The organism is Limnobacter sp., from assembly GCF_046297615.1.
Taxonomy (GTDB): Bacteria; Pseudomonadota; Gammaproteobacteria; order Burkholderiales; family Burkholderiaceae_B; genus Limnobacter.
Window position 1 is genome coordinate 1 of record NZ_JBKBHM010000009.1, and the last position, 51,925, is coordinate 51,925.

Sequence of the window (51,925 nt, forward strand, 5' to 3'; positions counted from 1 at the left end):
GGACCGTGAAACGCCTTAGCGCCGATGATAGTGTGCAGCTCGCATGTGAAAGTAGGACATCGTCAGGCTCTCCAATTCAAAAACCAAAGCCCCGCCATCCGCGGGGCTTTGTGCTTTACAAACACACCACAACAATTTAACCCACACCACACACCATCAACTCAACCGCGCTCAGCGGCATCCCCATTCCAATTATTGATCGTCAATATTGATCGTCAAGCTTGTGAGCGTTAGCTGTCTTGGCCAGTATGCCCCAATGAAAAACCCCACCGAGCTTTGGCGCGGTGGGGGTTTTTTTGTGGGTATCCCGTTGGGCTTTGGCCCGAAGAGTACTTTTTTATGGGTGCAGGATGCTGCAGTTTTGGCTGACAGACGCCAACACTTTACCAAGGGCCGGCACAGAGCGCGCATCCAGCGACTTTCCCGTGTTCAGGAAAGCAACGGACAATTCACGCGCTGGGTCCGCCCAGCTCACGATGTTGATGAGTCCCAAATGGCCGTAGGCTTTCTTGGCTTTGATTCCAAACAAAGAAAATAGATTTTCACCCAACATGAAGCCGTTGGAGAACCGGATTGGAATCATCAGCGTACGGTCCACTGTGAGTGGGCCGGCAGGCCTTATCGCGTTGCGGATTGTTTCAGCCTCGAAGAGTTGCTTTCCGTTGTAGGAGCCACCGTCGAGCATCATCTGGTAGAACCGGCTGACTTCATCTGCCGTGCCGTAGATGTTGCCCGCCGGAATGGCGACGTTCATGAAGTCGTCGGTGTTGGAAATGCTGGCAATTTTTTCGAAATCAATGTTCAGCGCACGTTTTGCAAGTGCATTGATCGGGAAGGGAGGTGTTGCGCCTGTGCTGTAGTTGAATGCGGCGCTGTCCCGATGTTTGGCCGGCAGTCCGTAGGTCAAGTACTTCGCGCCCAGGGGCTTGGCGATGAAGTCGGCCAAGGCTTGCGCGACGCTTTTTCCGGTGACCCTCTGGATGATTTCCCCCAACACATAGCCGCCAACAATTGCGTGGTAGGCCTGTGTTCGCCCATCCCCTTGGCTGGTGTATCCGGAGTTGATGAGGTCGATCACGCTGTCCCACTTGAACATGAGTGAGGGATGCGGGTTTTTCATCGGGATGATGGGTATGCCGGCGCGGTGCGACAGCACCTGGCTCACCGTGATGTTTTCCTTGCCGTTGCAGCCGAACTCGGGAATGTATGTGGCTACACGTTCATTCAAGTCCACTTGACCCAACTCAACCAACTTGTGCACCAACATCGCCGTGATGGCTTTTGATGCGGAGAACAGGCAGATCGGGGTATCCGGCTGCATGGGGATGATGGCCGTTTCCTGCTCTGAATGATTGGCGGGTGCATTGCCACGGGCGTGTCCAATAGCGCGTTTGAGCACAATTTCGCCCTGACGGCGAATGACCATGGTCATTCCGGGCTGAAGGCCTGTTTTATAGAATGATTCGACGCTGTTCCAGATGGCTTCGACGTTGTCTCGAGTCATGCTGACATCGTAGGGACTGATTTCTGCCTGTGTGTCGATCTGGGTGACTGAGCCCAGTTGTTTGGGCACAGTAATGTGGTTGGTGCGTTTGAACATGATTGTGATGCTTGTCTCTGTGATGTGTTGTTATGTAGCCAACAAGTATCGTGACAGCAGGGGACAAGGTCAAACGTGAATTTAGGGTGTTCTGTCTAATTTCTGTCCTTGGTGGTTTGTGAGTGTGACTGGTTCATCAGGAGTATGGTCAAGGTTGTGAACCGGCATGGTGTGCTTGGTTTGTGGTGTGGGTGCCTTTGACCTGTTGGGGGATGCTGCCGGTGACGGCATCAACGAAATGTTGGATTGGCGCGGTAGAGCTGCCTTTGAAGAAAAGTACAGGCGACAGTGTGCCGATGATCGTGATGTGATCGGTGCCTTTGACAGTCACGAGTTCGGATGGGCTGCCCGCTTTTTGCAGTGCTTTGTTCAATGCCACGCTGTTGATCTCGATACTGACGAGGTTGTCGGATTCCGGTGCGAGGATCAATGAAGGCAGGCTGTTGGCTTGTACGTGGTCGATAGGCTGGGATTTAGGGGGGTAGTTCGGATGGTGGAACACAGGCCGAACTTCCATGTCGTTGATGGGGTAGATGTTGTAAGCCCCTGCTACGCCTATGAATCCTCGCAGTTGTTGGCTTGGTGTTAAGCCTTGCTCACCCAGCCATCGGTCGTCGAGGCTGATCATGGCGGCGTTGTAGGCGCCAGCGCTGTGGCCCATCACGATAAACCGGTCGTCAGGTTTCAGCCTGCTGTATCGGGTTTGGCGCAGTGTGTCCTTCAGGTGGGCAATGCTTTGGGCGCCGTCGCGAAGGAAATCCGGGTAGCTGACTTCGGGGTAGAGACGGTAGTTGGGTATCGCTGTGATGTAGCCCATGGCGGCCAGACGACGCCCAACAAATTCGTATTCGTCTTTGTTGCCCCGGTTCCAGCTGCCTCCATAGAAAAATACGATGACTGGCGTGGGTGCTTTGGATGACGGCGCGGCTGGAGGCAAGTACAGGTCGTAAGCCAGGTTCGGGTTGCCTGGCGAAAACTGAATGTCTTTTTCAATGTCTGCGGCATAGAAGCGCGACACGGAGTTGACCAATTGCAGGGTGGAGCATCCGCTTAAAACAAACAGCGGCAGGATGCGCAATGCGGTGTAGAGGGTTTGGATTGGTTTCATGGTGTGAAGCGGTACGTCTTTAACCTCACGTTTTATCACACTTTGATGAAGAACCCGAGTTTGGCCGGTTGTGTGTTCAACGCAGGTCCGTTTTGAATGGCTTGAGTTCTGGTGAGTGACTTTGTTCCCAGACATGCAAGGCTTGCTTGCGGTAAGGCTGCCAACGGTACTGGCCCCATTGCCCTGTCGATTGGATGACGCGGTGACAGGGGATGAGCACTGCAATTGGATTGTTTGCGACAGCAGTGCCTACAGCACGGCTGGCTTTGGGAAGGCCCAATGCCCTTGCCAAGCCAGCGTAGCTGGTGAGTTGGCCCGAGGGAAGGTGGATTAACGCTTCCCAGACTTTGAGTTGAAAAGCGCTGGCTTTCAAATGAAGTGACAAGGGCGTTGCTGGGTTGGCTTGGGCTGAGTCGTTGAACAGGTGTATCGCCAGTTGTTGGGCCAAGTCATCTGAATAAGCCCAGTTGGCCGCGGGCCATTCAGCCTTGAGCCGTGTTTCGAACAAGTCCCAATTCAGGCTGTTGGTTTCAAACTCGAGACGGTGCAAGCCTATGGAGGTGCTGGCGCACAGCAACATGCCGAGGGGGGTGGGGGCTTGGCCTAGGGTGATGGTCTGCCCCCGGCCTTGATTGCGAATTTCCCCGGGCGACATGGCTTCGAGCTTGATCATCAGGTTGTGCAGGTTGGCGGTACTCGAATAACCGAGTTCTAGCGAGGTGGATAGCAGGGATTGGCCTTGGCGCATGGCCTGGATTGCGTGGTTCCGGTCGAGCCAGTGCGAAAACTGCAAAGGGCTGATGCCGGCAAACCATTTGAAGGTGCGTTGCAGGTGGCCCGGGCTCAGGCCAAATTCCTGGGCGAGTTCGTCAAGGCTTGGTATCGCAGACTCAGAAGTGGCTGAACGACCAGGCCCTAGTCGATGTATGAGTTGTTCTACAAGTGTGAACTGGCTGGTGTCGCTATTGCGGGGTGGTGTCGATTGCATGGGGGGCGAGGGCGTTCTAGGTTTCGAGGGTTTTGCTGTTTGCGATTTTGGGCCAGTCCCAGGGCTGCAGCAATCGGATTCTTGCGGTGATTGAGCTGAATTTGTTTCACGGTATCGGGGTATTCATTAATAAAAATGACGGTGAAACTTAGGCAAACTATGAAGAGTGAATCTGAAAATGAACCAGGCTGGTAACACCCGATAGGCCAAACAACAAGGTTTGGCGCGCATTTCCAAGTTTGGGTAGTTCAAGAGGCCAAAAAGGCCCGGAGGAGACATGCATGGTTCACGCGGTAAATGAGAGGCCCGTCAGCAGGTTGGCCCGTTTGAAACTGCTTCCTGTGGCAGTGAGCTTGGCGGTTGGACTTGTTCCGGCCACTTCGTGGGCCGCAGGTACTTTCACTGGCCCCGGTGGCGTTGAAGGCCGATGGGCTATGGAAGTCACCGTGGGCGCAGCTATGCGCATGAAAGACCCTGACCCTTCTCTGATTTTCAGCGGGAACGGAGGCACGGCATCCAGCGGTACGGTAGATGACGGTAACTTGAACTTCAAGAAAGGGGATATTGTCAGTTCCCAGTTGCGTGCCGTTGGTGAATTGGAGCTGACCAAAGACAACGTGGGTATGTTTGTTCGGGCTAGGGCGTACTCTGATTTCGAGCAAAAGCGCAACAAAGTTCCCCATGGTTCTGCGGCCAATGGTTTTCGGCCCAACGAAACGTTGCCCGGCAATGACTATGAAAAAGGATCGAAGTTTGAAGACGTTCAACTTCTGGATTCCTATGTCTTCGGTAACTTCCAGCCATTCAACAAGAATCTGACGGTCAAGTTTGGTAACCAAGTGGTGACTTGGGGTGAAGCGCTGTTCCTGTTGGGGGGCGTTAACCAGTTCTCCAACTTTGACTCAGCGGCTTTGCGGCGCCCGGGCGCCCAGTTGAAAGAAGTGTTTTTGCCGATTCCTCAGGTGTATGCAAACCTTCAGGCGACCGATGCGCTGTCGTTGGAGGGTTTCGTACAGGTGAACCATGAAAAGGTAGTGGTGGATGGTTGTGGCACGTATTTCAACGCCGCTGACCTGATCAACTGTCGATTCAGTGGCTCACCTGTGAACCCAGGGGTGCTGGGTGCTGGCCCACTTGAAATTGACTTTTCGGGATACAACGATCGACAGAGTTTTTCCGGTGGTGGCACCATCTCTGTGAATGGGGTGCCATTTGACACATCCACAACTGCCGGCCTTGCTGGCTTGACGGGGGTGCTGGGTGGCATTACTGGTCTTCCCGCAGACCTGAGTACATTAAATTTCCGGATGTCCCAGTTGCGTGACAAGCGTGCGAAAGACAAAGGCCAGATTGGCCTTGCCAGCCGCTATTACGCCAGCGAAATTGGTACGGAATTCGGGATGTATCTGGTGAACTACCATCAGCGTATTCCCAATCTCGGCCTGGTAAAGACGCCTTCGAATGTGCCGGGGTCGGTGTTCAACGGCTTGAGTGTGGCTGGACAAGATTTGGTGAACCCGTTGTCATACTTCTTTGACTACGGCAAGGAAAACATTCAGGTAGCCGGCTTGTCTGCGGCCACAGAGATTGGCGGTTATTCGGTATTTGGAGAAGTCAGTTACACCAAGGGCTACCCCGTGGCTTACAACACGGCCGACTTCATCAAGGGGGCTGGCACTGGCACGGGTCCTCTGGCCCGCTTCGGTGACAATGCCCAATTCCCGCTGGGCTCGATTTTGCAGGGCTACAAAGAGCTCGACAAGATTCAGATGCAGATGTCGACCGTGGCGCTGTTCCCGCGCCGCTTGGGGGCGAGTTCTCTGGCCGTGGTGGCTGAGGTCGGGGCGCAGATTTGGAAAGGCATTGGTGACCCGTTCACCAGTGAGCGTTTTGGACGGTCCCCGGCATTTGGTGCCGGTGCCCACGCCGCATATGGCGAATGCAACCGCGCGGTCAACCCGAACCCGCGAAACTGTGTGGTTGACGGGTATGCCACGAAGACTTCCTTCGGATACCGGGTTTTGGCGGTGTTGAACTACCCTGATGTGGCCTTTGGCCTTAACCTGGCTCCGCGTCTGTTCTTTGCGCATGACGTGAAGGGCTATTCAGCCGATGGCCTGTTTTTGCAGGACCGTCAAAACCTTGGGGTTGGCTTGAGGGCTGATCTGCAGTCCGCGAAATACTTTGCCGAAGTGAACTACAGTATGTTCAACGACAAGGCATATTTTGACCCATTCAAGGACAGGGACTTCCTGTCGCTGGTGCTGGGTGCTAATCTCTAAGAGCACAAGAATTCTAAATAATTATAAATAGTGGTTGTAATCCGTTCGTAAAGGAGACGATGTGATGATGAAAACAAGTCTGAAGCAGCTAGCCGTTTCGCTGCTGGTCATGGGCGCCAGTACAGGTGCCCTTGCCCAATCCGCCGACTATTCAAAGTTAGGGACCACCCTGACGCCCATGGGGGCAGAAAAGGCCGGCAATGCCGCCGGCACAATTCCCGCCTGGGATGGTGGTTTGAGTAAACCCATTGCCGGTTTCGATGCCAAAAAAGGGTACGCGGACCCCTATGCGGCCGATAAGCCGATTGTGACCATTACTGCCGCCAATATGGAGCAGTACAAGGACAAGCTGGCGCCAGGGCAGATGGAAATGCTCAAGCGTTACCCCAATTACAAGATTACGGTTTACCCCACCCGACGCTCGGCCGCTTACCGTGCGGACATCTACAAGTTTGCCAAAGAGGAAGCGCCCAACATCAAGTTGGCGGCCGGTGGCAACGGGATTGTGAACCTGAAAAAATCCAATGTGCCATTCCCGATCCCGACCGAAGGTGTGCAGGTGATCTGGAATCACATCATGCGTGACTTGGGTGGTTCCATCACCCGGGTATCTGCTGATTTCCCGGTTCAGACCAATGGCACGTACACCCTGGGTAAGCGTGAGGAGTCCATCTCTTTTGCGTCCTACATGACAGACGCCGAACCGAACCGTATTTTTTATTACATGAACAAGACGCTGGCCCCTGCGAATGCTGCGGGCGAAGTGGCCTTGGTGCATGAGCCACTGGACCAAGTGGCTGAGCCGCGCTTGGCTTGGCAGTACAACCCAGGGCAGCGCCGCGTGATTCGTGCACCTGAGTTGGCTTATGACAGCCCAGGTATTGGTGCGGATGGTCTGCGTACCAACGATGACTTCAACGGTTACAACGGGTCACCTGACCGCTACACCTGGAAACTGGTGGGCAAGAAGGAAATGTACGTGGGTTACAACAACTACAAACTCACCAGCAAGGACTTGAAGTACTCGCAGATTTTGGGGACCAATCACATCAACCAAGACTTGGTGCGCTACGAGTTGCACCGTGTGTGGGTGGTTGAGGGCACTTTGAAACCCGGCGCACGCCACATTTATTCCAAGCGTGTGTTTTACATCGACGAGGACTCCTGGACCATTCTGCATGGCGACCAATACGATGCACGTGGCGGTTTGTGGCGTGTTCGTGAGGTGTTTGGGGTTCAACTGTATGACGCACCGACCTTCGCCCAAGCTGGTGAAGTGATCTATGACTTGCAGGCCCGTCGTTACTTGGTCAATGCGCTGACCAACGAGGAAAAGCCCGTGGAGTTCGGCAAGAAGTACAGCGTGGCTGACTTCTCGACCGCAGCCCTGCGCCGCATGGGCCGCTGATTTAAGCGAACCCAATCGGGCACCCGAGGCTTTGGCCGGGTGCCCGTTTTTTCGTGTTTGAACAGTTTTTTTGTAGCAGCCCGGAACCAGTGACCGGGCCAATTTTGGAGACGGCATGACTAAGCCAATGAAGCCCGCACTGAATCGACGGGTAGCCTGGATGCACGCAATGGGCATTGCGCTGTGTTTGGGCATTGCGCCCACTGCGCAAGCATTCAAAGACCCCATGGAAATTCCCGCCATCATCGCACCCAAGGCCGCCAAAGCCTTGATGCTCAATGCCACCGCGCAAGGCAGCAAGGTTGTGCTGGTCGGTGAGCGTGGCATTGTGTTGTATCGCGATTTTGCAGCGGGCGCAGAGGCTGGTTCCGGGGCTAAAGATGCGGATGGCCGGGTTTGGACACAAGCCAAAGTGCCAGTCTCTATCAATCTGACCAGTATTCGATTTTCAAGCCCGAATGTGGCTTGGGCTGTGGGCCATGATGGTGTGGTGTTGAAATCCACGGATGGCGCCCAAAGCTGGGTTCGCGTGTTTGATGGCAACAAAGCCAATGAGCAGGTGGTGGCCGCGGCCAAGAAAAAAATGGATGACATGCAGGCAAGGTTTGATGCTGCCAAGCCTGCTGAGCAAGCCAAGTTGGAAGCCGAACTTGAGGCGGTTCAGTTTGCATTTGAGGATGCCGAGGCCGGTGCGCGATTTGGCCCTGCACGCCCGATGCTGGATGTCTGGTTCAAAGACGACAACCAGGGCTGGGTTGTGGGCAGTTATGGCCAGATTTTCGAAACCAAAGATTCCGGGGCAAGCTGGACCTTGATTGCGGACCGTTTGAATAACCCCGACTTCCGGCATTACAACGGTTTGTATGGTGACAGCACAGGTTTGTTGTTGATTGCCGGTGAGGCAGGGCGCGTGTACCGCTCGACCAATTTCGGGCAGAGCTGGGAGCGTTTGGACACAGGCTACAACGGCCATTTCTACGGCACAGCCGTGACCCGCAATGACAAAGGCGAGGCCACTGTGTACGCCTATGGCTTCAGTGGCAATGTGTACCGCTTGGGCCCGGGTGCGGCGGCGTGGTGGAAGCTGCAAAGCCCAACGAAAGAAAGTTTTGTTCAGTCATTCACCCAAGGGACTACTGTGATGCTGGTAGACCAAAAGGGCCGTTTGGCGCGTACCGACACGGCTGGGACCGGGTTGAGCCTGGTGTCTCAGGCCGAAGGCAAGCCCGTGACCGGTATGGCTGTGGTGGGGCAATCGGTGGTGTTGAGTGGCCAGGGTGGACCCCGGGTGCTCGATTTGCCCCGATGAACCTGACCTCGCACAACGCACATTGAATTGGATTACAACATGAGCAAACAACAAGAATCGGGCAAGGTCGAGCAGTTCTTCGAACGTATCCTGTTCAACAATCGCAAAGTGGTGATTGTTTTCTTCGCATTGATGTCGGTCTTTTTTGCTTTTCAGGCCGCCCAACTTCGCCCCGATGCATCATTTCAGAAGATGGTGCCCGTGACGCACCCGTACATTGCGAACTACCTGAAATACGAGAACGAGCTGCGCCCTCTGGGTAACGTGCTTCGAATTGCGGTTCACAACAAGAACGGGACGATTTACGAGGCCGAGTTTCTAGAAACCCTGCGTCAGATCACCGACGAGGTGTTCTACATTCCGGGTGTGGACCGGGGCAACCTCAGTTCCATCTGGACACCGAACGTGATGTGGCGGCAGGTGACCGAAGAGGGCCTGCGTATGGGGCCGGTGATTGGGCAGGGCTTTCAGGGCTTGCCCGAACAGATTGAGGCAGTGAAGGCCAACGTTGAACGCTCAGGCCGCATTGGTTCGCTGGTGGCCAATGATCAGCGTTCTGCGGTTATTTTGGCCCCCCTGCTGGAAGTGGACCCGGAAACCGGGCAGAAACTGAATTATGGGAAGCTGTCGGCCAAGATTGAAGAGGTGGTGCGCGACAAGTACCAGAACGACAAGGTCTCGATTCATATCACCGGCTTTGCCAAGGTGGTGGGTGACTTGATTGAAGGGGCCAAGGACATTGCCGGTTTCTTCGCGATCACGTTTGTGCTGACGGTAGCGTTGTTGTTCTGGTATTCACGTTGCTGGAAAAGCACTGCTGCCACGATTCTGTGCTGTTCATTGGCGGTGATCTGGCACTTGGGCGTGGTCAGCATGCTGGGCTTTGGTTTGGACCCGTACTCAATTTTGGTGCCATTCCTGACCTTTGCGATTGGGGTTAGCCATGCCATTCAGAACGTACGAACCATGGCGGCCGAGCGCTACCATGGCGCGAGCAAAATGGACGCGGCCAAGGCCACCTTCAACCTGCTGTTCATTCCGGGAACAGTGGCCTTGTTGGCCGATGCGGTGGGCTTTTCCACCTTGCTGGTGATTGAGATTGGTGTGATTCGCGAGTTGGCCATCAGCGCATCGATTGGTGTTGCAGTGATCATCTTCACCAAAATGTTCCTGTTGCCCGTGTTGATGAGTTACGCCGATGTGACCCAATCGGGCTTGAACCAAGTGGCCAAACAAGAGGCCGGCAAGCACACAGTGGCCAGGGCCATTTCCCGTCTGACCGAAAAGAAGATGGCTTTGGGTGCCACCGCGGTTGCGGGTGTGATTCTGGCCTTGGGCTTTGTGATGTCAGCTAACCTCAAGATTGGTGACCTGGACCCCGGTGCGCCGGAACTTCGTCCAAATTCCCGCTATAACCAAGACGTGAAGTTTTTGGTGTCCAACTACTCCACCAGCTCGGACGTGTTTGTGGTGATGGTGGAAACCAAGCCCGGTGAGTGCGGTTCTTACCCAGTCGCCTCTGCTGTTGACCGCTTCCAGTGGGAAATGGAAAACGTGGAAGGTGTTGAGGGAAGTGCGTCGCTCTTTACCATCATGAAAAACATCATTGCTGCGTTGAACGGCGGTAACCCCAAGTGGTTGTCGATTACCCGTGACCGCTTTATTGCCAACGGCGCGCACAAGAATATTCCGACGTCGCTCTATAACGCGGATTGTTCGATGACACCCGTCATCCTGTTCCTGGCGGATCACAAAGCTGAAACGCTTGAACGGGTGGTGGCCAAGGTAGAAGCGTTTGCTGCGGACAACAACTCTGAGGATGCCAAGTTTATTCTGGCGGCAGGTAACAGCGGGATTGAAGCAGCCACCAACATTGTGGTTGAACAGGCCCAGAAGCTGATGCTGGTGTTGGTCTATTCCATCATTGGTGTGTTGGTGTGGTGGGAGTTCAAGAGCTTCAAGGTGATGCTGGCGATCATGATTCCGCTGTTCATCACCGAGATTCTGTGTAAGGTGATCATGGTTCAACTGAACCTGGGCATCAAGGTGGCCACTTTGCCGGTGATCGCCTTGGGCGTGGGGATCGGGGTGGACTACGGCATCTACATCTACAACCGCTTGGAAAGTTTCCTGGCCAAAGGCTTGAACTTCAAGGATGCGTATTTTGAAACCTTGCGAACCACAGGTGTGGCGGTGGCGTTGACTGCGGTCACACTGGCCTTGGGTGTATTCACCTGGGCGTTCTCAGCCATCAAGTTCCAGGCCGATATGGGGCTGTTGTTGGCGTTCATGTTCCTGTGGAACATGGTGGGCGCAATCATCCTGATTCCAGCACTGATCCGGGTGCTGGCGATGGATTCGATCCGCAAGCGCTTCGGAGAAAGCTCAGTGGCCGGTATGTAAAACGCCACAAGGGGTAAAAATGCAAAGGGGGCCTTCGGGCCCCCTTTGTTGTCTGCAATAATCGAAACCTCGCCAATGTGTCTGTCCAGGATTGACCATGCAGTTTCCAGCCTTGCCCGAAATACCCCATCCCCTACAGTTCAAGTCGGTGACTTTCACCGCACTTAAACCCGGGCCAAAATTGATTGTGCTGGGGGCGGTACATGGCAACGAGGTGTCAGGGTCCAAGGCTATTCTTAAGGTGATTGGGGAGTTTGAGCGTGGTGAGCTATTGCTGAGTACTGGCCAGGTCACCTTGGTCCCCATCACCAACCCTTTGGCCTACAACCGCCGTCAACGCAACGGGGACAGAAACCTCAACCGAAACCTGACGCCAACCAACACACCCGTTGATTTCGAGGACCACGTTGCCAATTGGCTGTGTCCGTTGTTGGCGCAGCACGATGTGCTTTTGGATATCCACAGCTTTCAAAAAGGGGAAGTGCCTTTCGCCCTGTTCGGCCCTGAAAACAACCGTGGCACTTTGCAACCCTTTGTGCATGCCCGCGCTGAGCGTGAGCTGGCCCGTTGCCTCGGGGTGACGCGGTTTGTGGATGGCTGGCTGGAAACTTACGCCAAAGGTGTTGAAAACCGGGTTGCTTACCTGAAGGCCAATCAGTTGCCCGATGCAGGTTTGAACACGGACCCCCGCTATGGCATGGGCACTACGGAGTGCATGCGCAGCAGTGGTGGGTATGCGGTGACCCTGGAATGCGGGCAGCATGAGGCCCCCACAGGCCCTGCAGTGGCCTACGACGCGATTGACCGCACCTTGCGCCATTTGGGCTTGGTGGAAGGCGCCCCTGTTGAGTTGGTGCAGCAATGGCAGCGCCTGACTTTGGTGGAAGTCATCGACAAACAGGATGACCGGGATGAGTTTTGCCGTGCCTGGTCCAGTTTTGATGAGATTCGCAAGGGGGAGTTGATTGGCATACGCCATGGGGGCCAAGAAGTGCGCGCCCCAAGGGATGGTTTCATCGTCTTTCCCAACTCAACCTCCAAGGCCGGCCAGGAATGGTTTTATGTGGCCATTGACCAATCTGCTTTGGGGTGTGCGTAATTTACTGGTTTTACTTGTAAATTCCGTGCGGACATTCCCCTTCAAAATTATAATTTTCCGGATTGTGGCGGCTCAGTGTCTATCTGTACACTGCAGTTAAAGTTTAGACCTGTGTGTCGCCATGCCTCATTCCACTGTCCATCAATTGCTTCAAAACGATCAGAATGCCTTGGGCATTTTGGCCGGTGCTTCCCATGCGGCCTTCGCCGAGTTGGGCTTGGGTGGCGTGGTTTCGCAGGCAAGCCGCCGGGTTGAGCCGGTACTGAATGCCGCCCCCGCCCCTGAAAAGCCGGTTGCGCCAGCCGAGGCTGGGCAATTGGTGGATTTTCCGCCCAAGGTGGTTGGCTTGGGTGAGGTACCGCTTCGCAAAGCCGCCGCCACTTTTGCCGACACAACGCAATTGCCAGTGGAACCTGGGTACCGAAGCCTCATCACCGAGCCTCAGCGTTTGAACGAACAGGTGTTTTCCAGCGACAACAATCAGCCCGACTCTGACCCTGCTGTGTTGGGTTTTGATTCGGCGGCTTCAGGGTTGTTGACTTCCGCCACCGAGGCCGTGGCTTCGGGCAGTGATGGCGTGTTGATGAACCTGTTGGAGTTGATTCAGAAAACCGTCGAAAATGCTGACCAGCCTTTTGACGGATCCCGCCAGGAAAGCATTCGTGAGTTCATCATTGACTCCATCGGTGAGTTTCGAAGCGTCGACTTCACTGTCCGTGATTTCCTGCAAGAACACGTTCGTGGCGAGATAAAAGGTGCGATTCAAGGCAGCGTAGAGTTGTTGACTGGCGATAGCCTTAACCCCATCACCGACCCTTTGTTCTCGGTGGATTACTACGGCACCTCAGCCGACGTGATCAACGAAACTTTGAGCGTTGTTCAGAACATTTCCCCCATGGGTACGACTGTTCTGCCCAAAATCGGCCCTTTGAGCACTCAACTGCTGTCTTCATTGACTGCCCAGTAACACCTCCGGAATAGGGGGCTGTCAGGCCCCAATTAGGTGTATTGGACTGCGGCCATGCGGGTCACAATGGCAGGTGTGTTTCATCTGCCTGTGCCGACCATGAACAGCCGAACTTCCCCCGACCTGGCCCACAATCAAGCCAACGATCGCATTGAAATCCTGTTGTTTGGCCTGGGCGGTCAAGAGCTGTTTGGCATCAATGTGTTCAAAATTCGGGAGGTGACCGATGCCTTCAAAGTGACACGCCTGCCCGGCAATTCATCCGCGTTCAAGGGCATCATTTCCTTGCGTGGGCAAATCATGCCTGTGGTGAATTTGGCGGAGACCATCGGGCTCAGCGGTGAAGAAGCCCAGGACAAACTCATCATTTCTGAGTTCTCATCCAGGTCTGTGGCGTTTCAAGTCAAGATGGTGGACAAAATCATTCGCATGCCATGGTCCGAAGTCAGGGCGCCCGACCAATTGGACCGCGAGGGCAGTGCGGTGTTTGGGGTGGTGTTGCTTGAGGATGGCCGGCTTGTTTCGCTGCTGGACATTGAAAGCCTGTGCCAGTCCGTGTTGCCGCATCAGGACAGCCCGGCTGCGATTCAGCCGAAAGGCGATCTGTCCGAGCGTCCTCCCGTCTTCTTTGTGGACGACTCTGCCGTAGCCCGGCGGAAAATCGAAGAAACCCTGAACGCCTTGGGTTTGAGGCACTGCCATGCAGTCAATGGTGTTGAGGCTGAGCGGCAGTTGTTGGCCATGGCTGACCGTGCTGAGGGCAGCGTGAAAAGCCAGGTGTCGCTGGTGTTGGTGGATGAAGAAATGCCCGTGATGGACGGTTGTGCATTGACGCGTTCGCTGCGCAGCAAGCCCCAATTCAAAGATGTGCCCTTTGTGATGTATTCCTCGCTGACTTCCGAGGAGTACGCGCGCCGGGGTATGGAAGCGGGCGTGAATGTTTACGTCAAAAAATTTGACGCCGAAACCTTGAGCAAGGCCATTGTGCAACTGCTGCACGAAAACGCCTGATTCGCCTTTTTCGAGGGGTTTTCAACCACGGAGCATCCATTGGCTTAAGCACAGCTTGTACACTGCCAACACGGTTTGAGTGGGCAGTGATGGAGCAGGCATGGCGTGGAGTGCATCGGAAAGTGTGGTTGACGCCGCTTGCACCGGTTTGAGAGAACACGGTTATGTCGTGTTAACCGATGCAATTGACCCTGTCTGGGTAGCCCAACTTCGGGCTGACCTCCAACAGTCGGCCTTGCGTGAAGCAGGTATAGGCCGCGCCAATTCCCACCAGCACAACACTGCTGTGCGGGGCGACCAGATCGCCTGGTTTGAACGCGACAACCCCGTACAAGCCCTGTGGCTCGACTTCTGCCATGAACTGCAGACCGAGTTGAATCGGCGCCTCTTCCTGGGCCTCTTTTCGTTTGAGTGCCACTATGCCCAATACCGCCCGGGTGCGGCTTACGCCCGCCATCGCGACTCGTTTTTGGGCCAAGCCAACCGCGTGCTGTCCTTGGTGACTTATTTGAACGCCGATTGGTCTGATGACTGGGGTGGAGAGTTGGTGATTTATGATCCCCAAAACGACGCCCAAGAGCTGGTGCGTGTACTGCCACAGCAAGGCACACTCGTTCTGTTTTTAAGTGAAGAATTCCCCCATGAAGTGCGCCCAGCCAGCCGGGACAGACAGAGCATTGCAGGCTGGTTTCGCGTGAATACGACGGATTCCAACCGGGTAGACCCACCCCGTTGAGCCGACCGAAACAATTGATTTGACTGATTGCAGCAGGAGACAATGATGAGCACGATGAAAACCCGCGCAGCCGTGGCCTGGGGCCCAGGACAACCCCTGAGCATTGAAGAAGTGGACCTTGAATTGCCCAAAAAGGGCGAGGTGCTGGTTCGAATTGTGGCCACTGGCGTATGCCACACCGATGCCTACACCCTGTCCGGTGATGACCCCGAGGGTATTTTCCCGGCCATTTTGGGGCATGAGGGTGCGGGTATTGTGCAAGCTGTCGGTGAAGGGGTGACCTCAGTGGCGGTGGGCGACCACGTGATTCCTCTGTACACCCCGGAATGTCGGCAGTGCAAGTTTTGCACCTCCGGCAAAACCAACCTGTGCCAAGCCATCCGTGCCACCCAGGGCAAGGGCTTGATGCCCGACGGCACCACCCGTTTCTCAAAAAATGGCCAACCGATTTACCACTACATGGGCTGTTCGACATTTGCAGAACACACCGTGCTGCCCGAGATTGCCTTGGCCAAAATCGACCCGAATGCGCCGCTGGAGAAAGTCTGTCTGCTGGGTTGCGGCGTCACCACCGGAATGGGCGCAGTGCACAACACCGCCAAAGTGAAGGAAGGTGACACGGTGGCCGTGTTTGGCCTAGGCGGCATTGGTTTGGCGGTGATTATCGGTGCGGTGCAGGCCAAGGCGGGGAGAATCATTGCCATCGACATCAATGAAGACAAATTCGAGATTGCCCGCAAATTGGGGGCCACCGACTGCGTCAACCCGACCAAACATGAGCAACCCATCCAAGAGGTCATTGTTCAGATGACCGATGGCGGCGTGGATTTCTCCTTCGAATGCATCGGCAACGTGAAAGTGATGCGCGCAGCCCTGGAGTGTTGCCACAAAGGGTGGGGCGAGTCGGTCATTATTGGCGTGGCGGGTGCCGGGCAGGAAATTGCCACACGCCCCTTCCAACTGGTGACCGGGCGTGTGTGGCGAGGCAGTGCATTCGGCGGTGTGCGCGGTCGCACAGAGTTGCCGCGCTACGTGAACCGTTTCATGAACGATGAGTTCGAACTGGACACCTTCATTACCCACACCATGCCGCTGGACGACATCAACCATGCCTTTGAACTGATGCATGACGGCAAGTCCATCCGCTCAGTGGTTCACTATTAACGCCGAGGGCCCGTCATGAAGTTGTTGAGCAGTGTGCGTTGTTTTGACGGCTTGCAGAACCAGTATCAGCATGACAGTGAGGCGCTGTCATGCACCATGCAGTTCAGCGTGTTTTTGCCGCCCCAGGCCCTTGCAGGGCAGCCTGTGCCTTTCGTGTATTGGTTGTCGGGTTTAACGTGTACTGACCAGAACTTCACGACCAAGGCGGGCGCACAGCGTGTTGCGGCGCAGTTGGGCTTGGCCTTGGTGATGCCAGACACCAGCCCGCGTGGTGAGGGCGTTCCGGGTGACCCGGACAACGCTTGGGATTTTGGCTTGGGGGCCGGTTTTTATGTGGACGCCACACAGGCCCCATGGAACCAGCATTACCGCATGTACAGCTACGTCAGCAGGGAGTTGCCCGAGCTGGTGGAAGCGCAGTTGCCCTTCAATGGGCACCGTTCGGTGTGTGGCCATTCCATGGGTGGGCACGGTGCCTTGGTGGTGGCTTTGCGCAACCCGGGGCGCTACCAGTCGGTCAGTGCGTTCTCGCCCATCGTCAACCCCAGCAACTGTCCGTGGGGCCACAAGGCCTTTGGCCGTTATCTGGGTGATGACCGGTCTGCATGGTCACAATACGACGCGGTGGAGCTGATCCGCTCAGGCGCAACCCATGTTCCCATGCGTGTTGACCAAGGCGCTCAGGACAATTTCCTGGCCACTCAACTTCATACCGATTCGCTGGTCAAAGCCTGTGAGGCAGCGGGCTACCCTGCCGACATCCGCATGCAGCAGGGCTATGACCACAGCTACTACTTCATCGCCTCATTCATTCAGCAGCATCTGGAGTTTCACGCTCAGCACTTTCAGGCTTGAGCGCATCGGAAGCTGCTTGCGAAGGCCATGGTGCAGGGTACTTCAGCGCATTCTTGACCAGTTTGCGCTGAGCGGCCTCAATGGGGTCGATGTTCAGTTGATTGCACACCTGCAACAGGTACAGCAGTACGTCAGCCACCTCATCCGCCACAGCCTGCTGTTTCGGGGCAGGTAAGGTGCGTGACTCCTCTTCCGTCAACCACTGAAAGTGCTCCAGCAGTTCGGCCGCCTCAACGCTGAGTGCCATACACAGGTTTTTGGGGGAGTGAAACTTCTCCCATGCCCTTTCCTGCGAGAAAACCCGCAAGGCCTGTTGAAGGTGGTGCAGTGTGTCTGGGTGGTTGCTCATGCCGCATTCAACCCCGCCGGGCGTTGAAGCCCTTTGATTAGTCCTTCAATCACCAACACACCAACCGCCATCCAGATTGGGATGTAGCTGGGCCATTGGTCCGCTGCAATCTGTTCCCCCAAGGCCAGCGCCACCAGCACCAGCAACACGGGTTCCACATAGCCCAGCAGGCCGAAAAGCCCCAGTGGTACCCGTTTGCTCGCTGCCATGTAACACATCAGTGCTGACACGCTGATCAAGCCCAGCCCGACGATTCGCAAGGGCAGCTCCGGGTGGTATTGAAGTTCATGCCACATGGCCCAGCCCGGTGCTGCCAGAAACCAAATCGCCACCGGCAGAGACAAACTCATGTCCACCCACAAGCCCGCCAAATGGTCGGTTTTGTAGCGCCGCCGCAAATAAAAATACAGGGGAAAGCCCAGGCAAACCAGCAGCGCTGGCCACGACACATGGCCCACACGCCAGAGCTCATGCACAACACCCACACAGGCCAGTGCGGCGGCGAAAGCCTGGAACATGCTAAGCCGTTCGCCAAAGGCAAGCCGCCCCATCGCAATCAGCGTCAGCGGCAACATGAAGTAACCCATGGACACGTCCAGCGCATGACCATGGGCAGGCGCCCACATGAACAGCCACAACTGCAGGTTCAGAAGTGCAGAACTCAAAGGCAACAGCACCCACAGTGTGCGTTCAGTGGCGATTCGCTTAAAAAATGCCCGCACTTGATGCCATTCACCGCCAACCCCCAGCAGCAGCGTCATGAACGGCACAGTCAGCAGCATGCGCCAGCCGAAAATGGCTTCGCTGCTCAGTGGGTGCAGCAGCGAGGTGTAGTAATACATGGCCCCAAACAGGGTGGAGGCCATGATGGACAATGTGATGCCTTGAAGCATGGGTGCCTGGTGTGCAAAGGTGGGCTGGCGCTTGTGGATTATCGCAGCTTTCCAGCCTGGCTCAGCAAGTGCGCCTTGAACACCGACGCGATGGGCGAGAGTTGCTTGCCCTTGGGGTGCACCACATGCCATTGCGCATCGATCGGAAAGCCCCGCACCGGCAGCGGGGTGACATCGCGGTGCCCTGCCAGCGCATGCATTGAAAGCACCGCAACACCCAGCCCCCCGGCGACTGCCTCTCGAATGGCTTCGTTACTGCCCAACACCAGTTGCATGCCGGGCTGAAACTGATGCGCCTGAAAATGAACATCGCTGGCCAGCCGGGTACCGGAGCCTGATTCGCGCAGGATGAAACGTTGGTCCTGCAAGTCATTCAAGTCCATCACCGCACCGTGTTGTTTGATCAGTTTGCGGGCCGCTGCATTGGCGGCCACCAGCACCAGCGGGTTGGGAAGGAACACCTCGTCGCTCAGGTCCACATCCTCGGGGGGACGCGACATGATGTACAGGTCGTCCATATTGTCCCGCAGCCGCTGAACCACCGCATCCCGGTTCAAGACCTCCAGGGCAATATCAATTTGTGGGTGTTTGCTGCAAAACGAACCCAACAGCCGGGGCACGAAATACTTGGCGGTACTCACCACGGCCACCCTCAGGCGGCCCTTGGTCAAGCCCTGCATGGCGTGAATGGCCTGTCTGAAACTGTCCCATTCATTTTCTATGGCCCGGCCTGTGCGCGCCAACGCCTTGCCGGCCTCTGTCAGGTGTACCTTTTTGCCAATCACCTCATAGACTGGCAACCCCACCGCTTCTGAAATCTCCTTGAGCTGCATCGAGGCCGTGGGTTGTGTCACGCACATTTGCTGGGCTGCCGCACTGACGCTGCCCGTGTCCACCAAGGCCAGGAACAGGCGCAACTGCCTGTGGGTGATATTCATAGATTAAAACCAATGGTTATTGCTAATAAAATCGATTTTACTCGAATCATTGAAAAGGAGACAATTCGCCCCGTCTTCAAGGAGTTTTTCTCATGCCCAGCAATTTTCTGGATCCAGCCATCCTGTTCTTCGTGTTCGGCGTGTTCGCCGGTCTTGTCAAATCCAATCTGGAGGTCCCCCAGCCGATCGCCAAGTTTTTGTCGTTGTACCTCCTCATGGCCTTGGGCCTGAAAGGGGGGTTCGCCCTGTCGGAATCCACCGTGGGGGTTCATGTGGTCTTGAGCATCACACTGGCGTTGGTGCTGGCCTTCCTCATCCCTGTGGTCGGTTACTGGTTGCTCAAGCGTTTCACCAATTCATTTGATGCGGCTGCCATGGCGGCCTCTTATGGCTCGGTCAGTGCCGTTACTTTCGTCACCGCCAGTCAGTTTGTTGAAAGTGCCGGGCACACCGTGGGCGGGCACATGGCCGTGGCCATGGTGCTCATGGAGACCCCTGCGGTGCTGGTGGCAGTGTTCTTGGCCAATGCCCTTCGGCATTCAGTGCGCCAACCTGCCGCAGTGGCTTCGGTCAGTGCGGGAGGGGCGGCCACATTGGGCGGTGGCCCCGTCACGCCGGGGTTTGGCAAAGTGTTGAAGGACAGTTTCACCGACGGCGCACACCTGTTGCTGCTCGGTGCTCTCGCCGTGGGCTTGATCAGTGGGTCAGCTGGCAAAGCGATGATGCACACCTTCAGCGCAGACCTGTTCAAAGGCATGTTGGCTTTCTTCCTGTTGGACATGGGCTTGAACGTGGCGCGCCACCTGGGAACGGCGGTGAAAGCAAGCCCTGTGCTGCTCGCCTACGCTGTTCTGGCCCCACTGGTCCATGCCCTGCTGGCGCTGTTGCTGTCGGTGCTGTGTAGCCTGCCGGTTGGTGACGCTGCGCTGTTGATGATTCTGTCGGCCAGTGCGTCGTACATCGTGGTGCCAGCGGTGGTTCGGCAAGCCATTCCAGAGGCCAACCCCGGCCTCTACCTGGGCTTGTCCTTGGGCGTCACCTTCCCGTTCAACATTCTGATTGGGATTCCCTTGTACACCGAACTGGCCAATCTTGCGTTGTCTTAAGAAAGCGTTAAAGAAGTTGTCCACCATTTCTGTTGATAAACCGCCTGTGGGCTGTGGATAACGTGCAGAAGTGACTGACTTCAAATGGACTTCTTTAGCTTGATTAAAAAATGGACGCCGCTTGGCCTCAGGCTGAAACGCCCAACCGCACTGTGCTCCTGCGCCAGTGCGGTGCGTTGCAGGGCTTCTCCCCCCGATGGGTGGAAGCCCCCCTCAAAGGTTCCATGAGGCAAATCAAGTACTTGTGCTGATTCAAGGGCTGTGGTTCCATTGACATTTGTTGACAATCCAATTGTCCGGCCAGGACCGGGCTCCGATGGAGGCAAGTCATGCAAGTATCGACCCAATCGTTGCCTGAATCTCGACGCGTCGAGGTGTTGAAGAACCTGCGTATTCTCGACACCGAGCCCGAGTTGTGCTTCAACGTCATCGTGAACCTGGCAGCACAGAGCCTTGACACCCCCATGTCCGCCATCGGGCTGATCGACGACACGCGTCAGTGGTTCAAAGCCTCCAAGGGCATCAGTGTGTCCCAAACCTCACGAAGCGCTGCCTTTTGCATTTACACCATTGAAGGCACCGGCGTGCTGGCGGTGCCCGACGCTCTGGAAGACCCCAGGTTTCGCGACAACCCCTACGTGCAGGGTGAGCCCCGCATTCGCAGCTACCTGGGCCACCCCTTGTGTGTGCAAGGGCAGGCCATCGGCGCCCTGTGTGTGATGGATACCCGCCCCCGACAATTCACCCCTGAGCAGGTTGCCTTGTTCCAGAAGCTGGCCCGCGCGGCTGAGGATTTCCTGAACGTCAACGGCCCTTGGTAAGTGTGGTCCGGCAGTTCACAGCAGTTTGGCCAAGGTTAACAAGGCACGTTCAACCCGGGCATCCCAGGCACAGGCGCAGGACAACCGGATGCAGTTCTCGAACTTCCCGCTGGCTGAGAACAGCACGCCAGGCGCCACATTGATTCCCTCGTGCAACGCCTGCTGCGCCAATGCGGTGCCGCTGGTTCCCGGGGGTAGTTCCACCCAAATCACAAAACCCCCCACAGGTTGAGACAGGCGGGTACCTTCTGGAAACAAGGTTAAAACGCGTTCGGTCATGCGGGCCACAGCACTGGCGTACCGGCCACGTACCTCGCGCAGATAGCGCTCGTATCGGCCACTGGCCAGCAGTTCTGCAACCGCCATTTGCGGCACGGTCGAACTGGCGATGCTGCTCACATACTTCAGGTACTCAATCTGCTCCCGGCGTGGCCCGTGGGTGACGACCCAACCCACACGCAGCCCCGGGGCCAGTGATTTTGAAAACGAACTGCAGTAAATGATGTCCGCCGTGGGCATCAACCCTTTGCAAATGGAGGGTCGGCGGTGGTTGTGCCCCAAATCGCCGTACACATCGTCTTCAATCAACGTGACTTTGTGTTGCCCCAGCAGTGTCACCAAGGCGCGTTTCTGTTCGTCACTCATGCAATAACCCATGGGATTGCTGAAATTGGGCGAGAACACACAAGCCTTCACCGGCCAGCGCTCAAGGGCAAAGGCCAGTGCGTCCAGTGACACCCCATCCACGGGGTGGGCGGGAATTTCCAGGGCCTCCAGCCCCAATGACTCCAACACATGCAGCAAACCATAAAACGCGGGTGACTCAACCGCCACCACATCGCCGCGTTGGGTCACCGCCTGTAAGGCCAGGCTCAAGGCCTCCTGGCAGCCGGTGGTAATCACAATGTCGTCCACGGGCACCGAGCAACCCAGTTCACCCATGCGTTTGGCAATTTGCCGACGCAATTCAGCCGACCCCGGGGGCATTTGGTACTGCGCGGTTTGCCCACGCCGTGTCCGCATCACCGTGGTGAATGCCCGTGAAATGGCCTGCGTGGGCAGAAAACTGGCATCAGGCACTGCGGCGCCCAATTGAATGATGTTTGGGTCGTTGGCTGCTTTGATGAGCGCCATGGCCAAAGACTGCCCGTTCACTGGCCTGGGGGCTGAGGTTTCCAGGTTCATCGTGGGCATGGCCGGTGGCGCAGTGTGGCGTGCCTTCACGTAGTAGCCCGACCTTGGGCGTGGCTCGGCATAACCCAAATCAGATAGCCGTTCGTAAGCCGACACGGCGGTGGCCACACTGATGTGCCACTGCTGGGCCAGCTTGCGCACACCGGGCAGGCGCTCCCCGGTTTGGTAAACCCCACCCGTGATTTGGTGCACCAATTCGTCCGCAATGCGGTGATACAAAATGTCCATGGGGGCGGTACAGTTTCCGGTTTTTTGGAGAGGTACAGTATTACTTGTTTCTATACTGTACTGGTTCAATAGAATTTAACTGAAACTGTATTGATTGTCGATGCCTGTCTACACTGAAGATTCATCAGGGCCACACAGGACGACAACCATGACGCCACTTCACCTGCAATCATTCACTCAATTCTTGAACAACACATTTCGCCGTTTGGTGCAGGCGTGGGTCGCACGTCTGAATCGGGCCCGTCACATTGCAGAACTGCGTGCTATGAATGACCGGGAACTGTCTGACTTGGGTATTTGCCGGGCCGACATTGAGACCGTGGTCGGCACGGAACCCGCGAAGGATGAAACCCGACGGTTCCGGGGCGCTGTGACAGGCCCCGGTTTGTGCGATCATCAGGGCTGGTCCAACTGCCCGAATATCAGAGCATGAATCCATCCATCAAAAATGTATTGATCGGGGTTGCCATTGTGGCGGCTGCTGTGGTGCTGAATCCTTCGGCCGAACGTCACCGAGATCACATCAAGGAAGCCACGGCAGAACGCAGCCCCTTGGCTGGAATGATCGGCCTGGGCTCCCTGGCTGCCATGGCATCCAACTACCATTCCATCGGGGTGGCCTCGTACACCAGCGTCCGTGACAAAACCGTCACTGTCGGTGCCTTTGGCATGGTTTTTTTGCTGGACAACTACAAGGACCAATAATCCGTGTGCTGGAAACAAAAAGGCCATCTCATGGATGGCCTTTTTGACATCAAATGGTGGAGCCGGGGGGAATTGAACCCCCGTCCGCAAATCCTCCACTACCAGTTCTACGTGTGTAGTCCTCTTATTTGGTTTTAACGGGCCCGGTCGGGAAGGGACACCCTACCGAATCCGCGAGTCGCTTGATTTAGCCCTGATCGTCGCAACCCCGTCCAGAGCGATCCGATGTGCGATGACCCCACCGCAGGTTTGACCCTGCCCAGCCCGTCGGCAAGCTGGTGTGAGGACTAGCGGCCCTTAGGCTGCTAGTGCAAACTGTTCGTCGTTTGCGTTTAAGTGTTTTCAGATGGATTTACGAGGTAACTGATCCTCGACACGCCCCAATAGCTTCGCAATCCACGTCGAAACCGGATCGGCCCCAAGGGATGGTAAGTATATGGGGCTTCGCTGCTGAAAAACAAGACAACGCTCCGTTTGCTCAATCGGCTTCAATCTCGACGGCTTCCACAAACACCAGCTCGCAAGCGCCATCGCCGGTGTCGCTACGGCTGAGCGAGCTGCGCCATTCCCACCCATCGGGTGAGTTCACCGCCACCAGAAACCCTTTCAGCCGCACCATGTCGTGCCGGCTTACACGTTTCAAGGTGCGCTCCACAGCCTCGTTGGCGGGAATCATGTGCATATTGGCGGCCGACAGCTCTATTTCTTGCAGGGGTAGTGGGGGCGCCCCAGCCCAGCGGGTGTAAAACCATCGGCCGGATTGGGACACCTCGATGCGGGTGTAATTGCCTTTTTCGGCCAGCCGCCCCCAGGCCAAGGCCAAATCGATCGGCGACACTTGGGCCCCCCTGTCTAACCGGTATGCCTCGGCAGACATGACCCTGGCCCGAATGTTGAAGCGCGCCAAGGGGGTGACGGTGTGGTTTTTGTAGGCAAAGGCAGGTGTTCGGGTGGCCAGTTGCTCCGGGGTGGGGCCGAAACGGATGGAGGCCAATTGCGCGCGGTTCAATTTGGCATCCCGCAGCCTCACCTCTTGTTGAAAAATGAGGTAGGCCAGCACAGCGCAGACAATCAGACCGACGGTTTTTAGCGTCACGTCACCCTCTCATCCTGTTTAACCAGCCAACAGAATCAGTTTGATGGGCTTGAAAGAACCCGCAAACACCCATTCGGGCCCACGGGTGCCAACACCAAGTGGGGGGTCAGCGCCCCAGGCTGTCGACCCAGGCTTGAAGTTCGCGGGTGTTGTGCACCAACACATCGGCCTGCCAGGCCTCAATCGGGCTGGCAATGTAGCCGTAGCCGGCGGCCACGGTTTGCATGCCCGCGTCGCGCCCCGCGACGATGTCGCGCTCGTCATCGCCAATCATGGCGCAGGCTTGGGCGGGGGTGTTCAACCGGCTGGCGGCCAGCAAACACGGGGCGGGTGAGGGTTTGGGTGCTGCGGCGGTGTCGCCGCCGATCAGCACCTCACAATCGTCCAGCAGGCCCAGTTCCGCCAACAGTTTTTCAGCCAGATAATAGGGCTTGTTGGTGACCACGCCCCAGCGTAAGCCTTTGGCACTCAGGCCATCCAGCAGGGGGCGTATGCCGGAATAAATGCTGCTGGCATGGGCAATACGCGCCTCGTAACGGGCTAAAAACTCGGCCCTGAAGGCCGGGAAATCGGCAAATTGCGGCTCAAGCCCGAAGCCTATTTTCAGCAGGGCACGCGCACCGCCCGAGGCCAGGTGTTCCATGGCGGTCATGGGGGTGAGGTCCAGCCCCCGGTCGCTTTGCATGTCCTGAATGGTGCCGCACAGGTCGGGTGCGGTGTCCACCAGTGTGCCGTCTAGGTCAAACAGCAGGGCTTTGATCATCAGGCGGGTTTCCGGCAAGCAACCATGTAGTTCACATCGGTGTCGCGTTCAAGCTTGTAGATTTTCGTGATGGGGTTGTAGGTCAGCCCTGTGATTTCGCTGAAATCAAGCCCTGCATTGCGGGTGTACTGCGCCAATTCCGACGGTTTGATGAATTTCTCGTAGGCGTGCGTGCCTTTGGGCAGCAATTGCAACACGTACTCGGCCCCGACGATGGCAAAAAGGAAGCTTTTCGGGTTGCGGTTGATGGTGGAGAAAAACAGCCAACCACCCGGTTTGCACAATTCAGCACACGCAGCCACGGTTTGGGCGGGTGAGGGCACATGCTCCAACATTTCAAGGCAAGTCACCACATCGAACTGTGCGGGTGTTTCTGCAGCCAGTTGTTCGGCCGACACGGCCCGGTAGTTCACATTGGCAACTCCGGTTTCCAGCTTGTGCAGCTCAGCCACTTTCAGTGATTTGTCGGCCAGGTCGATGCCCAGCACGTCGGCACCCCGTTTGGCCATGCTTTCGGACAGGATGCCGCCGCCACAGCCTACATCCAGCACTTTTTTGCCGCTCAAGCCCACGCGCTCGTCAATCCAGTTCAGGCGCAAAGGGTTGATCTGGTGGAGGGGGCGGAACTCGCTGTTGGGGTCCCACCATTTGGCGGCCAGGGCTGAAAACTTGGCCAGTTCGGCGGGGTCAACGTTGGGGTTGCTGGTGGTGTTCATGGGTGTACTGCCGGTTTGTCTGTATACAAGTTTCAAGTTTAACTGAAGCAGACAATAAAAAAGCCCGGCCAGGCCGGGCTTTTCAGAACTGCAACGAACTCGGATTACTGCTTCTGAGTCACGTTGAATTCGATTTCTACACGGCGGTTCTTGGCGCGACCGTCGCGGGACTTGTTGTCAGCCACTGGCTGGCTTTCGCCCATGCCTTTGATGCTGATCTTGTCGGCAGCGATGCCCTTGGACACCAGGTACTCTTTAACAGCCTGAGCACGACGCTCGGACAGCTTCTGGTTGTACGCATCAGTACCGATGGAGTCAGTGTGGCCGATGGCGATGATGCTGTTCAGGGTTACGTTGCCCAGCTTGTCGATTTCGCCGTCGATGCGTGACTTACCGGCAGGCTTCAGAGTGGCCTTGTCGAAGTCGAAGTAAGCATCAGCTTCCAGAGTCACTTTCTTCACTTGGGGAACAGGTGCGGGAGCGGGTGCTGGTGCTGGGGCAGGAGCTGGAGCAACTACAGGTGCAGGTGCTGGAGCAGCTTTCTTGGGCAGCAGGTCAGGGTCGCACTCTTGAACAGCCAGTGCTGGTGTGAAAATGCTGGTGCGAATGCAGTTGCCAGAGCCGTCTTTCACAATTTTGCCTTGGGCGTCTACCACGTAGCCGGCCAGGTTTTCACCCTTGGAGGTGGTGTGGGCCACAGCAGCGGTGGAGGCGGTGCCAACGGCAACAGCCAAAAGCACTTGGGTGAGAGTCGACATTTTTTTCATTGTTGCTCCTTGGTAAGAATAGGGATGTAAGCCGGAATGTATTTTACAGCACCTGCTGTGACAGTAGCCATCTCATGCTCCGACTTTCTCGACACGAGTCTGCCACAGCCTCTCTGTTTTCCGTATGTTTTCAAGCACCAATTGTGGGAGGTTTCCAGTGAATTGTTGCGCATGCACAACTTGTTTTCCAGCCACCCACACGTGTTCCACGTCCCGAGCGGACCCGCTGTAAGCCAGCTTGGACGGCCAATTGTGTAAAGGCAGCTGATGTGGTGCCCGCCCAACAGCAATGCTGATCATGTCGGCAGCAAGCCCTGCAACCAGTCGGCCAGTCACTTGTTCAAGGCCCAAAGCCCGGGCGGCGTTGCAGGTGAGCGACTTTAAAAGTTCTTCCGCTGGCCAGGCTGTGGCATCGCCACTGTGCCCCTTGGCCAACAGGCTGGCCAGCCGGCCTTCCTCCCACAGGTCCAATTTGTTGTTGCTGGCCGCCCCGTCTGTGCCTACCGTGACATTCACACCCAGGGCCAGTGCGTGCGCGGTGGGCGCAAAGCCGCTGGCCAATTTCAGGTTGGAGCTGGGGCAATGCACCAGCGTGCTGCCTTGCTGGGCCATCACCTGAAGTTCATGGTCGTTCAGATGCACGCCGTGCACAGCCAACAACCGTTCGTTCACCAAACCGAGGCGGTTCAGGCGCTCAAAGGGGCGTTCACCGGTTCGGGCAACGGCATCACTCACTTCGCTGGCGGTTTCGTGCAGGTGGCAGTGGATGGGCAGGTCCAGTTCTTCAGCCAGTGCGGCCAGTTGTACAAAAGTGTTGTCACTGACGGTGTAGGGCGCGTGGGGTGCCACAGCCCAATGCAAAGTGGTTTCGCCTTTGTACAGGTCGCGCGCCTTCAGCCCGCGGTCGATGTATTCCTGGGCGGTGCTGGCGTATCGGGTCGGGAATTCAATCACCACAATGCCGGCAACCAGCCGTATTCCGGTGGACAGGGCCGCTTGGGCTGCCTGCTCCGGAAAGAAATACATGTCGTTGACCGTGGTGATGCCGTTGGCCAGCATTTCAGCTTGGGCCATGAGGCTGCCGTCATGAACAAATTCGGCGTCCGCCAGCGCGCCTTCCAGTGGCCAAATCCGGTTTTGCAGCCATTCATGCAGGGGCAGGTCGTCCGCGGCGCCCCGAAGCAGGTTCATGGCTGCGTGGCAATGCATGTTGATCAAGCCGGGCATCAACAGTTGATCGGGCAGGTCAAGCCGGGTGGCCTGTGGGTACTGTTGCTTCAGGTCTTGAAGGGTTCCAACGGCCAGAATACGGTCCTGGTCCATCACAAGTCCATGGTTTTCAAGCACTTGGCATGAGTTGTCCATGGGCATTAGCCAACGCGGGGCAAGAAGCTGCATACAGGGTCACTGGATTGATAGGGAACGCACCATTGCGTGCCGAAGCCCCGATTTTGGCTGATACAATCAAAGGCTTGCAAGCTGTGCGCTGCCTCGTTGAATGCGGTGTTGCCGGGCCTTGGTGCCTATGCCTCACCGCTTGCCCATCCAACAGATCGACAACCCTAATAAGCACACATGGATTCATTCGCCAAAGAAACGCTCCCCATCAGTCTTGAGGAGGAGATGCGCCGTTCCTATCTCGATTACGCCATGAGCGTGATTGTAGGCCGGGCGCTGCCGGATGTTCGGGATGGTTTGAAGCCGGTGCACCGCCGCGTGTTGTACGCGATGCACGAGTTGAACAACGATTGGAACCGTGCTTACAAAAAGTCAGCCCGTATTGTGGGTGACGTGATCGGTAAGTACCACCCCCACGGTGACTCCGCCGTGTACGACACCATTGTTCGTATGGCTCAGGATTTCTCACTGCGCTACACCTTGGTGGACGGGCAGGGTAACTTCGGCTCGATTGACGGTGACAACGCCGCGGCGATGCGTTACACCGAAATCCGTCTGGACAAGATTGCGCACGAGATGCTGCTGGACATCGACAAGGAAACCGTCGATTTCGGCCCCAACTACGACGGCAGCGAGAAAGAACCCAAGGTGTTGCCCGCCCGGTTGCCCAACCTGCTGGTTAACGGGTCTTCAGGCATTGCGGTGGGTATGGCCACCAATATGCCACCCCACAACCTGAAAGAAGTGGTGGCCGCCTGCCTGCATGCTGTGGACAACCCCGACTGCACGGTGGATGAGCTGATTGAATTCATTCCCGCCCCTGACTTCCCGACCGCCGGCATTATTTACGGCATTGCCGGGGTGCGCGAGGGCTACCGCACAGGCCGTGGCCGTGTGGTCATGCGCGCCAAAACCCATTTTGAAGAATTCGACCGTGGCAATCGCACCGCCATCATCGTGGATGAGCTGCCCTACCAGGTCAACAAGAAAAGCCTGCTGGAACGCATTGCCGAGCTGGTGCAGGAAAAGAAAATCGAGGGTATTTCCGACATCCGCGACGAGTCTGACAAGGATGGCGTGCGCGTGGTCATCGAGCTCAAACGTGGCGAAGTGCCCGAGGTCGTGCTCAACAACCTCTATAAAAACACCCAACTGCAGGACACTTTCGGCATCAACATGGTGGCCTTGGTGGACGGGCAGCCCAAGCTGCTGAACCTGCGCGAACTGATTATTTACTTCCTGCAGCACCGTCGTGAGGTGGTGACCCGCCGCACCGTGTTTGAACTGCGCAAGGCCCGTGAACGTGGGCACGTGCTGGAAGGTTTGGCGGTGGCTTTGGCCAATATCGATGAATTCATCGCCATCATCAAAGCTGCGCCCACGCCGCCCGTGGCCAAAGCCGAATTGCTGGCCCGTGCCTGGGATTCTTCCTTGGTTCGTGAAATGCTCAGCCGCACCGATATGGCCGATGCGGGCGGTGCCAAGGCTTTCCGTCCTGAAGGCTTACCCGCACGCTTGGGCTTGCAGGAAGATGGTTTGTACCGCCTCAGCGAAGACCAGGCCGGTGAAATTCTTCAAATGCGCCTGCAACGCTTGACTGGTCTTGAGCAGGACAAAATCATCAACGAATACCGCGAAGTGATCGATCAGATCGCTGACCTCTTGGACATTCTGAGCAAACCCGCCCGTATCAACCAAATCATCAAAGATGAATTGACCGGGATTGGCAATGAATTCTCCGACGCGCGGCGTTCAACCATCGAGTTCAATGCCACGGAACTGGGCACCGAAGACTTGATCACCCCGCAGGACATGGTGGTGACCCTGTCGCACTCCGGTTATGTGAAGAGCCAGCCGCTGACCGAGTACCGCGCCCAAAAGCGGGGTGGCCGAGGCAAACAGGCGGCCGCCACAAAGGATGATGACTGGATCGACTACTTGGTCGTGGCCAACACCCACGACACTATCTTGTGTTTCAGCAATGCGGGCCGGGTGTACTGGTTGAAGGTGTATGAGGTGCCTCAGGGCTCCCGCACTTCGCGTGGCCGCCCCATCATCAACATGCTGCCGCTGGAAGAGGGTGAGAAAATCACCACCATTCTGCCGGTCAAAGAATTTGAAGACGAGAAATACGTCTTCATGGCCACCAGCCTGGGTACGGTGAAAAAGTCACGTCTGTCTGATTTCTCCCGTCCGATGAAACGCGGCATCATCGCCGTTAGCCTGGATGATGGCGACTTCCTGATTGGGGCCGCCATGACCGATGGTCAGCACGATGTGATGCTGTTCTCCGATTCTGGCAAGGCTGTTCGGTTCGACGAAAATGATGTGCGCGCCATGGGCCGAAATGCCCGCGGTGTGCGCGGCATGAACCTGGAAGAAGGCCAGCGTGTCATTGCCCTGTTGGTGGCCGAGAACGAAAACCAGTCCGTACTCACTGCCACACAAAACGGGTTCGGCAAGCGCACGCCCATCACCGAATACACCCGCCACGGCCGTGGCACCAAGGGCATGATTGCGATCCAGACTTCCGAGCGCAATGGCAAGGTGGTTTCAGCCGTGTTGGTTGAGCCCACCGATGAAATCATGCTGATCACCACGGGTGGTGTTCTGGTGCGCACCCGTGTGTCTGAAATTCGAGAAATGGGCCGGGCCACTCAGGGTGTCACCCTGATCAGCGTGGACGAGGGCACTTGGCTGAGCGGTTTGCAGCGCATTGTCGAAGGCGATGTCGAAGAAACTGACGGTGTGGATTCTGAATCAGGCTCAACCGATGAGCCTGCGGAAGGTGTTTGATGTCCAGGGTTTGGAACTTTTCAGCGGGGCCTGCCGCATTGCCTGAAGCGGTGCTGCGCAAGGCTGCCGAGGACATGCTGGACTGGCAGGGCAAGGGCCTGTCGGTGATGGAGATGAGCCACCGCAGCCCTGAGTACATGGGTATTTTTGAGAAAACCCGGGCTGATTTCCGCGCCTTGCTGAACGTGCCGGACACTCATGACGTGCTGTTCATGCAGGGTGGGGCGGTTGGTATGAATGCCATCCTGCCGATGAACCTTTTGCGGGGTTTTGAGCAGGCTGCGTTCGTCAACACCGGCGCCTGGTCAAAGAAGACCAGCAAGGAATTTTCCAAATACGGCACATCGCGCGTGGTGTTGGACAATGCTGCGGCTGCGCCTGATGCGCCCGCAGGCAATTATGTGCCCGACTGCTCGCACCTCGTTGACCGGGTGAACGGCCAGTCCATGGCCTACCTGCATTATTGCGACAATGAAACCATTGGCGGGGTGGAGTTCAACGGGCAAGTGGAGGCGCTGTCGGGTTTGCTGGACTGCCCGGTGGTAGCGGACGTGTCCTCCAACATTTTGTCTCGCACGCTGGATGTCTCCAAGTACGGCGTGCTGTATGGTGGTGCCCAAAAGAACATCGGCCCTGCCGGGGTCACCTTGGTTGTCATCCGAAAAGACTTGCTGGACCGTGCATTGTCGACTTGCCCGTCTGCCTTTGAGTTCAAAACCGTGGCTGAAAACGGGTCCATGTACAACACGCCGCCCACGTATGCGATCTACATTGCAGGCCTCGTGTTTGAGTGGTTGGCGCAACAGGGCGGTGTGGCTTGGGCTCAAGCCCAGGCCAAAGCCAAGGCAGATTTGCTGTATTCACTCATCGATGCGAGTAGTTTCTACCGCTGCCCGGTTCGGCCTGCCGACCGTTCACGCATGAATGTGCCCTTCACGCTGGCTGATGAATCCCTGAATGCCCCATTTTTGGCCAAAGCTGCGGAACGCGGTCTGGTTCAGCTCAAAGGCCACAAATCGGTGGGCGGCATGCGCGCATCCATCTACAACGCCATGCCTTTGGAAGGCGTTCAGGCGCTGGTGGAATTCATGCGCGAATTTGAGAAAGAGGTGGCTTGACCATGGCCGAGGGAACGCCGTTGGACATCAACGCTGAGCTGCTCAAGTTTCGGGATCAGATCGATGCGATCGATCAGGACATTCTGCGCTTGCTCAATCAGCGTGCGGCATTGGCCCAAAGCATTGGGCATGTGAAAGCCAAAACAGACGCCCCGGTCATGCGCCCCGAGCGCGAAGCCCAGGTCATCGACAAACTGGTGAAGGCCAATCAGGGTCCGCTCAATGCAGCGCACTTGCAAGTGTTGTTCAAGGAAATCATGTCAGCCTGCCGCTCTTTGGAGCGAGAGGTGAACGTGGCCTTTTTGGGGCCTTTGGGTACCTACAGCGAGCAGGCGGTGTGGTCCTTCTTTGGCCACTGTGTGAAGGCCGAGCCTGTGGACACCATTGAAGAGGCTTTTCGTCAGTTGCAGGCCGGTCATGTAGACTTCGCCGTGGTGCCGGTCGAGAACTCCACGGAAGGCTCCGTGGCCCGCACCCTGGATGCCTTGGTGGATAGCCAAGCCAGCATTTGTGGCGAGGTGCAGTTGCCGATTCATCATCAACTGCTGACCCGCAGTGGCACGCTTGAAGGCATTACCTCCATTTGTGCCCATCCTCAGGCCCTGGCCCAGTGCCGTCAGTGGTTGGCGCAGCACGCGCCCAACATCACTCAGACCACCATGTCCAGCAACGGGGCTGCAGCCAAGTTGGCCAGTGAAGACCCAACTGTTGCCGCGATTGCCGGTCAGGCCGCCCGTGAACGCTATCAGCTTCAGGCGGTTCAGGAACACATTCAGGACGACGCCAGCAACACCACCCGCTTTCTGGTGTTGGGGCAGCAGCACACCGGCCCGTCCGGTTTCGACAAAACCAGCATTGTGGCCTCAGTACCCAACCGCCCGGGTGCGGTTTACGCCATGCTCGAGCCGTTCAATGCCCAGAATGTGTCGATGACCCGTTTGGAAAGCCGGCCTGCCCGCACCGGCCAATGGGAATACCTGTTCTTCATTGACCTTCAAGGCCATCAGAACGACCCTCCCATGGCCCAGGCCCTCAGCCAATTGCGCAACACCGCGTCGTTTCTTAAAGTGTTGGGTTCCTATCCGGCGGCTCAGCGGCCCGGCAACTGAAGGTTACCCGGAAGTCTGGTTTTGAATTTTTTAGCAGGTTGATTCCATGTCAGAGCTCACACAATTGGCCCCCGATTTTATCCGCGCCATTGCCCCATACAAAGCGGGCAAGCCGGTCTCCGATGTGGTGCGTGAATTGGGTTTGGACCCGGCCAAAGTGGTCAAACTCGCCTCCAATGAAAACCCCTTGGGCTTGGGCGGTAAGGCCCAAGCAGCCATTGCGCGTGCGGTGGCCGACTTGGGGCGTTACCCCGATGCCAACGGGTTTGCCCTGAAAGCCAAAATTGCAGCCAAACATGGCATTCAGCCGGAGCAGGTCACCTTGGGCAATGGGTCCAATGACATTCTGGAATTGGCGGCCAAGGCCTTTTTGACTCACGGTACCAACTCAGTGTTCTCGCAGTACGCGTTCGCTGTCTACCCGTTGGCCACTCAAGGTTGCGGTGCGCAGTCCAAGGTGGTGCCTGCGGTGGCCTATACGCACGATCTGGACGGTTTTTTGGCGGCCATTGATGAGCAGACCCGAGTGGTGTTCATCGCCAATCCGAACAATCCGACGGGTACTTTTCTCAAGCAGGATGTGTTGCTGAGTTTCCTGGCCAAGGTACCCAGCCGAGTGCTGGTGGTCCTTGACGAAGCCTACAACGAATTCCTCAAACCCGAAGACCAGTACGACAGCACGCAGTGGGTGGCCCAATTCCCCAATTTGCTGGTGTCCCGCAGTTTCTCCAAGGCCTATGGTTTGGCTGGTTTGCGGGTGGGCTATGCGGTGTCTGGCACACAGGTGGCGGACTTGCTTAACCGGGTTCGTCAACCCTTCAATGTGAACTCCATCGCTCTGGCAGCGGCGGAAGCGGCGCTGGATGACCACGACTTCCTGCAACAAACCTACGAGGTGAATCAGGCGGGTCTGGCGCTGTTGCAATCCAGTTTCCAGGCCATGGGGCTTGAGTATGTGCCGTCCTACGGCAATTTCGTGTTGTTGAAGGTGGGTTCAACCGACGATGCAGGCTTGAAGGTGTTCGATGCCCTGCAGCGCTTGGGCGTGATTGTGCGCCCAGTCAACAACTACGGCTTGCCGCAGTGGCTGCGCGTGTCAATTGGCCTTCCCGAAGAAAACAAGGCTTTCCTGCAGGCGTTGCCCCAGGCACTGAAGGTGCTGGCTTGAGTGCGCCTGGCAAGCCGCCGCGCTTGTTTAACCGGGTTTTGGCCATCGGTGTAGGCCTGATCGGCGGCTCCATTTGCTTGGGCGCCAAACAACGTGGATTGGTGGGCCATGTGCTGGGGTATTCGCGTCGGCTGGAAACCACCCATGAGGCCCTGCGCTTGGGCCTGATTGACGAGTGCGTGGTCAGCCCCGGCGATTCCACAGTGCGACAGGTGGATGCTGTTGTGCTTTCAATTCCGGTGCGCCAATACAAGCAGGTGCTGACCCAGTTCCTGCCGGTGTTGCCTGCCAATTGTGTGATTTTCGATGCAGGCAGCACCAAGGCCGATGTGGTGGACATGATTGCGGAGTTAGAGCCTCAGTTCCCCGGCCTGATCGCCCGCTTCGTGCCCGCACACCCGATTGCGGGCGGAGAAACACACGGCCCAGCAGCGGCTTTGCCTGACTTGTTCGTCGGCAAAAACTGCGTACTGACCCCTTTGGCTGGTACGTCCGCAGTCAACCTTGACCGGGTGGCTGCATTCTGGAAAGCCTTGGGTGCCACGGTCAACCAGATGCAGGCCTTGGACCATGACGAGATGTTTGGCACCGTCAGCCATTTGCCACACCTGCTGGCATTTGCCTACGTGGCCAGTGTTTTGGACCATCCCAAGGGGGGGCGCTTCATGCAAGAGGGTGGCGCTGGTTATCGGGACTTCAGCCGCATTGCGGCCAGCAGCCCCGAGATGTGGGCCGATATTTTTCAGAACAACAGCAAGGCCCTTTTGGCAGCACTGGGGCAGTTTGAACACACCATTTCGCGGCTGCGTCAGGCCATCGAGCAAGACGATCGCAAAACGCTTGAGCAGGTGTTGGCAACCGCTGCCGATTACCGCTCAGCCTGGAAACCTCGTTGAAAAAGCACCATGGCTTCAGACCTGAATCTCATTGAATTTCACGCCCGCAGCACCTCGGCCATGTCTGGTCAGGGGCGCGTGCCCGGCGACAAATCCATTTCTCACCGCTCCATCATGATGGGCTCCATCGCCGATGGCGTCACCGAAGTGGAAGGCTTTCTCGAGGGCGAGGACGCTATCTCAACCATGAACGCCTTTCGTGCCATGGGTGTGCGTATTGACGGGCCCGACCAAGGGCGGGTGACGGTGCACGGCGTGGGCTTGCATGGCCTGAAGCAGCCTGCTGCTCCTTTGGATTGTGGCAACAGCGGCACCTCGATGCGCCTGATTTCCGGACTGATGGCCGGCCAGGGCTTTGATGTTACTTTGGTGGGGGATGCCAGCCTGTCCAAGCGCCCCATGAAGCGGGTGATGGACCCTTTGGCCCTGATGGGTGCCCGCATCGAAGCCGGGGAGGGTGGCCGTCCACCCCTGCGCATTCAGGCCACACCGGGCTTGAAACCCATTGCGTACGCCCTGCCTATGGCTTCTGCCCAAGTGAAAAGCTGTGTGCTGCTGGCTGGCTTGTACGCTGACGGAGTGACGCAGACCACTGAACCCGCTGTGACGCGCGACCACACCGAGCGCATGCTGCGTGGGTTCGGAGTGGAGGTGGAGACGGACGGCCCAACCGCCCGTGTTCGTGGCGGCCAGCGTTTGAAAGCCACCCGAATCGATGTGCCTTCTGACATATCCTCAGCCGCTTTTTTCATGGTGGCCGCCTCAATTTGTGAAGAGGCCGACATCACACTCAAGCACGTGGGCATGAACCCCACCCGCACAGGTGTCATCGACATTCTCAAGCTGATGGGAGCCAACCTTGAGTTGTCCAACCACAGCGTGGTGGGTGGCGAACCCGTGGCCGATGTTCGTGTGCGCAGTGCCCAACTCAAGGGCATTCAGATTCCCGAGCATCTGGTGCCTTTGGCCATTGACGAGTTCCCTGTCATTTTTGTGGCGGCCGCTAATGCGCTGGGCACCACCGTGTTGACCGGCGCTGAAGAGTTGCGGGTGAAAGAGTCGGACCGAATTGCGGTAATGGCCGATGGCCTGAAAGCCTGTGGGGTGGATGCACAGCCCACGGAAGATGGCATGGTGATTCAGGGCTTGGGTGGTCAGGCTGGTTTGCGTTACACCGCCACCGAGATTGAATCCCAGGGCGACCACCGAATCGCCATGTCATTCACTGTGGCGGCCATCCGCGCGCGCGGCACCATGCGAATTCGCGGTGCCCAGACTGTGGACACCTCCTTCCCTGGTTTTGTGGCCTTGTGCCAGTCCCTGGGTATGCAAGTTGACTCCGTGAAGGTTGAATCATGAGCACCGCGACTTCTCCCCTGCCCAAGGTCATCGCGATTGACGGGCCCACCGCATCCGGCAAAGGCACTGTGGCCTCACTGGTGGCAGCCCAACTGGGTTATCACTACCTGGACAGCGGTGCCATTTACCGAGTATTGGCCGTGGCCAGTGAGCATGCTGCGCTGGATGTGGCCAAGCCTGAACATCAGGACGCGCTGGTCAAGCTGGCGTGGTCCTTGCCCGTTGAGTTTGTGGGCGACCGCGTGGTGTTGCAGGGCTTGGATGTGTCGGCCGCCATTCGAACTGAAGAAGCGGGCCTGCATGCGTCCAAACTGGCCGTGGTGCCTGACATTCGTGCAGGCTTGTTGCAGCGCCAGCGCGATTTCCGCAAGGCCCCCGGTTTGGTGGCCGATGGCCGTGACATGGGGTCGGTGGTGTTTCCCGACGCCAGCCTGAAGGTGTTTCTCACGGCAAGCGCCCAAGTGCGGGCCGAGCGCCGTGTCAGGCAGATTGAGGGGCGGGGCCAGAAGGCCGACTTTCAGGCCATCCACGCTGACCTTGTGGCCCGTGACGAGCGGGACATGCAGCGCGCGGTAGCCCCCTTGAAACCCTATCCGGATTCCCGTGTGCTGGACTGCTCCGACATGGGCATCGAGCAGGTGGTCCAGACCATCATCGGTTGGGCGCAGTCTGTCTGACCCCGGTTTTGCATAAAGTCCTTGAAGGATCAGGCTTTTTTCTGGTATATTTCCGACCCTTGCGGAGTGGTTCCGCAAGGATGCCGCCCGAAGCAATCGCGCAACGGGCGTTTTTTAACTCCACCGTGCCTCACGCATTGGTGTGTTTGACATCACATTTATGACCGCAACTCAAGTTACCCAAGCCCCCGAAAGTTTCGCAGCCCTCTTTGAGGAAAGCCTTGCCCGCAAGGAAATGCGCACTGGTGAAGTGATCACCGCCGAAGTAGTCCGCGTTGACTACAACTACGTGGTGGTGAATGCCGGGCTGAAATCCGAAAGTTACATTCCTCTGGAAGAATTCAAAGACGACCAGGGCAACCTGGACGTGAATGAAGGCGACTTCATCTCCGTGGCCATCGAGTCCCTCGAAGACGGTTTCGGTGAAACCCGCCTGTCTCGCGACAAGGCCAAGCGCCTGTCCGCATGGCTGAGCCTGGAGCAAGCCCTGGAATCCGGCGAGCTGGTCACTGGTACCATCACCGGCAAGGTGAAAGGCGGTCTGACCGTCATGGTGAACTCCATCCGCGCTTTCCTGCCAGGTTCTCTGGTTGACGTGCGCCCCGTGAAGGACACCACCCCATTCGAAGGCAAAACCCTCGAGTTCAAAGTCATCAAGCTGGACCGCAAGCGCAATAACGTGGTGCTGAGCCGCCGTGCCGTGGTTGAAGCCACCATGGGTGAAGAGCGCGAAAAGCTCCTGTCCAACCTGCAGGAAGGTTCTGTGGTCAAGGGTATCGTCAAGAACATCACCGACTACGGCGCGTTCGTGGACCTCGGTGGTATCGACGGTCTGCTGCACATCACCGACCTGGCATGGCGCCGTGTACGTCACCCTTCCGAGGTGCTGACTGTGGGCGAGGAAATCGAAGCCAAGGTTCTGAAGTTCGACCAAGACAAGAACCGTGTGTCCCTGGGCGTGAAGCAACTGGGCGAAGACCCATGGGTCGGTCTGTCCCGTCGTTACCCCGCACAGACTCGTCTGTTCGGTAAAGTCACCAACATCACCGACTACGGTTCATTCGTTGAAGTGGAACAAGGCATTGAAGGCCTGGTGCACGTGTCTGAAATGGACTGGACCAACAAGAACGTTGATCCCAAGAAAGTGGTTACCTTGGGTGACGAAGTCGAAGTCATGGTTCTGGAAATCGACGAAGAGCGTCGCCGTATCAGCCTGGGCATGAAGCAGTGCAAGGCCAATCCTTGGGAAGAGTTCTCCACCTCCTTCAAGAAAGGTGACAAGGTTTCCGGCGCCATCAAGTCCATCACCGACTTCGGCGTGTTCATCGGCTTGCCCGGCGGCATCGACGGTCTGGTTCACCTGTCCGACCTGTCCTGGAACGAAACTGGCGAAGAGGCAGTACGCCGCTTCAAGAAAGGCGACGAAGTGGAAGCCCTCGTGTTGGCCATCGACACCGAGCGCGAACGCATCAGCCTGGGTATCAAGCAACTGTCTGGCGACCCCTTCACCGTGTTTGCCTCCACCCACGACCGTGGTTCCATGGTGACCGGCAAGGTCAAGTCCGTGGATGCCAAGGGTGTGGTTGTTGACTTGGGCGACGACGTAGAAGGTTACCTGCGCGCTTCCGAAATCTCCAACGACCGTGTTGAAGATGCTCGCAATGCGTTCAACGAAGGTGACGCTGTCACAGCCATGGTGCTGAACGTGGACCGCAAGGGCCGTTCTGTTGCCCTGTCCATCAAGGCCAAGGACCAGGCTGACACCGACGAAGCCATGAAGAAGATCGCTGACGAAGGCGCCGGTTCCGCCGGTACCACCAGCCTGGGTGCATTGCTGAAAGCCAAACTGGGCAATCAGTAATCGGACCTGGCCCGGCTGTTGAGCCGGTTCGGCCTCGGTGCCGACCGGTTCAACTGCTGGGGTCAACCCTTGCAGTACAGAAGCCAATCAGCAGCATTGCCGTAACGATTTCGCGGTTTGTGCGGGGTGTCCCGTCAGGCCGTGCGGTACCAACCTATTCAGGATAGCCCTTGAAGAGGCAACCCTCTGATGCCAAAAACAATGACAAAATCAGAATTGATCAACCAATTGGTCAAGCGTTTCCCGAAACTGCCCGTGCGGGACACCGACTTTGCGGTCAAAAGCATTCTTGACACCATGACGCAGGCGCTTGTTGACGGCCAGCGCATTGAGATTCGTGGTTTTGGCAGTTTCTCCCTCACCAAGCGACCACAGCGTGTGGGTCGCAATCCCAAGTCCGGCGAACAGGTTGTGGTGCCTGAAAAGCGGGTGCCCCACTTCAAGCCCGGCAAAGAGTTGCGCGAGCGAGTTGATTTATACTCCAAGAAACAGGACTGATGCCCCAGGCATGTCCGCCTGAGTGCGGAGTGCATTAGGGCGTCCACTCAAAGTCACTTGGGGGAAACAACTTGAAAGCCATCGCCTGGGTTGTGCGTATCGCACTTTTCCTCGTTGTACTCACCTTCTCAATTCGAAACACCGAGTTGGTCACTGTCAAATGGTTGCCGGGCCTGGAAATTCAGGTGCAACTGGTGGTGGCCTTGCTGTGTGCTTTTTTGTTGGGCGCGGTGTTCGCCTGGGTGTCACTGTTGCCTTCTTGGCTGCGTGCCAAGCGCACCGCGTCGGTGGCCAGTCGTAATTTGGTTCGCTTGGAAAAAGACCAGCCCAAACCTGCCAATGCCGAGCAGCCCGCAACAGGGGCCAGCGACTTGCCAGTACTTCCCTTAGGGCCTACCCATGGAATTTGAAACCTGGTGGCTGGTACTCATCCCGCTGCTGTTCAGCTTGGGGTGGTTGGCCGCCCGCCTGGACCGAAGGGCTCACGGTGGGCAGCAACAGCCCATGCCTGCATCCTACTTCAAGGGTGTGAATTTCCTGCTGAGCGAGCAACCCGACAAGGCGATTGATGCCTTTTTGGAGGTGGCCTCAATAGACACACACACCGTTGAGTTGCATTTCGCCCTGGCCAACCTGTTTCGCAAAAAGGGAGAAATTGACCGTGCCATTCGGGTACATCAGTTTCTGAGCACGCGAGAACAGATTACTCAAGCCGAACGCCAGAGGGCCACTTACGAGTTGGGCGTTGATTTCCTGCGCGCGGGAATTCTCGACCGTGCTGAACAGGCCTTCAACAGCCTGAGTGAATCGGACCTGAAAGCCGACGCCGCTCGCCAGTTGCTGGAGCTGTATGAGTTGGAAAAGGCCTGGGACAAAGCGATTGACCAGGCCCAGCGCCTGCGGGAATTTGGAGCGCCGATTCCCTCGGGGGACATTGCTCACTTTTATTGTGAACTGGCCGAGCAGGCCATGGAACAGTCGCAGCACGATCAGGCCAAGACACATCTGCAAAGCGCGTTGTTGATCGAGCCCAAGAATGTACGTGCCTCCTTGTTGTTGGGGCACATGTACTTTTCCCAAGACCGCTTTGACGACGCCATTGCCCAGTGGCGCGCGGCTGAGCAGCAAAACCCATGGTATTTGCCGCTGGTGGGTCCAAAAATGTGGGAGGCTTTCAAGCGCCTGGGCCGCATGGATGAAGGCATCGAAGCCCTCAAGAATTACGGCCTGATGTACCCCTCGATTGACCTGTTGCTGGTGTTGGCCAAGGCGGTGGAAGAGGCACGTGGGCCAGACGAGGCTTTCAGCCTGTTGCGTGAACAGGTGCGCGCACGGCCAAGCCTGCTGGGCCTCGACAAGCTGCTGGAGCACCAGCTACGGGGTGTGTTGGATGATGAGCGCAGTCGGGATTTGAAACTGACCCGCGAGCTGATTTCCAAACACACGCAGCGCTTGGAGCGTTACCGCTGCCAGCATTGCGGTTTTCAGGCCAAAAAGTTTTATTGGCAGTGCCCGGGTTGCGCGCATTGGGATTCGATTGTGCCGCGCCGTGCCGAGGAGCTGGATTTTTATCCTGTGCCTGCCAAGAAGGTGGCTTGACACCCCGCCGTCCAACCTGACAAGAGAACGATAACCATGGTTGATTTGAACACACTGAGCAAAGCCCGCGTGCTGGTGGTCGGCGACGTGATGCTGGACCGGTATTGGTTTGGCGATGTTGAACGAATTTCCCCCGAGGCGCCCGTGCCTGTGTTGCTGGTTGGCAAGCAGGACGAGCGATTGGGTGGCGCCGCCAACGTGGCCATTAACGCAGCGTCGCTGGGTGCTTCAGTCACCTTGATGGGCGTGGTGGGTAACGATGAGCCTGGCCGCACAGTGCAGGCCTTGTTGGAGAAGTCGGGTGTGCGTGCCCGTTTGCTTGAAGACCCCAATGTGCCGACCATCGTGAAGCTGCGGGTGGTGGCCCGTCAGCAACAACTGGTGCGAATCGATTTTGAAGAGAAGCCGACGGCCGAGCATTTGGGCACCAAGCTGGAATGGTTTGAGCAGGAAGTTGCCAACCATGCGGTGGTGGTGTTTTCCGATTATGGCAAAGGCGCGCTCGAACATGTGGCGGACATGATTGCCATGGCCCGCAAAGCCGGAGTCACCGTGCTGGTCGACCCCAAGGGCGATGACTACGCCAAGTATGCAGGCGCCAGCATTTTGACCCCCAACCGGTCCGAGTTCCGTCAGGTGATGGGCACCTGGAAAACCGAGGATGAATTGGTGGGCAAAGCCATGGCCCTTCGTGAGCGTTTGGGCCTGGGCGCTTTGCTGTTGACCCGTTCGGAAGAGGGCATGACGCTGTTCAATGCCGAGGGGACTTTCCACGTGCCCGCCCAAGCGCGGGAAGTGTTTGATGTGTCCGGCGCTGGGGACACCGTGATTGCCACACTGGCCTGCTCACTGGCGTCAGGTGCTGGGGTGCAAGACAGCGTTGCGCTGGCCAACAAAGCGGGTGGCGTGGTGGTTGGCAAACTGGGCACGGCCGTGATCCTGCCTGAAGAATTGAATTGAGGACAACAACATGACTGTGATCGTGACCGGAGCCGCCGGTTTTATTGGCAGCAACCTGGTGAAGGCACTGAACGACCGGGGTATCAGTGAGATCATCGCTGTCGATAACCTCACCAAGGGCGACAAGTTTCTCAACCTGGTGGACTGCGAAATTGCCCATTACATGGACAAATCCGAGTTTCTGGCCCGTGTGCGTGCTGGGGACTTCGGCGCCTGCCAAGCGGTGTTTCACGAGGGGGCCTGCTCGGACACCATGGAGCACAATGGCCAGTACATGATGAACAACAACTTCCAGTACACGCGGGAGTTGTTTGATTGGGCACAGTCCACCGGCACCCCCTTCCTGTATGCCTCTTCAGCGGCGGTGTATGGCGGCAGCAGCCAATTCATTGAAGACCGTGAGGTGGAAAAACCGCTGAACGTGTATGGCTATTCCAAGTTTCTGTTTGACCAGGTGTTGAGGCGTGCCATGCAAACCGGCCTGAAAGCGCCGGTGTATGGGTTCCGTTACTTCAACGTGTACGGTGACCGCGAACAGCACAAAGGCCGTATGGCCTCTGTGGCCTTTCACAATTTCAACCAGTTTCGCGAGGGCGGTGCAGTCAAGTTGTTTGGGCCCTATGGCGGCTACGATGCAGGCTGCCAGCAGCGCGATTTCGTGTCCGTCGAAGATGTGGTCAAGGTCAACATGCATTTCTTCGAGCAGGCAGGCAAGGCGCCATCCGGTGTTTACAACCTGGGTTCAGGCCGTGCGCAGACTTTCAATGATGTGGCGCTGACGGCGCTGAATACCCTTCGGGTGCATCAAGGCCAATCGGCGTTGAGCCTGTCTGAAGCGGTTGCTCAAGGCCGCATTGAGTACATCGAGTTTCCTGAAGCGTTGAAGGGCAAGTACCAATGTTTCACCGAAGCCAATTTGCAGAACCTGCGCAAGGCGGGTTATAGCGGCACGTTTTTCTCGGTCGAAGAGGGTGTTGGGCGTTATGTGCAGCGGCTCATCAAAAAATATGGAGTTTGAAGCGAACTAATTTCTGAGGCTGGACACTTACTATTTGTTGGTGGATTCGGAGTCTTGAACCGAATCGCCAAGGCCCCTCTCGGGGCCTTGGTTGCCGACTGCTTGTTGGCCTGGCACTCCGTGTGCCGGACAAGCAAGTGTCTCTGTCTCCTCAAGCCCTGTTTAAGCCCGCCGTTTGGCGGGCTTTTTTTTGCGTATTGCTTGGGGGGGTCAGGCCACAGTGCCGGACAGCATCCATTGAAAGAGCAGGGCCAAGAGGCTCATCAGGGCAGTCACGCTCACCCCCAATGACAAAGCCACCGCAGTGACCACCAGTCCGTTGGTCTGCGGGGTGTCTGGCGGGTAGTCGGGGTTGAGGCGCTGGTTGAATTGGGTGTCGTTCATCAAGCCGTAGCGAATGGCATCAGCCCAGCCCATGAAGGCCCCAAGCGGCGGAAACACCAGATAGGCCAGGAAGCGTTTTTGGCCTGCGTAGATCCAATGGCCCCCGATGACGCCGGTCAGCAAGGCCAGCCAGCAAAACACCAGTTTGGATTTCATGGGCTCTTTGGGGGTGTCAGGCATGATGTGATTGGCTGGGTGAACGGTGAAGATAAAGATTTTGTCTTGTGGTCTTGGTTTTCCCCGGATATAATAGCGGGTTATCGGATTTCGCGTGCGCTTCACAACCCGGAAGTGCGCGGCAGAAACCCTCCAACAACGTTTTTACCCGCGTGTTGCAGCCGTTAGACCCCTAGTCCGGAACCTGTGTCTCTTCCCTGGGTCGGTGAACAATACCGTTTTTGATCGAGGATATTATGGTCGTCATTCGACTCGCCCGTGGGGGTTCCAAAAAGCGCCCCTTTTTCACCCTTGTGGCCGCGGATTCCCGCAATCGCCGCGATGGCCGTTTCATTGAGCGCATTGGTTTCTACAACCCTGTGGCTCCTCAAGGTGCAGAAGGCCTGCGTATCGCCATGGACCGTCTGACCTACTGGAAAGGCGTTGGCGCCCAGTTGTCGCCCACGGTTGAGCGTCTGGTCACAGAGTTCACCAAAAAAGCAGCCTGATCTTGGCGGTTAGCCCGGTGTGTGCCGGGCCAACCAACAACCCGGCCCAAGCTGGGTGAGTTCAGCATGAAGTCCGTGGATGGTGACGTCTGCGGACTTTTTCATTGTGGAGCGCAAACGCGTGGATGCACCTGACGATTTGATCGAACTTGGGCGGGTTGGTGAGCCCTATGGCCTGAAAGGGCATGTGAATGTGCTGCCGTCCTCGGACCAGCCCGAGGTGCTGCTCAAAACCAAGCAATGGTGGGTTTCCCGGCTGCGTGAATCCGACGGTGGGGCTTTGGGGCGTGTGAAAGCCCAGAAGCCCACTGCTGACCAGATTGTGCTGGAGCCCATGCGGGTGATGAGCGCCAAGGTGCATGCCGACCGTATTGTGGCTTACCTGGAAGGCGTTGAGGACCGGGACGTGGCCGCCCGTTTCAAGGGCGGACGAATCTATGTGTCCCGTTCCCGTTTCCCGGTGTTGCCCGAAGGCGAGTACTACTGGATTGATTTGATTGGCTGTTCGGTGGAGAACCTGCAAGGTGAATCGCTGGGGGTGGTGGACCAAGTTACCGACCATGGCGCACACGCTATTTTGTCCGTGCTGGAGGGTGAACTGAACCACCTCATTCCCTTCGTTCAGGCGTATGTGCCCGAGGTGGACCTTGCGCGCCGACGCATTGTGGTGGACTGGCAACGGGATTACACATGAGTGCACCGATGGGGCAAAAGCCGCGCTTTGACATCATCAGCCTGTTTCCGGAACAGTTTCCGCCCCTGATTGAGTTGGGGGTAGTAGGCCGTGCCTGGAAAAAGGGGCTGTTCGAGCTGAAGTGCTGGAGCCCCCGTGATTTCACCTCCGACCCACACCGCACGGTCGATGACCGCCCCTACGGCGGCGGGCCGGGAATGGTGATGATGGCCGAACCTTTGGTCAAAACGGTTCAGGCCATTCGGGCGGACCGGGCCGATTCAGCGCCTGTTGTGTATTTCACGCCCCATGGGCCTTTGTTGCAGCAGGTCCATGTGAGGGACTTTCAAGGGCGTGGTGAGGGTGCGATTCTGTTGTGTGGCCGATACGAGGGCGTGGACCAGCGTTTTCTGGATGCCTATGTGGACCAGACCTTCTGCTTGGGTGATTTTGTATTGTCTGGCGGCGAGTTGCCCGCGGCTTGTTTTCTGGATGCTTGGGTCCGTTTGTTGCCCGAGGCCCTGAACCACGCAGAGTCGGCTGCGCAGGATTCATTCGAAGCGGGCTTGTTGGACTGCCCACACTACACACGGCCGGAAGTTTTTGAAAATAAAGCGGTTCCGGAGGTGCTTTTGTCCGGGAATCACGCTAAAATAGCGGATTGGCGTTTGGGTGAAGCCAAAACTTACACCCAACGGCATCGCCCCGACCTGTGGGCAGCGTTCCTCGAACGCGAAGCCCAAGCGGCGCTCGGTAAGCCTTCCAAGGCAAGCCAGCGTTCGAAAACAGGTCAATCTGGTGGCAAACCCTGACCCTTGTCGGTTTTCCGGGTTTGCTTTAATTGGTCATCCTCTGGCGGTTGTGTGCATTCAACAGGAATGCCTGACTTTTGACCGTGCATGATGGTTTGGAGAAAAAAATGAATTTGATTCAACAACTCGAGCAAGAAGAAATTGCTCGTCTGGGCAAAGAAATTCCAGCGTTTGCCCCTGGTGACACCGTGATCGTGAGCGTCAAAGTCGTGGAAGGTACACGTTCCCGCGTTCAGGCTTACGAAGGTGTTGTGATTGCCAAGCGCAATCGTGGTCTGAATTCCTCGTTCATCGTGCGCAAAGTGTCGTCCGGTGAAGGCGTTGAGCGTACATTTCAACTGTACTCTCCGCTGATCGAGAAAATCGAAGTGAAACGCCGTGGTGACGTGCGTCGCGCCAAGCTGTACTACCTGCGCGAGCGTTCCGGCAAGTCTGCACGTATCAAGGAAAAGCTGCCCAACCGTGCAGCACCCCAAGCCGCCGAATAAGGTGGGCTTGCCGCAGCCAGTCTGTGGTTGTGCGACTCAAAAAACCCGGGCCTTGCCCGGGTTTTTTTATGGGCGTTCCGCCTGCTCAGGCGGCCGCCGCAGCGTTCTTTTCCAGTTCTTTGTCCACATAGTGCCCAGCCATGTCGGCCAGGCCACGCGCCAATTCTTCAAAGCTGAAGCTTGGGTTCGGATGGTTAAGGTACCGGGTCATCGTGGACATGCCGCTGTTGATGAAGATGTAGGCCACGGCTTGCAACCCCTGCAGCTTGAGAATTTCCGGATGAGCAATGGCGTGTTGAAGAAAGAGGTCACTGAGTGCCCGGTAGACCGGTCCAAACGGCACATGTTTTTCCATCAACACAGATTCCCGCGCGCAACGCAGGTAACGCTCCTGATTTTTCTTGAGAAAACTGGCTGTTTGAAGAATTAACTCGTGGATGGCATCCCGAAGCGAAACCCGAACAATGCTCGGCGTGACTGTTTGGATTAACTCCACCAATTCGCTGGAGAAGCGCTGCCCCATGGCCGCGAAAATCGCGTCCTTGTCTTCGAAGTACTCGTAAATCGATCCAACCCCAACCCCGGCGTATTCAGCAATCTGTCGAGTGGTGGCGCCTGCAGCCCCGTGCTGGGCCACAGCGATGAAGGCGGCTTCGACGATGGCATCGACGGTGTGCCGGGCGCGTTGCTGCTGAGGTTTTCTGGGCATGGTTCTAGGTCCGTGTAAGGGTGTGCGGATCCGAATTGAACCCGAACAATCGTTCGTTTTAATATGCCATTGTTCAATGTGACGGTCAATAAGGAAAACGGATGTTCGGCAAAAAACTCAGCAAAGGGGCCAACGCAGTCGTGACAGGCGCGGGCAGTGGAATCGGTCGGGCCTTTGCGCTGGAAATTGTTCGCCGTGGCGGGCGCGTGGTGGTGGCAGACATCAATCTGGCCAGCGCGCAGGAAACCGTTGAATTGATTCGTGACCAAGTGGCCGGCAAATTGAAGAACCCCGATTTGGTGTTTGTAGACCAAGCTTGGGCGGTCCAGTGCGATGTGTCTCGCCTTGAAGAGGTGGAGGCGCTCGCGCTGGAGGCCGAACAGATTTTCGGGGGCACAGCCGAGGCCAGCGCCATTGATGTGGTGGTGAACAACGCGGGTGTGGGCATTGGTGGATGGCCTGTTGGCGAGATTTCCATGGAAGACTGGAAATGGACCCTGGGCGTGAACCTGTGGGGGGTGATCCACGGCTGCCATGTGTTTGCGCCCCGTTTGCGTAACCGAGCCACAAAGCGGACCTGCGGCTTGATCAACGTTGCGTCGACCGCCAGTTTCGCGGCCGCCCCCTTGATGGGGCCGTACAACGTGACCAAGGCCGGCGCCTTGGCCCTCAGCGAGACTTTGGCGGCCGAGCTGGCCGGCACGGGCGTGCACGTGACTGCCCTTTGCCCCACGTTCGTCAAAACCAACATTGCCAACAATGGCCGCATTGCAGGTGGTTCCAGTGACTTGGCCAAGCGCCTGATGCAGTGGACTGGGCGCTCAGCCGACGCGGTGGCTCGTGAGACGCTGGATGCACTGGACAACAACAAGCTGTATGTGTTGCCGCAACTGGACGCTCGAATGATTTGGCGGATGAAGCGGTTTGCACCCGGCAGCTACACACGTGGAGCCGGTGTACTCGCGAGGCTGGCAGCCAAAGCATTGTGAAGGGTGAGGGATGTGACCACCCAATGAGAGGCTCAATTCATGAGCCCCAATGATTGACTTGACATGGTTTAGGCACGAACAGAGGAGTAATGACATGCCACAACTGGATCTTGAAAAAACGCTGCGTCGAATCAAAGAAAACCAATGGGCTTTGGCCGATTTCGACTGGGACGCACCCGGTGCAGAAATGATTTCCGAAGAGCAATGGCCCAAGCTGAAGGCGTTCATGGCTGACCTGACCTGGATTGAGCACATTGGAGCCCGCGCCTTTTCCGCCATGGCCAAAAAAGCGCCGACGGACACCCTGCGCGAAATCTACACCTGGTTCCATGCCGAAGAACAGCGGCATGCCAATGCGGAATTGGCCTTGATGCGCCGCTGGGGCATGCTCAAAGACGGTGAAATTCCCGAGCCCAATGTGAATTTGCGCTTGACCATCGAATGGTTGGACAAATACGCCGACGAGATGCCTTTGAATGTGCTGGGCAGTGTGATTCCCATGCTGGAAATTACCTTGGACGGTGCGTTGTGCAAGTTCCTGCTGGATGAAGTGAAGGACCCGATGTGCCACGAGGTGTTTGCGAAAATCAATGCCGATGAGGCGCGTCACCTGGGCGTGGATTTCCATGTACTTCAGATGCTGGGCCACGGGAAAGCTTACCGACTGGCCTTGGAGGCTGCAGCCACAGCCCTCAACCCCAAGCTGCTGTTGGGCATGGCGGTGTATTTCCCCCTGTTGAACAAAATGCGCGACAACATCGTGGCCATGGGCTTGAAAGAAGAAAAACTGTACGAGGCCATGGCCAAGTTTGAAAAGTATGGCGGTGACACGCCCGAGGGGCGCCGCAACCCTTGGTATCAACTGATGCGCATGCACGGTGGCTGGGTAATTGACCGCAGCAACTGGTTGTACCACAAACCTGTGGATGCAGCCGTTAAGGCCTCGGCCTATATTCCCAAGCGCTGGCTGCCCAAGGTGCCCACCTGGGTCAACAAGTTGACCTGGCAGCCCACGGCTTGAACCCCCAATTTCAGAGAGCTAGACACATGAATAAAACAACCGCGGGGCGCAGCCGCGCCCTGAATGCACAGTCGCCCCGGGCCACCGGTAAACCGGTGGTACACCCTGTGGTGGATACGCTGATCATCGGTGCAGGCTTTGCAGGTTTGGGCAGTGCCATCCAGTTGCGGAAAGCCGGCGTGCACAACATTGTTATTCTGGAACGTGCCACCGAAGTGGGAGGTACTTGGCGTGACAACCAGTACCCAGGCGCTGCATGTGACATTCCGTCGAACCTGTACAGTTTTTCGTTTGCACCCAACCCGAATTGGTCGCGCAGTTATTCGGGCAGCCGGGAAATTCTGGGCTATATCCAGTCCATGGTTCGCGACTTTGGCTTGGAGCCGCTGATTCGTTACCAGCAGAACGTCACTGATGTGGTGTTGGACGAGGCGGAGGGCATTTGGACGGTGCACACGGACAACGGCGATACATGGCGCGCCCGCAGTTTGATCATGGCGTCTGGCCCTCTGGCCAATGCTTCGCTGCCCAAAATTCAGGGCATTGAGGAATTCAAAGGCAAGATTATTCACAGCGCCCGTTGGGACCATGATTACGACCTGACCGGTAAACGGGTGGGTGTGATTGGTACAGGGGCCAGTGCGATACAAATCGTGCCTGAAATCGTGAAAAAGGCGGCCAAGGTTCGTGTGTTTCAACGCACGGCACCCTGGATCATGCCTCGGCCTGATTTCACCACCTCTGAGTTGAGCAAACGCGTGTTCAGCCGTTTCCCCGGTACCCAACGCGCCATTCGTGAGGCCCTGTATTGGACCCATGAAAGCATGGCCTTAGCGGTGATTTGGAATTCGCCCTTGACCCGTGTCGGTGAGCGCTTGGGCGAGGCGTTTTTGAATTCACAAGTGAAAGACCCTTGGTTGCGCCGCCAATTGAAACCCGACTACAAGCTGGGTTGCAAACGCATTTTGGTCAGCAACGATTATTACCCCGCCTTGCAGGCACCCAATTGCGAACTGATCACTTGGCCGATTGCCCGCATTTCCGAAAGTGGTGTGCGCACCGCCGAGGGTGTTGAGCATCAGTTTGATGTGTTGGTGTGTGCCACCGGGTTTGATGTGCCCAAGTGCGGCACACCTTACCCAGTACGGGGCTTGAGCGGTCGGGTGTTGGCCGAAGAATGGAAAACCGGCGCACAGGCGTATAAAAGCATCAATGTGACGGGCTTTCCCAACCTGTTCATCATGTTTGGCCCCAACAGCGGGCCCGGCCACAACAGTGCACTGGTGTACATGGAAGAGCAGATTGCCTATGCAGTCAAAGCCATTCGGACCATTCTGGACCGCAACATCACCTGGCTGGATGTGAAACCCAAAGTGCAGCAGGCCTACAACAAGGCGATTCAGAAGCGACTGGCCCGCACCAACTGGAACAGCGGTTGTAAAAGCTGGTACCTCACGGAGGACGGTTTTAACGCGACCATGTACCCTGGCTTTGCGACCCAATATGCCAGTCAGATGCGTGAATTTGATTTGGCGGCCTATGATGCGATACGTGGCGTAGGGGCATCCAAACCCCCGGCACCCAAACGGCGACGCACCCCGGAGAAAGCGACTGCAGCTTGATCACCTCGAACCCCCGGCGATGAAGATCCCAGGGGTTTTTTGTACACTGGTGGCTTTCAGCGAAAAGGGATGGTCATGCGTCGATGGCTCTGTATTCTGCTGCTGTGCAGCCCGGTGTCAGCCTGGGCCTCTGCCAGCCCGGAAGTGTTGGCGCAGGTGCAGGCGATTCTGAACAAACTCGGGCAATCCAAGTGCGAGTTTCAACGCAACGGCACTTGGTATGGGCCGGAACAGGCCAGCGCCCACCTGCTGAAGAAGTTCGAGTACCTCAACAAGCGCAACCTGGCCGACACGGTGCCCCTGTTCATTGAGCGTGCAGGCACCGAGAGCAGCATGAGCGGCAAGGCTTACTCAGTGCGCTGCCCCGGGCAGGCTGAGGTCAGCAGTGCAGCCTGGTTGAACCAGGCTTGGGCTGCTGTACAAGCGGGCAATGGGCCTAAGTGAGTTATAAAGACGATTGTTCTTGAACAAATCTCGACTGGCGGTCGACATATTTTGCCCAGGCTTCGAGCAAGTGTTTGCCGTCAGGATTGCTCTGTGGCGAGGTGTTGGGTGCACTGATCGCTTGACGCGTTTGGTGTTCCATCCATCGTCTTTTCAATGCGGGCGCAAGCCCCTTGGGCGAGGGCTCGGAAAAGCAGAGGTTCTGTAGGGCTGTCGGGGTCCCCATGCCATATTGAGCAATTGGTGCTTGAGGCGCTGATGCTTGCAGCCCCGGCTTTAAGCATTGTTGTAAAGCCTGAGTGATGGCCGAGCTTGGGCGGGGGGCTGGTTGGGGCGTATTCGCGTTGCTGGAGTAGGGCTGGCCTTCTGAGGGGGCAATGAACCCAATGATTGGTTGAGGTGCTGCGCTGGTCTTCAAAGTTGGCTCCTGGAATCGTGAACGGCGGTGGCGATTCGATGGAGTCTTGACAAGGTGGACGGCGAAATAATGCCTGCCATTTGGCCCTGCCGCTACTCGGAAGTCCGTTCTGCTTGGGCACAATCGAGTGATAATCCATCAAGAAAAATCGACTCAGGAGACCCAAGCGTGTTGTTGTCCCGTGAAGAACTCAACGATTTCATGCGCACTGCCTTTCCTCAAAACCCCTGCACGGTTGAATCGGTGGGTGAGGAATGGGTGGAAGTGCGCTATTCGGTGTCAGAAGATTCGTTGCGGCCGGGCGGCACCGTGTCTGGCCCGGTGATGATGTTGCTGGCCGATGCCGCCCTGTACAGCGTCATTCTTGCCCACATCGGCTTGGTGGCCTTGGCGGTGACCACCAGCTTCAATATCAACTTTTTGCGCAAACCCGCGGCTGGGCAAGACCTGATCGCGCGCTGCCGTTTGATGAAATTGGGCAAAACGCTGGCGGTGGGCGAGGTGTGGATTGCCTCGGAGGGGCAGGACGACCCCGTGGCCCACGCCACCGGCACTTATTCCATTCCGCCCAAGCGGGGGTAAAACGCCTTTCCGGCATGAAAATTTTTCGGCAAAGCCCTCAAGTTTGTTTTTTTGGGGGCGTTAAAGGATTCAACAGGGCAGCGCACTGACCGGCACGAACCGGCAGGCAGATGACCCGGAATCAACAAACACATTGCTTGGAGAATCATCATGCT

Annotated in this window: 52 protein-coding genes and 1 other RNA gene; 36 read left to right on the forward strand and 17 right to left on the reverse strand. The window is 56.9% G+C overall.

Annotated features, from left to right (window positions below):
• Positions 1-337 precede the first annotated feature (337 nt).
• The 3 genes from ACK4FF_RS15280 to ACK4FF_RS15290 form a co-directional block, all read right to left on the reverse strand.
• Positions 338-1,600: a serine hydrolase domain-containing protein gene (locus ACK4FF_RS15280; protein ID WP_409711165.1), complete on the reverse strand. Its 1,263-nt coding sequence runs from the start codon at positions 1,598-1,600 to the stop codon at positions 338-340.
• Between the two features lie 148 nt (positions 1,601-1,748).
• Positions 1,749-2,708 (reverse strand): alpha/beta hydrolase, encoded by a 960-nt coding sequence (locus ACK4FF_RS15285; protein ID WP_409711167.1) that lies wholly within the window; start codon positions 2,706-2,708, stop codon positions 1,749-1,751.
• Between the two features lie 76 nt (positions 2,709-2,784).
• On the reverse strand, positions 2,785-3,696 hold the full coding sequence (locus ACK4FF_RS15290; protein WP_409711169.1) for a methylated-DNA--[protein]-cysteine S-methyltransferase: 912 nt from the start codon (positions 3,694-3,696) through the stop codon (positions 2,785-2,787).
• Between the two features lie 281 nt (positions 3,697-3,977).
• Here ACK4FF_RS15290 and ACK4FF_RS15295 point away from each other — a divergent pair, with 281 nt between their 5' ends.
• The 10 genes from ACK4FF_RS15295 (at position 3,978) to fghA (ending at position 16,930) form a co-directional block, all read left to right on the forward strand.
• Entirely contained in the window at positions 3,978-5,978 is a 2,001-nt protein-coding gene (locus ACK4FF_RS15295; protein ID WP_409711171.1) for a DUF1302 domain-containing protein, read from the forward strand.
• Between the two features lie 64 nt (positions 5,979-6,042).
• Positions 6,043-7,386: a DUF1329 domain-containing protein gene (locus tag ACK4FF_RS15300; RefSeq protein WP_409711173.1), complete on the forward strand. Its 1,344-nt coding sequence runs from the start codon at positions 6,043-6,045 to the stop codon at positions 7,384-7,386.
• A gap of 115 nt (positions 7,387-7,501) precedes the next feature.
• On the forward strand, positions 7,502-8,695 hold the full coding sequence (locus tag ACK4FF_RS15305; RefSeq protein ID WP_409711175.1) for a WD40/YVTN/BNR-like repeat-containing protein: 1,194 nt from the start codon (positions 7,502-7,504) through the stop codon (positions 8,693-8,695).
• Between the two features lie 39 nt (positions 8,696-8,734).
• A complete protein-coding gene (locus ACK4FF_RS15310; RefSeq protein ID WP_409711177.1) occupies positions 8,735-11,098 on the forward strand; it encodes an efflux RND transporter permease subunit in 2,364 nt (787 codons plus the stop codon).
• A gap of 97 nt (positions 11,099-11,195) precedes the next feature.
• Entirely contained in the window at positions 11,196-12,197 is a 1,002-nt protein-coding gene (locus ACK4FF_RS15315; protein ID WP_409711179.1) for a succinylglutamate desuccinylase/aspartoacylase family protein, read from the forward strand.
• 121 nt (positions 12,198-12,318) lie between these two features.
• Positions 12,319-13,164 (forward strand): hypothetical protein, encoded by an 846-nt coding sequence (locus ACK4FF_RS15320; RefSeq protein WP_409711181.1) that lies wholly within the window; start codon positions 12,319-12,321, stop codon positions 13,162-13,164.
• 54 nt (positions 13,165-13,218) lie between these two features.
• On the forward strand, positions 13,219-14,175 hold the full coding sequence (locus ACK4FF_RS15325) for a chemotaxis protein CheV (protein ID WP_409711183.1): 957 nt from the start codon (positions 13,219-13,221) through the stop codon (positions 14,173-14,175).
• A gap of 100 nt (positions 14,176-14,275) precedes the next feature.
• A complete protein-coding gene (locus ACK4FF_RS15330) occupies positions 14,276-14,911 on the forward strand; it encodes a 2OG-Fe(II) oxygenase (RefSeq protein WP_409711185.1) in 636 nt (211 codons plus the stop codon).
• Positions 14,912-14,965: 54 nt separating this feature from the next.
• Complete coding sequence (locus ACK4FF_RS15335) at positions 14,966-16,075, forward strand: S-(hydroxymethyl)glutathione dehydrogenase/class III alcohol dehydrogenase (protein ID WP_409711267.1); 1,110 nt, start codon at positions 14,966-14,968, stop codon at positions 16,073-16,075.
• A 15-nt stretch (positions 16,076-16,090) separates the two neighbouring features.
• Complete coding sequence (gene fghA / locus ACK4FF_RS15340) at positions 16,091-16,930, forward strand: S-formylglutathione hydrolase (protein WP_409711187.1); 840 nt, start codon at positions 16,091-16,093, stop codon at positions 16,928-16,930.
• Here the strand turns inward: fghA and ACK4FF_RS15345 are convergent.
• Genes ACK4FF_RS15345 through ACK4FF_RS15355 form a run of 3 tightly spaced genes read right to left on the reverse strand, consistent with a single transcriptional unit; the run spans position 16,884 to position 19,110 of the window.
• Positions 16,884-17,279, reverse strand: a complete 396-nt coding sequence (locus ACK4FF_RS15345; protein ID WP_409711189.1) for a nucleotide pyrophosphohydrolase — start codon at positions 17,277-17,279, stop codon at positions 16,884-16,886. The two genes, fghA and ACK4FF_RS15345, sit on opposite strands and share 47 nt — an antisense overlap.
• Positions 17,276-18,172: an EamA family transporter RarD gene (gene rarD, locus ACK4FF_RS15350; RefSeq protein ID WP_409711191.1), complete on the reverse strand. Its 897-nt coding sequence runs from the start codon at positions 18,170-18,172 to the stop codon at positions 17,276-17,278. Before rarD ends, ACK4FF_RS15345 begins: the two co-directional genes overlap by 4 nt.
• A 38-nt stretch (positions 18,173-18,210) precedes the next feature.
• Positions 18,211-19,110, reverse strand: coding sequence for a LysR family transcriptional regulator (locus ACK4FF_RS15355; protein WP_409711193.1), 900 nt, complete (start codon positions 19,108-19,110; stop codon positions 18,211-18,213).
• Between the two features lie 92 nt (positions 19,111-19,202).
• Here ACK4FF_RS15355 and ACK4FF_RS15360 point away from each other — a divergent pair, with 92 nt between their 5' ends.
• Both ACK4FF_RS15360 and ACK4FF_RS15365 read left to right on the forward strand, forming a co-directional pair.
• Positions 19,203-20,216 (forward strand): sodium-dependent bicarbonate transport family permease, encoded by a 1,014-nt coding sequence (locus ACK4FF_RS15360; protein ID WP_409711195.1) that lies wholly within the window; start codon positions 19,203-19,205, stop codon positions 20,214-20,216.
• Positions 20,217-20,545: 329 nt separating this feature from the next.
• Positions 20,546-21,037 (forward strand): GAF domain-containing protein, encoded by a 492-nt coding sequence (locus ACK4FF_RS15365; protein WP_409711197.1) that lies wholly within the window; start codon positions 20,546-20,548, stop codon positions 21,035-21,037.
• 15 nt (positions 21,038-21,052) lie between these two features.
• Here the strand turns inward: ACK4FF_RS15365 and ACK4FF_RS15370 are convergent, their stop codons facing one another.
• Complete coding sequence (locus tag ACK4FF_RS15370) at positions 21,053-22,459, reverse strand: PLP-dependent aminotransferase family protein (protein ID WP_409711199.1); 1,407 nt, start codon at positions 22,457-22,459, stop codon at positions 21,053-21,055.
• Between the two features lie 148 nt (positions 22,460-22,607).
• Here ACK4FF_RS15370 and ACK4FF_RS15375 point away from each other — a divergent pair, with 148 nt between their 5' ends.
• Both ACK4FF_RS15375 and ACK4FF_RS15380 read left to right on the forward strand, forming a co-directional pair.
• Entirely contained in the window at positions 22,608-22,892 is a 285-nt protein-coding gene (locus tag ACK4FF_RS15375; RefSeq protein ID WP_409711201.1) for a DUF1127 domain-containing protein, read from the forward strand.
• Entirely contained in the window at positions 22,889-23,164 is a 276-nt protein-coding gene (locus ACK4FF_RS15380) for a hypothetical protein (RefSeq protein WP_409711203.1), read from the forward strand. The genes ACK4FF_RS15375 and ACK4FF_RS15380 overlap by 4 nt, the downstream gene beginning before the upstream one ends.
• Before the next feature lie 54 nt (positions 23,165-23,218).
• Here ACK4FF_RS15380 and ssrA read toward each other — a convergent pair.
• The 6 genes from ssrA to ACK4FF_RS15410 form a co-directional block, all read right to left on the reverse strand.
• Positions 23,219-23,584, reverse strand: a transfer-messenger RNA (tmRNA) gene (gene ssrA / locus ACK4FF_RS15385).
• A 58-nt stretch (positions 23,585-23,642) separates the two neighbouring features.
• Entirely contained in the window at positions 23,643-24,260 is a 618-nt protein-coding gene (locus ACK4FF_RS15390) for a hypothetical protein (RefSeq protein WP_409711205.1), read from the reverse strand.
• 106 nt (positions 24,261-24,366) lie between these two features.
• Positions 24,367-25,023, reverse strand: a complete 657-nt coding sequence (locus tag ACK4FF_RS15395) for an HAD family hydrolase (RefSeq protein WP_409711207.1) — start codon at positions 25,021-25,023, stop codon at positions 24,367-24,369.
• Positions 25,023-25,739, reverse strand: a complete 717-nt coding sequence (gene ubiG / locus ACK4FF_RS15400) for a bifunctional 2-polyprenyl-6-hydroxyphenol methylase/3-demethylubiquinol 3-O-methyltransferase UbiG (protein WP_409711209.1) — start codon at positions 25,737-25,739, stop codon at positions 25,023-25,025. The genes ACK4FF_RS15395 and ubiG overlap by 1 nt, the downstream gene beginning before the upstream one ends.
• 104 nt (positions 25,740-25,843) lie before the next feature.
• Positions 25,844-26,497, reverse strand: coding sequence for an outer membrane protein OmpA (ompA, locus tag ACK4FF_RS15405; RefSeq protein WP_409711211.1), 654 nt, complete (start codon positions 26,495-26,497; stop codon positions 25,844-25,846).
• 81 nt (positions 26,498-26,578) lie between these two features.
• The gene (locus tag ACK4FF_RS15410) at positions 26,579-27,904 is read right to left on the reverse strand and encodes a TRZ/ATZ family hydrolase (protein ID WP_409711213.1); all 1,326 of its coding nucleotides are present in this window, start codon (positions 27,902-27,904) and stop codon (positions 26,579-26,581) included.
• Positions 27,905-28,081: 177 nt separating this feature from the next.
• Between ACK4FF_RS15410 and gyrA the strand changes: the two genes are divergently transcribed.
• The 13 genes from gyrA (at position 28,082) to rfaD (ending at position 42,963) form a co-directional block, all read left to right on the forward strand.
• Positions 28,082-30,700 (forward strand): DNA gyrase subunit A, encoded by a 2,619-nt coding sequence (gene gyrA, locus ACK4FF_RS15415; protein WP_409711215.1) that lies wholly within the window; start codon positions 28,082-28,084, stop codon positions 30,698-30,700.
• Entirely contained in the window at positions 30,700-31,818 is a 1,119-nt protein-coding gene (serC, locus tag ACK4FF_RS15420; RefSeq protein ID WP_409711217.1) for a 3-phosphoserine/phosphohydroxythreonine transaminase, read from the forward strand. Before gyrA ends, serC begins: the two co-directional genes overlap by 1 nt.
• Before the next feature lie 2 nt (positions 31,819-31,820).
• A complete protein-coding gene (pheA, locus tag ACK4FF_RS15425) occupies positions 31,821-32,927 on the forward strand; it encodes a prephenate dehydratase (protein ID WP_409711219.1) in 1,107 nt (368 codons plus the stop codon).
• 46 nt (positions 32,928-32,973) lie between these two features.
• On the forward strand, positions 32,974-34,095 hold the full coding sequence (gene hisC, locus ACK4FF_RS15430) for a histidinol-phosphate transaminase (RefSeq protein WP_409711221.1): 1,122 nt from the start codon (positions 32,974-32,976) through the stop codon (positions 34,093-34,095).
• The gene (locus tag ACK4FF_RS15435) at positions 34,092-34,991 is read left to right on the forward strand and encodes a prephenate dehydrogenase (RefSeq protein WP_409711223.1); all 900 of its coding nucleotides are present in this window, start codon (positions 34,092-34,094) and stop codon (positions 34,989-34,991) included. The genes hisC and ACK4FF_RS15435 overlap by 4 nt, the downstream gene beginning before the upstream one ends.
• Before the next feature lie 9 nt (positions 34,992-35,000).
• Positions 35,001-36,350: a 3-phosphoshikimate 1-carboxyvinyltransferase gene (aroA, locus tag ACK4FF_RS15440; RefSeq protein ID WP_409711225.1), complete on the forward strand. Its 1,350-nt coding sequence runs from the start codon at positions 35,001-35,003 to the stop codon at positions 36,348-36,350.
• A complete protein-coding gene (gene cmk / locus ACK4FF_RS15445) occupies positions 36,347-37,027 on the forward strand; it encodes a (d)CMP kinase (RefSeq protein WP_409711227.1) in 681 nt (226 codons plus the stop codon). Before aroA ends, cmk begins: the two co-directional genes overlap by 4 nt.
• Positions 37,028-37,187: 160 nt before the next feature.
• The gene (gene rpsA, locus ACK4FF_RS15450; protein ID WP_409711229.1) at positions 37,188-38,888 is read left to right on the forward strand and encodes a 30S ribosomal protein S1; all 1,701 of its coding nucleotides are present in this window, start codon (positions 37,188-37,190) and stop codon (positions 38,886-38,888) included.
• 201 nt (positions 38,889-39,089) lie between these two features.
• Positions 39,090-39,386: an integration host factor subunit beta gene (locus ACK4FF_RS15455; RefSeq protein WP_409711231.1), complete on the forward strand. Its 297-nt coding sequence runs from the start codon at positions 39,090-39,092 to the stop codon at positions 39,384-39,386.
• 71 nt (positions 39,387-39,457) lie between these two features.
• Positions 39,458-39,796 (forward strand): lipopolysaccharide assembly LapA domain-containing protein, encoded by a 339-nt coding sequence (locus ACK4FF_RS15460; RefSeq protein WP_409711233.1) that lies wholly within the window; start codon positions 39,458-39,460, stop codon positions 39,794-39,796.
• The gene (gene lapB, locus ACK4FF_RS15465; RefSeq protein WP_409711235.1) at positions 39,786-40,985 is read left to right on the forward strand and encodes a lipopolysaccharide assembly protein LapB; all 1,200 of its coding nucleotides are present in this window, start codon (positions 39,786-39,788) and stop codon (positions 40,983-40,985) included. Before ACK4FF_RS15460 ends, lapB begins: the two co-directional genes overlap by 11 nt.
• A 36-nt stretch (positions 40,986-41,021) precedes the next feature.
• A complete protein-coding gene (gene rfaE1 / locus ACK4FF_RS15470; protein ID WP_409711237.1) occupies positions 41,022-41,945 on the forward strand; it encodes a D-glycero-beta-D-manno-heptose-7-phosphate kinase in 924 nt (307 codons plus the stop codon).
• A gap of 10 nt (positions 41,946-41,955) precedes the next feature.
• Positions 41,956-42,963, forward strand: a complete 1,008-nt coding sequence (gene rfaD, locus ACK4FF_RS15475; RefSeq protein WP_409711239.1) for an ADP-glyceromanno-heptose 6-epimerase — start codon at positions 41,956-41,958, stop codon at positions 42,961-42,963.
• 210 nt (positions 42,964-43,173) lie between these two features.
• On the opposite strand, the gene ACK4FF_RS15480 is transcribed toward rfaD, so the two are convergent.
• The gene (locus ACK4FF_RS15480; protein WP_409711241.1) at positions 43,174-43,527 is read right to left on the reverse strand and encodes a hypothetical protein; all 354 of its coding nucleotides are present in this window, start codon (positions 43,525-43,527) and stop codon (positions 43,174-43,176) included.
• 233 nt (positions 43,528-43,760) lie between these two features.
• Here ACK4FF_RS15480 and rpsP point away from each other — a divergent pair, with 233 nt between their 5' ends.
• The 4 genes from rpsP (at position 43,761) to rplS (ending at position 45,985) form a co-directional block, all read left to right on the forward strand.
• Positions 43,761-44,012, forward strand: coding sequence for a 30S ribosomal protein S16 (rpsP, locus tag ACK4FF_RS15485; RefSeq protein ID WP_409711243.1), 252 nt, complete (start codon positions 43,761-43,763; stop codon positions 44,010-44,012).
• A gap of 79 nt (positions 44,013-44,091) precedes the next feature.
• Positions 44,092-44,706: a ribosome maturation factor RimM gene (gene rimM / locus ACK4FF_RS15490; protein ID WP_409711245.1), complete on the forward strand. Its 615-nt coding sequence runs from the start codon at positions 44,092-44,094 to the stop codon at positions 44,704-44,706.
• Positions 44,703-45,497: a tRNA (guanosine(37)-N1)-methyltransferase TrmD gene (trmD, locus tag ACK4FF_RS15495; protein WP_409711247.1), complete on the forward strand. Its 795-nt coding sequence runs from the start codon at positions 44,703-44,705 to the stop codon at positions 45,495-45,497. Before rimM ends, trmD begins: the two co-directional genes overlap by 4 nt.
• A 107-nt stretch (positions 45,498-45,604) precedes the next feature.
• A complete protein-coding gene (gene rplS, locus ACK4FF_RS15500) occupies positions 45,605-45,985 on the forward strand; it encodes a 50S ribosomal protein L19 (protein ID WP_409711249.1) in 381 nt (126 codons plus the stop codon).
• An 85-nt stretch (positions 45,986-46,070) separates the two neighbouring features.
• Here rplS and ACK4FF_RS15505 read toward each other — a convergent pair whose 3' ends face one another.
• Positions 46,071-46,694 (reverse strand): TetR/AcrR family transcriptional regulator, encoded by a 624-nt coding sequence (locus ACK4FF_RS15505; RefSeq protein WP_409711251.1) that lies wholly within the window; start codon positions 46,692-46,694, stop codon positions 46,071-46,073.
• 101 nt (positions 46,695-46,795) lie between these two features.
• Here ACK4FF_RS15505 and ACK4FF_RS15510 point away from each other — a divergent pair, with 101 nt between their 5' ends.
• The 4 genes from ACK4FF_RS15510 (at position 46,796) to ACK4FF_RS15525 (ending at position 50,770) form a co-directional block, all read left to right on the forward strand.
• Entirely contained in the window at positions 46,796-47,683 is an 888-nt protein-coding gene (locus ACK4FF_RS15510) for an SDR family NAD(P)-dependent oxidoreductase (protein WP_409711253.1), read from the forward strand.
• Positions 47,684-47,777: 94 nt separating this feature from the next.
• Complete coding sequence (locus ACK4FF_RS15515; RefSeq protein ID WP_409711255.1) at positions 47,778-48,704, forward strand: hypothetical protein; 927 nt, start codon at positions 47,778-47,780, stop codon at positions 48,702-48,704.
• 26 nt (positions 48,705-48,730) lie between these two features.
• Complete coding sequence (locus tag ACK4FF_RS15520) at positions 48,731-50,326, forward strand: flavin-containing monooxygenase (RefSeq protein ID WP_409711257.1); 1,596 nt, start codon at positions 48,731-48,733, stop codon at positions 50,324-50,326.
• A 75-nt stretch (positions 50,327-50,401) separates the two neighbouring features.
• Positions 50,402-50,770, forward strand: coding sequence for a DUF5329 family protein (locus ACK4FF_RS15525; protein ID WP_409711259.1), 369 nt, complete (start codon positions 50,402-50,404; stop codon positions 50,768-50,770).
• A gap of 1 nt (position 50,771) precedes the next feature.
• Here ACK4FF_RS15525 and ACK4FF_RS15530 read toward each other — a convergent pair whose 3' ends face one another.
• Complete coding sequence (locus ACK4FF_RS15530) at positions 50,772-51,188, reverse strand: hypothetical protein (protein WP_409711261.1); 417 nt, start codon at positions 51,186-51,188, stop codon at positions 50,772-50,774.
• A 168-nt stretch (positions 51,189-51,356) separates the two neighbouring features.
• Between ACK4FF_RS15530 and ACK4FF_RS15535 the strand changes: the two genes are divergently transcribed.
• Positions 51,357-51,770 (forward strand): PaaI family thioesterase, encoded by a 414-nt coding sequence (locus tag ACK4FF_RS15535; protein ID WP_409711263.1) that lies wholly within the window; start codon positions 51,357-51,359, stop codon positions 51,768-51,770.
• On the opposite strand, the gene ACK4FF_RS15540 is transcribed toward ACK4FF_RS15535, so the two are convergent.
• A partial coding sequence (locus ACK4FF_RS15540; RefSeq protein ID WP_409711265.1) for a hypothetical protein occupies positions 51,743-51,925 on the reverse strand: 183 nt, incomplete at its 5' end. The two genes, ACK4FF_RS15535 and ACK4FF_RS15540, sit on opposite strands and share 28 nt — an antisense overlap.

Bases quoted from the DNA above. Each gene is read 5' to 3' on its own strand.
- rplS (WP_409711249.1), top strand. From the start codon at position 45,605: ATGAATTTGATTCAACAACTCGAGCAAGAAGAAATTGCTCGTCTGGGC.
- gyrA (WP_409711215.1), top strand. From the start codon at position 28,082: ATGGATTCATTCGCCAAAGAAACGCTCCCCATCAGTCTTGAGGAGGAG.
- aroA (WP_409711225.1), top strand. From the start codon at position 35,001: ATGGCTTCAGACCTGAATCTCATTGAATTTCACGCCCGCAGCACCTCG.
- ACK4FF_RS15505 (WP_409711251.1), bottom strand. From the start codon at position 46,694: ATGCCCAGAAAACCTCAGCAGCAACGCGCCCGGCACACCGTCGATGCC.
- rarD (WP_409711191.1), bottom strand. From the start codon at position 18,172: ATGCTTCAAGGCATCACATTGTCCATCATGGCCTCCACCCTGTTTGGG.
- ACK4FF_RS15335 (WP_409711267.1), top strand. From the start codon at position 14,966: ATGAAAACCCGCGCAGCCGTGGCCTGGGGCCCAGGACAACCCCTGAGC.
- ACK4FF_RS15345 (WP_409711189.1), bottom strand. From the start codon at position 17,279: ATGAGCAACCACCCAGACACACTGCACCACCTTCAACAGGCCTTGCGG.
- pheA (WP_409711219.1), top strand. From the start codon at position 31,821: ATGGCCGAGGGAACGCCGTTGGACATCAACGCTGAGCTGCTCAAGTTT.
- ubiG (WP_409711209.1), bottom strand. From the start codon at position 25,739: ATGAACACCACCAGCAACCCCAACGTTGACCCCGCCGAACTGGCCAAG.
- fghA (WP_409711187.1), top strand. From the start codon at position 16,091: ATGAAGTTGTTGAGCAGTGTGCGTTGTTTTGACGGCTTGCAGAACCAG.
- ACK4FF_RS15300 (WP_409711173.1), top strand. From the start codon at position 6,043: ATGATGAAAACAAGTCTGAAGCAGCTAGCCGTTTCGCTGCTGGTCATG.
- rpsA (WP_409711229.1), top strand. From the start codon at position 37,188: ATGACCGCAACTCAAGTTACCCAAGCCCCCGAAAGTTTCGCAGCCCTC.
- cmk (WP_409711227.1), top strand. From the start codon at position 36,347: ATGAGCACCGCGACTTCTCCCCTGCCCAAGGTCATCGCGATTGACGGG.
- serC (WP_409711217.1), top strand. From the start codon at position 30,700: ATGTCCAGGGTTTGGAACTTTTCAGCGGGGCCTGCCGCATTGCCTGAA.
- ACK4FF_RS15520 (WP_409711257.1), top strand. From the start codon at position 48,731: ATGAATAAAACAACCGCGGGGCGCAGCCGCGCCCTGAATGCACAGTCG.
- ACK4FF_RS15395 (WP_409711207.1), bottom strand. From the start codon at position 25,023: ATGATCAAAGCCCTGCTGTTTGACCTAGACGGCACACTGGTGGACACC.
- ACK4FF_RS15330 (WP_409711185.1), top strand. From the start codon at position 14,276: ATGGCGTGGAGTGCATCGGAAAGTGTGGTTGACGCCGCTTGCACCGGT.
- ACK4FF_RS15410 (WP_409711213.1), bottom strand. From the start codon at position 27,904: ATGCAGCTTCTTGCCCCGCGTTGGCTAATGCCCATGGACAACTCATGC.
- ACK4FF_RS15295 (WP_409711171.1), top strand. From the start codon at position 3,978: ATGGTTCACGCGGTAAATGAGAGGCCCGTCAGCAGGTTGGCCCGTTTG.
- ACK4FF_RS15280 (WP_409711165.1), bottom strand. From the start codon at position 1,600: ATGTTCAAACGCACCAACCACATTACTGTGCCCAAACAACTGGGCTCA.
- ACK4FF_RS15370 (WP_409711199.1), bottom strand. From the start codon at position 22,459: ATGGACATTTTGTATCACCGCATTGCGGACGAATTGGTGCACCAAATC.
- rpsP (WP_409711243.1), top strand. From the start codon at position 43,761: ATGGTCGTCATTCGACTCGCCCGTGGGGGTTCCAAAAAGCGCCCCTTT.
- ACK4FF_RS15320 (WP_409711181.1), top strand. From the start codon at position 12,319: ATGCCTCATTCCACTGTCCATCAATTGCTTCAAAACGATCAGAATGCC.
- ACK4FF_RS15285 (WP_409711167.1), bottom strand. From the start codon at position 2,708: ATGAAACCAATCCAAACCCTCTACACCGCATTGCGCATCCTGCCGCTG.
- ACK4FF_RS15375 (WP_409711201.1), top strand. From the start codon at position 22,608: ATGACGCCACTTCACCTGCAATCATTCACTCAATTCTTGAACAACACA.
- ACK4FF_RS15355 (WP_409711193.1), bottom strand. From the start codon at position 19,110: ATGAATATCACCCACAGGCAGTTGCGCCTGTTCCTGGCCTTGGTGGAC.
- ACK4FF_RS15325 (WP_409711183.1), top strand. From the start codon at position 13,219: ATGCGGGTCACAATGGCAGGTGTGTTTCATCTGCCTGTGCCGACCATG.
- ACK4FF_RS15515 (WP_409711255.1), top strand. From the start codon at position 47,778: ATGCCACAACTGGATCTTGAAAAAACGCTGCGTCGAATCAAAGAAAAC.
- ACK4FF_RS15360 (WP_409711195.1), top strand. From the start codon at position 19,203: ATGCCCAGCAATTTTCTGGATCCAGCCATCCTGTTCTTCGTGTTCGGC.
- ACK4FF_RS15315 (WP_409711179.1), top strand. From the start codon at position 11,196: ATGCAGTTTCCAGCCTTGCCCGAAATACCCCATCCCCTACAGTTCAAG.
- rfaD (WP_409711239.1), top strand. From the start codon at position 41,956: ATGACTGTGATCGTGACCGGAGCCGCCGGTTTTATTGGCAGCAACCTG.
- ACK4FF_RS15310 (WP_409711177.1), top strand. From the start codon at position 8,735: ATGAGCAAACAACAAGAATCGGGCAAGGTCGAGCAGTTCTTCGAACGT.
- ACK4FF_RS15525 (WP_409711259.1), top strand. From the start codon at position 50,402: ATGCGTCGATGGCTCTGTATTCTGCTGCTGTGCAGCCCGGTGTCAGCC.
- hisC (WP_409711221.1), top strand. From the start codon at position 32,974: ATGTCAGAGCTCACACAATTGGCCCCCGATTTTATCCGCGCCATTGCC.
- rfaE1 (WP_409711237.1), top strand. From the start codon at position 41,022: ATGGTTGATTTGAACACACTGAGCAAAGCCCGCGTGCTGGTGGTCGGC.
- ACK4FF_RS15455 (WP_409711231.1), top strand. From the start codon at position 39,090: ATGACAAAATCAGAATTGATCAACCAATTGGTCAAGCGTTTCCCGAAA.
- ACK4FF_RS15290 (WP_409711169.1), bottom strand. From the start codon at position 3,696: ATGCAATCGACACCACCCCGCAATAGCGACACCAGCCAGTTCACACTT.
- ACK4FF_RS15305 (WP_409711175.1), top strand. From the start codon at position 7,502: ATGACTAAGCCAATGAAGCCCGCACTGAATCGACGGGTAGCCTGGATG.
- ACK4FF_RS15510 (WP_409711253.1), top strand. From the start codon at position 46,796: ATGTTCGGCAAAAAACTCAGCAAAGGGGCCAACGCAGTCGTGACAGGC.
- ACK4FF_RS15365 (WP_409711197.1), top strand. From the start codon at position 20,546: ATGCAAGTATCGACCCAATCGTTGCCTGAATCTCGACGCGTCGAGGTG.
- rimM (WP_409711245.1), top strand. From the start codon at position 44,092: ATGGTGACGTCTGCGGACTTTTTCATTGTGGAGCGCAAACGCGTGGAT.
- ompA (WP_409711211.1), bottom strand. From the start codon at position 26,497: ATGTCGACTCTCACCCAAGTGCTTTTGGCTGTTGCCGTTGGCACCGCC.
- ACK4FF_RS15480 (WP_409711241.1), bottom strand. From the start codon at position 43,527: ATGCCTGACACCCCCAAAGAGCCCATGAAATCCAAACTGGTGTTTTGC.
- ACK4FF_RS15380 (WP_409711203.1), top strand. From the start codon at position 22,889: ATGAATCCATCCATCAAAAATGTATTGATCGGGGTTGCCATTGTGGCG.
- lapB (WP_409711235.1), top strand. From the start codon at position 39,786: ATGGAATTTGAAACCTGGTGGCTGGTACTCATCCCGCTGCTGTTCAGC.
- trmD (WP_409711247.1), top strand. From the start codon at position 44,703: ATGAGTGCACCGATGGGGCAAAAGCCGCGCTTTGACATCATCAGCCTG.